At 66.6% G+C, this 56,118-nt stretch carries 55 protein-coding genes, 3 tRNA genes, 3 rRNA genes and 1 pseudogene (2 of these 62 cut by a window edge); 42 read left to right on the top strand and 20 right to left on the bottom strand.

Annotation, left to right across the window (positions count from 1 at the left end; all coding sequences use genetic code 11):
- Positions 1–606, top strand: partial view of a thioredoxin domain-containing protein gene (locus QF046_RS16975; protein ID WP_307372071.1) — the 3' portion only. Its footprint begins 369 nt before the window's first position; only the last 606 of its 975 coding nucleotides appear in the window; the start codon falls outside the window, past its left edge; its stop codon occupies positions 604–606.
- Between the two features lie 75 nt (positions 607–681).
- Positions 682–754, top strand: a tRNA-Thr gene (locus QF046_RS16980).
- On the opposite strand, the gene QF046_RS16985 is transcribed toward QF046_RS16980, so the two are convergent.
- Positions 754–1,305, bottom strand: coding sequence for a nitroreductase family protein (locus QF046_RS16985; protein WP_307372072.1), 552 nt, complete (start codon positions 1,303–1,305; stop codon positions 754–756). The two genes, QF046_RS16980 and QF046_RS16985, sit on opposite strands and share 1 nt — an antisense overlap.
- Positions 1,302–1,706, bottom strand: a complete 405-nt coding sequence (gene msrB / locus QF046_RS16990; protein ID WP_307372075.1) for a peptide-methionine (R)-S-oxide reductase MsrB — start codon at positions 1,704–1,706, stop codon at positions 1,302–1,304. The genes QF046_RS16985 and msrB overlap by 4 nt, the downstream gene beginning before the upstream one ends.
- A 52-nt stretch (positions 1,707–1,758) precedes the next feature.
- On the opposite strand from msrB, the gene QF046_RS16995 reads away from it, so the two are divergent.
- The 4 genes from QF046_RS16995 (at position 1,759) to groL (ending at position 5,429) form a co-directional block, all read left to right on the top strand.
- Positions 1,759–2,751 (top strand): DUF2332 domain-containing protein, encoded by a 993-nt coding sequence (locus tag QF046_RS16995; RefSeq protein WP_307372078.1) that lies wholly within the window; start codon positions 1,759–1,761, stop codon positions 2,749–2,751.
- 9 nt (positions 2,752–2,760) lie between these two features.
- Positions 2,761–3,018, top strand: a complete 258-nt coding sequence (locus QF046_RS17000; RefSeq protein WP_307372079.1) for a DUF3263 domain-containing protein — start codon at positions 2,761–2,763, stop codon at positions 3,016–3,018.
- Positions 3,019–3,095: 77 nt separating this feature from the next.
- Complete coding sequence (locus QF046_RS17005; RefSeq protein WP_307372083.1) at positions 3,096–3,683, top strand: LytR C-terminal domain-containing protein; 588 nt, start codon at positions 3,096–3,098, stop codon at positions 3,681–3,683.
- A 129-nt stretch (positions 3,684–3,812) separates the two neighbouring features.
- Positions 3,813–5,429 carry a chaperonin GroEL gene (groL, locus tag QF046_RS17010; protein WP_307372085.1) on the top strand — a complete coding sequence of 539 codons (1,617 nt, stop codon included), beginning with the start codon at positions 3,813–3,815 and terminating at the stop codon, positions 5,427–5,429.
- A gap of 139 nt (positions 5,430–5,568) precedes the next feature.
- On the opposite strand, the gene QF046_RS17015 is transcribed toward groL, so the two are convergent.
- The 4 genes from QF046_RS17015 to QF046_RS17030 form a co-directional block, all read right to left on the bottom strand.
- Complete coding sequence (locus QF046_RS17015) at positions 5,569–5,856, bottom strand: WXG100 family type VII secretion target (RefSeq protein ID WP_307372087.1); 288 nt, start codon at positions 5,854–5,856, stop codon at positions 5,569–5,571.
- Positions 5,857–5,971: 115 nt separating this feature from the next.
- A complete protein-coding gene (locus tag QF046_RS17020) occupies positions 5,972–7,687 on the bottom strand; it encodes a cell wall metabolism sensor histidine kinase WalK (protein ID WP_307372090.1) in 1,716 nt (571 codons plus the stop codon).
- A gap of 14 nt (positions 7,688–7,701) precedes the next feature.
- Positions 7,702–8,394 (bottom strand): response regulator transcription factor, encoded by a 693-nt coding sequence (locus QF046_RS17025; RefSeq protein WP_307372092.1) that lies wholly within the window; start codon positions 8,392–8,394, stop codon positions 7,702–7,704.
- 58 nt (positions 8,395–8,452) lie between these two features.
- On the bottom strand, positions 8,453–8,989 hold the full coding sequence (locus QF046_RS17030; RefSeq protein ID WP_307372094.1) for a TetR/AcrR family transcriptional regulator: 537 nt from the start codon (positions 8,987–8,989) through the stop codon (positions 8,453–8,455).
- A 103-nt stretch (positions 8,990–9,092) separates the two neighbouring features.
- Between QF046_RS17030 and QF046_RS17035 the strand changes: the two genes are divergently transcribed.
- The 9 genes from QF046_RS17035 (at position 9,093) to QF046_RS17075 (ending at position 16,856) form a co-directional block, all read left to right on the top strand.
- Positions 9,093–9,992 carry an alpha/beta fold hydrolase gene (locus QF046_RS17035; protein ID WP_307372096.1) on the top strand — a complete coding sequence of 300 codons (900 nt, stop codon included), beginning with the start codon at positions 9,093–9,095 and terminating at the stop codon, positions 9,990–9,992.
- A gap of 36 nt (positions 9,993–10,028) precedes the next feature.
- Complete coding sequence (locus QF046_RS17040) at positions 10,029–10,178, top strand: hypothetical protein (protein WP_307372098.1); 150 nt, start codon at positions 10,029–10,031, stop codon at positions 10,176–10,178.
- A 99-nt stretch (positions 10,179–10,277) separates the two neighbouring features.
- Entirely contained in the window at positions 10,278–11,171 is an 894-nt protein-coding gene (locus QF046_RS17045; protein ID WP_307372100.1) for a LysR substrate-binding domain-containing protein, read from the top strand.
- 129 nt (positions 11,172–11,300) lie between these two features.
- Positions 11,301–12,215, top strand: a complete 915-nt coding sequence (gene kdgD / locus QF046_RS17050) for a 5-dehydro-4-deoxyglucarate dehydratase (protein ID WP_307372892.1) — start codon at positions 11,301–11,303, stop codon at positions 12,213–12,215.
- Positions 12,216–12,313: 98 nt separating this feature from the next.
- Complete coding sequence (locus QF046_RS17055) at positions 12,314–13,093, top strand: amino acid ABC transporter ATP-binding protein (protein WP_307372103.1); 780 nt, start codon at positions 12,314–12,316, stop codon at positions 13,091–13,093.
- A gap of 46 nt (positions 13,094–13,139) precedes the next feature.
- Positions 13,140–14,036, top strand: a complete 897-nt coding sequence (locus tag QF046_RS17060; protein WP_307372106.1) for a glutamate ABC transporter substrate-binding protein — start codon at positions 13,140–13,142, stop codon at positions 14,034–14,036.
- 84 nt (positions 14,037–14,120) lie between these two features.
- The gene (locus tag QF046_RS17065) at positions 14,121–14,765 is read left to right on the top strand and encodes an amino acid ABC transporter permease (RefSeq protein WP_307372109.1); all 645 of its coding nucleotides are present in this window, start codon (positions 14,121–14,123) and stop codon (positions 14,763–14,765) included.
- Positions 14,762–15,610 (top strand): ABC transporter permease subunit, encoded by an 849-nt coding sequence (locus tag QF046_RS17070; protein WP_307372111.1) that lies wholly within the window; start codon positions 14,762–14,764, stop codon positions 15,608–15,610. The genes QF046_RS17065 and QF046_RS17070 overlap by 4 nt, the downstream gene beginning before the upstream one ends.
- Positions 15,603–16,856 carry a pyridoxal phosphate-dependent aminotransferase gene (locus tag QF046_RS17075; protein WP_307372113.1) on the top strand — a complete coding sequence of 418 codons (1,254 nt, stop codon included), beginning with the start codon at positions 15,603–15,605 and terminating at the stop codon, positions 16,854–16,856. Before QF046_RS17070 ends, QF046_RS17075 begins: the two co-directional genes overlap by 8 nt.
- Here the strand turns inward: QF046_RS17075 and QF046_RS17080 are convergent.
- The 3 genes from QF046_RS17080 to QF046_RS17090 all read right to left on the bottom strand — a co-directional run bounded on the left by QF046_RS17080 (position 16,817) and on the right by QF046_RS17090 (position 20,490).
- Positions 16,817–18,460, bottom strand: coding sequence for a DNA repair helicase XPB (locus tag QF046_RS17080; protein ID WP_307372116.1), 1,644 nt, complete (start codon positions 18,458–18,460; stop codon positions 16,817–16,819). The two genes, QF046_RS17075 and QF046_RS17080, sit on opposite strands and share 40 nt — an antisense overlap.
- Before the next feature lie 64 nt (positions 18,461–18,524).
- Positions 18,525–20,210: a helicase-associated domain-containing protein gene (locus tag QF046_RS17085; RefSeq protein ID WP_307372117.1), complete on the bottom strand. Its 1,686-nt coding sequence runs from the start codon at positions 20,208–20,210 to the stop codon at positions 18,525–18,527.
- Between the two features lie 4 nt (positions 20,211–20,214).
- Positions 20,215–20,490, bottom strand: a complete 276-nt coding sequence (locus tag QF046_RS17090; RefSeq protein WP_307372120.1) for a multidrug ABC transporter ATPase — start codon at positions 20,488–20,490, stop codon at positions 20,215–20,217.
- A gap of 102 nt (positions 20,491–20,592) precedes the next feature.
- Here QF046_RS17090 and QF046_RS17095 point away from each other — a divergent pair, with 102 nt between their 5' ends.
- Positions 20,593–20,973, top strand: coding sequence for a cold-shock protein (locus QF046_RS17095; RefSeq protein ID WP_307372123.1), 381 nt, complete (start codon positions 20,593–20,595; stop codon positions 20,971–20,973).
- The gene (locus QF046_RS17100; protein ID WP_307372124.1) at positions 20,957–21,580 is read left to right on the top strand and encodes a DUF3027 domain-containing protein; all 624 of its coding nucleotides are present in this window, start codon (positions 20,957–20,959) and stop codon (positions 21,578–21,580) included. Before QF046_RS17095 ends, QF046_RS17100 begins: the two co-directional genes overlap by 17 nt.
- Before the next feature lie 98 nt (positions 21,581–21,678).
- Here QF046_RS17100 and serC read toward each other — a convergent pair whose 3' ends face one another.
- On the bottom strand, positions 21,679–22,788 hold the full coding sequence (gene serC, locus QF046_RS17105; protein WP_307372126.1) for a phosphoserine transaminase: 1,110 nt from the start codon (positions 22,786–22,788) through the stop codon (positions 21,679–21,681).
- A 97-nt stretch (positions 22,789–22,885) separates the two neighbouring features.
- Between serC and QF046_RS17110 the strand changes: the two genes are divergently transcribed.
- The 4 genes from QF046_RS17110 (at position 22,886) to QF046_RS17125 (ending at position 25,584) form a co-directional block, all read left to right on the top strand.
- Complete coding sequence (locus tag QF046_RS17110) at positions 22,886–23,587, top strand: metal-dependent transcriptional regulator (RefSeq protein ID WP_307372129.1); 702 nt, start codon at positions 22,886–22,888, stop codon at positions 23,585–23,587.
- Positions 23,588–23,938: 351 nt separating this feature from the next.
- Positions 23,939–24,661: a M23 family metallopeptidase gene (locus QF046_RS17115; protein WP_307372132.1), complete on the top strand. Its 723-nt coding sequence runs from the start codon at positions 23,939–23,941 to the stop codon at positions 24,659–24,661.
- A gap of 318 nt (positions 24,662–24,979) precedes the next feature.
- A complete protein-coding gene (locus QF046_RS17120) occupies positions 24,980–25,477 on the top strand; it encodes an HNH endonuclease (protein ID WP_307372894.1) in 498 nt (165 codons plus the stop codon).
- A gap of 33 nt (positions 25,478–25,510) precedes the next feature.
- Positions 25,511–25,584, top strand: a tRNA-Arg gene (locus tag QF046_RS17125).
- Positions 25,585–25,643: 59 nt separating this feature from the next.
- Here QF046_RS17125 and QF046_RS17130 read toward each other — a convergent pair.
- Together QF046_RS17130 and QF046_RS17135 are read right to left on the bottom strand one after the other, a co-directional pair.
- On the bottom strand, positions 25,644–25,991 hold the full coding sequence (locus tag QF046_RS17130) for an Lsr2 family protein (protein ID WP_307372135.1): 348 nt from the start codon (positions 25,989–25,991) through the stop codon (positions 25,644–25,646).
- 81 nt (positions 25,992–26,072) lie between these two features.
- Entirely contained in the window at positions 26,073–26,915 is an 843-nt protein-coding gene (locus QF046_RS17135) for a LuxR C-terminal-related transcriptional regulator (protein WP_307372138.1), read from the bottom strand.
- A 115-nt stretch (positions 26,916–27,030) separates the two neighbouring features.
- On the opposite strand from QF046_RS17135, the gene QF046_RS17140 reads away from it, so the two are divergent.
- Both QF046_RS17140 and QF046_RS17145 read left to right on the top strand, forming a co-directional pair.
- A complete protein-coding gene (locus QF046_RS17140) occupies positions 27,031–27,378 on the top strand; it encodes a DUF485 domain-containing protein (RefSeq protein WP_307372140.1) in 348 nt (115 codons plus the stop codon).
- Positions 27,379–27,380: 2 nt separating this feature from the next.
- Positions 27,381–28,994 carry a cation acetate symporter gene (locus QF046_RS17145; RefSeq protein WP_307372896.1) on the top strand — a complete coding sequence of 538 codons (1,614 nt, stop codon included), beginning with the start codon at positions 27,381–27,383 and terminating at the stop codon, positions 28,992–28,994.
- Between the two features lie 68 nt (positions 28,995–29,062).
- Here QF046_RS17145 and QF046_RS17150 read toward each other — a convergent pair whose 3' ends face one another.
- Positions 29,063–29,590 carry a methylated-DNA--[protein]-cysteine S-methyltransferase gene (locus tag QF046_RS17150; RefSeq protein ID WP_307372144.1) on the bottom strand — a complete coding sequence of 176 codons (528 nt, stop codon included), beginning with the start codon at positions 29,588–29,590 and terminating at the stop codon, positions 29,063–29,065.
- 242 nt (positions 29,591–29,832) lie between these two features.
- Between QF046_RS17150 and QF046_RS17155 the strand changes: the two genes are divergently transcribed.
- Together QF046_RS17155 and QF046_RS17160 are read left to right on the top strand one after the other, a co-directional pair.
- Positions 29,833–33,489 (top strand): AAA family ATPase, encoded by a 3,657-nt coding sequence (locus tag QF046_RS17155; protein ID WP_307372898.1) that lies wholly within the window; start codon positions 29,833–29,835, stop codon positions 33,487–33,489.
- Entirely contained in the window at positions 33,482–33,661 is a 180-nt protein-coding gene (locus QF046_RS17160; RefSeq protein WP_307372147.1) for a hypothetical protein, read from the top strand. The genes QF046_RS17155 and QF046_RS17160 overlap by 8 nt, the downstream gene beginning before the upstream one ends.
- 64 nt (positions 33,662–33,725) lie before the next feature.
- Here the strand turns inward: QF046_RS17160 and mscL are convergent, their stop codons facing one another.
- From mscL to QF046_RS17175, 3 genes are read right to left on the bottom strand one after another with little or no spacing between them, the layout of a single operon-like run.
- Positions 33,726–34,130, bottom strand: a complete 405-nt coding sequence (gene mscL, locus QF046_RS17165) for a large conductance mechanosensitive channel protein MscL (protein WP_307372150.1) — start codon at positions 34,128–34,130, stop codon at positions 33,726–33,728.
- 26 nt (positions 34,131–34,156) lie between these two features.
- Positions 34,157–34,429 carry an FmdB family zinc ribbon protein gene (locus QF046_RS17170; protein ID WP_307372152.1) on the bottom strand — a complete coding sequence of 91 codons (273 nt, stop codon included), beginning with the start codon at positions 34,427–34,429 and terminating at the stop codon, positions 34,157–34,159.
- 12 nt (positions 34,430–34,441) lie between these two features.
- A complete protein-coding gene (locus QF046_RS17175; RefSeq protein ID WP_307372154.1) occupies positions 34,442–35,038 on the bottom strand; it encodes a 5-formyltetrahydrofolate cyclo-ligase in 597 nt (198 codons plus the stop codon).
- 62 nt (positions 35,039–35,100) lie between these two features.
- Between QF046_RS17175 and galU the strand changes: the two genes are divergently transcribed.
- The 8 genes from galU to QF046_RS17215 all read left to right on the top strand — a co-directional run bounded on the left by galU (position 35,101) and on the right by QF046_RS17215 (position 43,936).
- Positions 35,101–35,988 carry a UTP--glucose-1-phosphate uridylyltransferase GalU gene (gene galU, locus QF046_RS17180; RefSeq protein ID WP_307372156.1) on the top strand — a complete coding sequence of 296 codons (888 nt, stop codon included), beginning with the start codon at positions 35,101–35,103 and terminating at the stop codon, positions 35,986–35,988.
- A 39-nt stretch (positions 35,989–36,027) separates the two neighbouring features.
- The gene (locus tag QF046_RS17185; protein ID WP_307372900.1) at positions 36,028–36,627 is read left to right on the top strand and encodes a GNAT family N-acetyltransferase; all 600 of its coding nucleotides are present in this window, start codon (positions 36,028–36,030) and stop codon (positions 36,625–36,627) included.
- 91 nt (positions 36,628–36,718) lie between these two features.
- The gene (locus QF046_RS17190; RefSeq protein WP_307372159.1) at positions 36,719–37,588 is read left to right on the top strand and encodes a hypothetical protein; all 870 of its coding nucleotides are present in this window, start codon (positions 36,719–36,721) and stop codon (positions 37,586–37,588) included.
- Positions 37,589–37,649: 61 nt separating this feature from the next.
- Positions 37,650–37,722 (top strand) — tRNA-Ala (locus QF046_RS17195).
- A gap of 737 nt (positions 37,723–38,459) precedes the next feature.
- Positions 38,460–39,982, top strand: a 16S ribosomal RNA gene (locus tag QF046_RS17200).
- A 354-nt stretch (positions 39,983–40,336) separates the two neighbouring features.
- Positions 40,337–43,443: ribosomal RNA gene (locus QF046_RS17205) — 23S ribosomal RNA — on the top strand.
- Between the two features lie 107 nt (positions 43,444–43,550).
- Positions 43,551–43,667, top strand: a 5S ribosomal RNA gene (gene rrf / locus QF046_RS17210).
- Together the 16S, 23S and 5S rRNA genes form the textbook arrangement of a ribosomal RNA operon.
- 134 nt (positions 43,668–43,801) lie before the next feature.
- Positions 43,802–43,936 (top strand): hypothetical protein, encoded by a 135-nt coding sequence (locus QF046_RS17215; protein WP_307372160.1) that lies wholly within the window; start codon positions 43,802–43,804, stop codon positions 43,934–43,936.
- 22 nt (positions 43,937–43,958) lie between these two features.
- Here QF046_RS17215 and QF046_RS17220 read toward each other — a convergent pair whose 3' ends face one another.
- Positions 43,959–44,756, bottom strand: coding sequence for an IclR family transcriptional regulator (locus tag QF046_RS17220; RefSeq protein ID WP_373425741.1), 798 nt, complete (start codon positions 44,754–44,756; stop codon positions 43,959–43,961).
- Between the two features lie 52 nt (positions 44,757–44,808).
- Here QF046_RS17220 and hutH point away from each other — a divergent pair, with 52 nt between their 5' ends.
- The 5 genes and pseudogenes from hutH to QF046_RS17245 all read left to right on the top strand — a co-directional run bounded on the left by hutH (position 44,809) and on the right by QF046_RS17245 (position 50,811).
- Positions 44,809–46,347: a histidine ammonia-lyase gene (gene hutH, locus QF046_RS17225; protein ID WP_307372165.1), complete on the top strand. Its 1,539-nt coding sequence runs from the start codon at positions 44,809–44,811 to the stop codon at positions 46,345–46,347.
- Entirely contained in the window at positions 46,340–48,034 is a 1,695-nt protein-coding gene (hutU, locus tag QF046_RS17230; protein ID WP_307372166.1) for a urocanate hydratase, read from the top strand. Before hutH ends, hutU begins: the two co-directional genes overlap by 8 nt.
- Positions 48,031–49,191 carry an imidazolonepropionase gene (gene hutI, locus QF046_RS17235; RefSeq protein ID WP_307372168.1) on the top strand — a complete coding sequence of 387 codons (1,161 nt, stop codon included), beginning with the start codon at positions 48,031–48,033 and terminating at the stop codon, positions 49,189–49,191. Before hutU ends, hutI begins: the two co-directional genes overlap by 4 nt.
- Positions 49,192–49,216: 25 nt before the next feature.
- Positions 49,217–50,117 (top strand): annotated as a pseudogene (locus tag QF046_RS17240) (arginase family protein).
- Positions 50,118–50,166: 49 nt separating this feature from the next.
- Positions 50,167–50,811 (top strand): NAD(P)H-binding protein, encoded by a 645-nt coding sequence (locus tag QF046_RS17245; protein WP_307372170.1) that lies wholly within the window; start codon positions 50,167–50,169, stop codon positions 50,809–50,811.
- 147 nt (positions 50,812–50,958) lie between these two features.
- Here the strand turns inward: QF046_RS17245 and QF046_RS17250 are convergent, their stop codons facing one another.
- Positions 50,959–52,236, bottom strand: coding sequence for a DUF445 domain-containing protein (locus QF046_RS17250; RefSeq protein WP_307372172.1), 1,278 nt, complete (start codon positions 52,234–52,236; stop codon positions 50,959–50,961).
- Positions 52,237–52,288: 52 nt separating this feature from the next.
- Between QF046_RS17250 and QF046_RS17255 the strand changes: the two genes are divergently transcribed.
- Complete coding sequence (locus QF046_RS17255; RefSeq protein ID WP_307372175.1) at positions 52,289–52,561, top strand: metal-sensitive transcriptional regulator; 273 nt, start codon at positions 52,289–52,291, stop codon at positions 52,559–52,561.
- Positions 52,562–52,564: 3 nt separating this feature from the next.
- Here QF046_RS17255 and QF046_RS17260 read toward each other — a convergent pair whose 3' ends face one another.
- Both QF046_RS17260 and QF046_RS17265 read right to left on the bottom strand, forming a co-directional pair.
- A complete protein-coding gene (locus QF046_RS17260; protein WP_307372177.1) occupies positions 52,565–53,734 on the bottom strand; it encodes an acyl-CoA dehydrogenase family protein in 1,170 nt (389 codons plus the stop codon).
- A 27-nt stretch (positions 53,735–53,761) separates the two neighbouring features.
- Complete coding sequence (locus QF046_RS17265; RefSeq protein ID WP_307372180.1) at positions 53,762–54,973, bottom strand: MFS transporter; 1,212 nt, start codon at positions 54,971–54,973, stop codon at positions 53,762–53,764.
- A 377-nt stretch (positions 54,974–55,350) separates the two neighbouring features.
- Here QF046_RS17265 and nrdH point away from each other — a divergent pair, with 377 nt between their 5' ends.
- The 3 genes in view from nrdH to nrdE are tightly spaced (at most 35 nt apart) and all read left to right on the top strand, a layout consistent with a single transcriptional unit that may run on beyond the window.
- The gene (gene nrdH / locus QF046_RS17270) at positions 55,351–55,584 is read left to right on the top strand and encodes a glutaredoxin-like protein NrdH (protein WP_307372182.1); all 234 of its coding nucleotides are present in this window, start codon (positions 55,351–55,353) and stop codon (positions 55,582–55,584) included.
- A gap of 35 nt (positions 55,585–55,619) precedes the next feature.
- A complete protein-coding gene (gene nrdI, locus QF046_RS17275) occupies positions 55,620–56,069 on the top strand; it encodes a class Ib ribonucleoside-diphosphate reductase assembly flavoprotein NrdI (RefSeq protein ID WP_307372185.1) in 450 nt (149 codons plus the stop codon).
- Positions 56,036–56,118 carry the 5' end (the start) of a class 1b ribonucleoside-diphosphate reductase subunit alpha gene (nrdE, locus tag QF046_RS17280; protein ID WP_307372187.1) on the top strand. 2,092 nt of this gene lie beyond the right edge of the window, so only the first 83 of its 2,175 coding nucleotides appear in the window; it begins with the start codon at positions 56,036–56,038; its stop codon lies beyond the right edge, outside the window. Before nrdI ends, nrdE begins: the two co-directional genes overlap by 34 nt.

Genomic DNA, 56,118 nt, shown 5'->3' on the forward strand with positions numbered 1-56,118 from the left:
ATCCACATCTACGTCGACTACCTCTCAGCGGGCGCCTCGGAGTTCGAGAAGGCCAATGCGCGCCAGCTCGCGGGATGGATCAAGGAGGGGGCGGTCACCGTCACCTACCACCCGGTCGCGCTGCTGACGGCGAGCTCGAACGGCACGAAGTACTCGCTGCGCGCGGCATCCGCAGCCGCCTGCGTGGTGACGTACTCGCCGGAGCAGTTCTTCGACTTCAACCACGAGCTCCTCACCGACCAGCCGAAGATCGACAGCGACGGACGCTCCGACGTGCAGCTCGCGGATCTGGCCGTCGCTGTCGGCGTGCAGGATGCCAAGAAGGTGCGCTCCTGCATCGAGGACCAGGACTTCGTCACCTGGGCGAAGGATGCCACCGCACGCGCTCTGGAGGGGCCGCTGCCCGGCTCCAAGGACCTCAAGCTCAGCAATGAGGCGCTCATCGTCGTCGGCGGCGAGGCGTACGTGGGGGCGCTCAATGATCCGGCGGAGTTCTCTCAGTTCGTGCTGACGACGGCGAGCGACGAGTACTACGGCAAGGTCGAGCCCACTCCGACGCCCACGCCTCCGGCCAAGCCGACTCCGACGGAGACCCCGGCCTCCTGACCGTGCGCGAGCGGCCGCTGCGCGAGCGGCCGGTGCACGAGCGGTGGACGCCGCTCGGTATGCTTGTCTGCGTTCGCCGACTTAGCTCAGCTGGTAGAGCACCTGTCTTGTAAACAGGATGTCACGGGTTCGAATCCCGTAGTCGGCTCAGTTCTTCGACGTGCGCTTCGGCATCCGGGTGAGCAGGGCGTCGGCATCCACCGGCTTGCGTCGTCCGGCGTCCTTGCCCTCGGGCCGGCCGCCGACGTAGAGCCAGCCGAGCAGCTCCTCATGCTTCGTCAGGCCGTGCGCCTTCGCGACGGCCTTGGTGCGGGTGTACCCGCCGGTGCGCCATATGACGCCCCAGCCGGCCTCGTCCAACAGCAGGCTCAGAGTGTGGGCGACCCCGGACGCCACGGCTTCCTGCTCCCAGTGCGGCACCTTCTCGCTCTTGCGGTACGAGGCTACGACGGCGATCAGCAGTGAAGCACGCAGCGGCTTGGTGGACGGTTCCCGATCACCGTTCGCCTTCGCGATCGCGGCGCCCAGGGCGACGCGGTCGTCGCCCCGCAGCTCGATGAGTCGCCAGGGGCGCAGAGACGAGTGATCGGCGACCCGACCCGCCGCCTCGATGAGCGGCAGCAGCTGCTCGCGCGTCGGGGCGTCCTCGGTGACCTTCGACCAGGAGGTGCGGCGCAGGACCGCCTCGAGGGCCGTCACGACTCGTCGGGGCTGAAGGACAGCGCCAGCGAGTTCATGCAGTAGCGGTCGCCGGTGGGCGTGCCGAATCCGTCGGGGAACACATGGCCCAGGTGCGAGCCGCATGCGGCGCAGCGAACCTCGGTGCGCTGCATGCCCAGGGTGTTGTCCTCGATCAGCTGCACGGCCTCGGGACGCACCGACTCGTAGAAGCTCGGCCATCCGCATCCGGACTCGAACTTCGTCCCGCTGCGGAACAGTTCGGCCTGACAGGCGCCGCATCGGTACAGGCCGTCGCGCTGCTCGTCGAGCAGTTCGCCCGTCCAGGCGCGCTCGGTGGCCGCTGTGCGGAGCACGGCGTACTGCTCGTCGCCGAGCTCTTCGCGCCACTGGTCCTCGGTCTTGTTCACGGTGTACGACATGACTCCATTGTCTCGCGTTCGGACGCGGTCCGGGCCAGCCAGAATGGAGGACATGACGGATGCCGTGCGCGAGCGCTTCGACCTGTTCGCGAGAGACGAGGCGCCGGGGCGCAGCGACGTGTACGCCGAGTGGGCCGCCGGCATCGCCGCGGACGCAGAAGCGCAGGCTGTTCTGGCGAGGATCAGCCCGCAGCATCGACAGCCGCCGCTGATGTTCGCCGTCACCCGGCTGCTCGGCTCCGGCGACGGCGGCTACGCCGGATGGCGATCGTTCCTGCTGTCGCATGCCGAGGAGGTCGTCGCCGAGTGCGAGCGCCGGATGGTGCAGACGAACGAGCCGCTCCGCCTCGCCGCTCTCCTGCCTGTGCTCGGTCTGATCGACGGACCGGTCGCTCTGCTCGAGCTCGGAGCGTCAGCGGGTCTCTGCCTGTATCCCGACCGGTACTCGTATCGCTTCACTGCAGCGGACGGCACGGAGCGGCTGCGCATCGACCCGGCGGACGGACCCTCGCAGGTGGTTCTGACGAGCATCGTGCGCGGGGCTCTTCCCGTCATCCGGATGCCGGAGATCGTCTGGCGCGCCGGAGTCGACCTCGCCCCTGTCGACATCCGCGAACCGGACGACCGGACCTGGATGCGATCGTTGATCTGGCCGGGGGAGACCGAACGCGCCGAGCGCATCGCCGGGGCCGTCGCGATCGCGCAGGCGGATCCGCCGCTGCTGCTCGCGGGGGATGCTGAAGCGCGCCTCGACGATCTGCTGGCGTCCGCACCCGCGGGTGCGACGCCGGTCGTCATGACACCCGGGATGCTCGTGTATTTGCCGCGTGCGCAGCGCGCCTCGCTGATCGATCGCATCCGGGCCAGCGGTGCGCGCTGGGTGACGATCGACGCCCCCGGCCTGCACGACGGCTGGCACCCGCCGGTCGATCCCGGGAGCTTCGACGGATTCGCGGTGGCGCTGGACGGAAGGGTGCTGTCGGATGCCGATCCGCTCGGGCGGCAGTGGGAGTGGCGCACGGGCGGTGCGGCGGGAGACGGCTAGCCTGAGGCCATGCTGGGTGATCTCTCCGAGCGCGACCGCGCGATCCTGACGCTGGAGGCTGCGTGGCCGCGGCACGGCGGCATGAAGGAGGAGACCATCCGCGCGCAGCTGGGCATGAGTCCGGCGCGCTACTACCAGCTGCTGGGGCGCCTGATCGACACCGAGGAGGCGCTGGACTTCGATCCGCTCCTGATCCGCCGGCTGCGTCGATTGCGCGATGCGCGAGGACGACAGCGCACGACGCGCATGCGCGGATTCGTCGGCTGAGGGCGGCGACCTCCGGCCGGCTCGGAAGCAGTGCCGCTCCGGGCGCATTCCCGGAATGCGCCCGATAGCATCGAGGGGTGTCAAAGTCCCCCCATGACAGATTCGACGACGTTCCCCGCCACTCCGGCCGGGTGGGTGCGCATCGCGCAGAGCAGCCCGGGATCAATGGTCCTGTGACGCTGCTGTGGTCTGCGGCAGTCGCGCTCGTGCTCATCGTCATCGGCATCTTCGTCTCACTGGTGCTGATGGGGCGCATCCAGCTCTTCGCCTCGGGTGAGCCGGCACCGCAGCAGACTCAGGGCGTGGTCGCCGAGATCGACACCACGTATCGGGTGCTCATCCTGAACGCCACCCCGCAGGCCGGTGTGGTCGCGTCCGTGCGCAAGGAGCTCATCGCCGAAGGCTGGGCGGCGGATGCCGTGTTCGGCAGCGACGGCTCGACCTCGGAGTTCCCCGACACCACGGTCTTCTACGTCGAGAAGGCGGACGAGGCCGCGGCTCTGGGCGTCGCCGAGGTGCTGGGCGGGGTGAAGGTCGAGCAGAGCGATCACTACGCATCGATGAACGACAGCGAGCTGCCGCAGCTCACGGTCGTGATCGGTCTGGACCACCTGGGCGCGAAGAGCCCCTCGCCGGGCGAGGTGCCGGAGACGCCGGCGGGCTGATCCGCGCTGGGCGAACGCCCCCTCCGGACGGCTTGCACTCTCATGGGTCGAGTGCCAGACTGGTATTAGCACTCGATCACTCTGAGTGCTAATACCCCATCGCCTACGTCCGGGAGGGACGAAAGACTCATGGCAAAAATCATCGCTTTCGATGAGGAGGCCCGTCGTGGCCTCGAGCGCGGCCTGAACATCCTGGCCGACGCAGTCAAGGTGACCCTCGGCCCGCGCGGCCGCAACGTCGTCCTCGAGAAGAAGTGGGGCGCCCCCACGATCACGAACGACGGTGTGTCGATCGCCAAGGAGATCGAGCTCGACGACCCGTACGAGAAGATCGGTGCGGAGCTCGTCAAGGAGGTCGCCAAGAAGACCGACGACGTCGCCGGCGACGGAACCACCACCGCGACCGTCCTCGCTCAGGCACTGGTCCGCGAGGGTCTGCGCAACGTCGCAGCCGGCGCCGACCCGATCTCGCTCAAGCGCGGCATCGAGAAGGCCGTCGCGGCCATCACCGCCGACCTGCTCGCCAGCGCGAAGGAGATCGACTCCAAGGAGCAGATCGCCGCGACCGCGTCCATCTCCGCCGCTGACCCCGAGATCGGCCAGCTCATCGCCGAGGCGATCGACAAGGTCGGCAAGGAGGGTGTCGTCACCGTCGAGGAGTCGCAGACCTTCGGCACCGAGCTCGAGCTCACCGAGGGCATGCGCTTCGACAAGGGCTACCTGAACCCGTACTTCGTCACGGACCCGGACCGCCAGGAGGCTGTCTTCGAGGACCCGTACATCCTCATCGCCAACCAGAAGATCGGCAACATCAAGGACCTGCTGCCGATCGTCGACAAGGTGATCCAGGACGGCAAGGAACTGGTCATCATCGCCGAGGACGTCGAGGGCGAGGCTCTCGCGACGCTCGTGCTGAACAAGATCCGCGGCATCTTCAAGTCGGCTGCCGTCAAGGCTCCCGGCTTCGGCGACCGTCGCAAGGCGCAGCTGCAGGACATCGCGATCCTCACCGGTGGTCAGGTCATCACCGAAGAGGTCGGACTCAAGCTCGAGAACACCACGCTCGACCTGCTGGGCCGTGCACGCAAGGTCATCATCACCAAGGATGAGACCACCATCGTCGAGGGCGCCGGAGAGGCATCCGCGATCGAGGGTCGCGTCACCCAGATCCGTCGCGAGATCGAGAACACCGACAGCGACTACGACCGCGAGAAGCTGCAGGAGCGCCTCGCCAAGCTCGCCGGCGGCGTGGCCGTCATCAAGGCGGGCGCGGCCACCGAGGTCGAGCTCAAGGAGCGCAAGCACCGCATCGAGGACGCCGTCCGCAACGCGAAGGCTGCCGTCGAGGAGGGCATCGTCCCCGGTGGTGGCGTCGCGCTCATCCAGTCGGCACGGGCCCTTGACGGTCTCGCCCTCGTGGGTGACGAGGCGACGGGCGTGAACATCGTCCGCGTCGCACTCGAGGCTCCGCTGAAGCAGATCGCCCTCAACGCGGGCCTCGAGCCCGGTGTGGTTGCACACAAGGTCTCCGAGCTGCCTTCGGGTCACGGCCTGAATGCCGCCACGGGCGAGTACGGTGACATGTTCGCACAGGGCATCATCGACCCGGCCAAGGTCACCCGATCGGCGCTGCAGAACGCAGCATCGATCGCAGCCCTGTTCCTCACCACTGAGGTCGTCGTGGCCGACAAGCCCGAGAAGGCTCCGGCTCCGATGGGCGACCCGTCGGGCGGCATGGACTTCTGATCTGACGATCTGAGGTCAGCCTCTTCTGACAGAACGCCCCCTGCTCCCGCAGGGGGCGTTCTGCATGTCCGGGGTGCTCTTCGTGCGACGTGGCGACGTGGCGACGTGGCGCCGTGCCGACGTGGCGCCGTGCCGACGGTCAGCGGAACAGGCTCGCGGAGTACTGATCGGCATCCGCATACTGGCTCGCAGCCGAGCCCAGTGCGCCGCTGATGGAGGCCAGCACCTGCTCGACGTGCATCTGCGCGCCGCGCCACTGCTCGCTGCACTGCTGGAATGCGACGGATGCCGACCCGGTCCAGGATGACTGCAGCTGCGTCAGCTGCGCCATCAGCGCGGTGGACTCGCTCTGCAGCCGCTCCATGGTGGCTCGGGCGGCGCCGTTCGCGGCGAGGACCGCATCGGTGTCGACGGTGAAGACGGACATGAGATCTCCTCTCGTTGGGCTTCCGACACTAGAAGCCCGAGGAGGAAGCGGATGCGGCGATCACCGGCATCCGTGCACAACTCGTCGACGACGGCGATTGTGGAGGAGGAGTGGATCAGAGATCCAGCCGGTCCAGCGGCTGCGTCTCCTCCAGCAGGTGCGCGGGTGTCGCCTGTGCGGGGGCCAGCGGCAGCGACACGATGAAGGTCGCCCCGCCTCCCGGCGTCTCATCCACGCGCACCGAGCCGTGCAGCGACTCCACGATCGACGCGACGATCGCCAGGCCCAGGCCGGAGCCGCCTGTCTCCCGGGCGCGGGACGTGTCGGCGCGCCAGAAGCGCTCGAAGATGTGCTCGCGGATCTGCGGCGGGATGCCCTCGCCGTGATCGACGATGGCGATGGTGCCGACTCCGCGGTGCCGGTCCGCGCCGACGACGATCTCGATGGCGCCGTCCGCGGGCGAGAACCGTCGGGCGTTGCCGAGCAGATTGGTGACCACCTGGCGCACCTTGTTCTCCTCGCCGAGCACGATCGGAGGTGTGCGCACCGGGGCATCCGTCGCCTCGGTGAAGTCGATGGACATGACGGTCGGGGGGAGCGGCTTCGGGCGTCGACGCAGTCTTCCGAGCGGGCCAGCCGCGCGGGCGGCCGCAGGCGGTGCTGCGGGAGGGGCGATCGGGGGAGCCTGCGGGCGGCGCAGCGGCTCGGCATCCTGCGCCGTGGTGTCGATCACCGTGATGGTTCGACCGGGCGATGCCGCGCGCAGATCGAGGGCCGCGTCGCGGGCCACCGGTCGCAGGTCGATCGAGGTGATCTGCAGCTCGCGCTCGCGCTCCTCGTCGAGGCGGGCCAGCGCGAGCAGATCCTCGACGAGCACGCCCATCCGGATCGCCTCCTTCTCGATGCGCTCCATCGCCCTGGCGGTGTCTTCGTCGCCGCTGATCGCACCCATCCGGTAGAGCTCGGCGTAGCCGCGCACGCTCACCAGAGGAGTGCGCAGCTCATGGCTGGCGTCGCCGATGAAGCGACGCATGTTCTGCACGGTGCGGTCGCGCTGTGCGAGCGATCGATCCACGCGGTCGAGCATCGTGTTGATCGCGGTGTTGAGCCGCCCGACCTCGGTGGTCGGCTCCAGGTCGGTCAGACGCTGACTGATGTCTCCTGCGGCGATCGCCATGGCGGTGGACTCGACCAGGCTGAGCCGGCGGAAGGTCAGGGTCACCAGGCCGCGGATCAGCAGCGCCGCCAGCAGGATCGTCACCAGCGCGACCGCGGTGTACACGGCGATGTAGGTTCCGACGATACGGTCGGCCTCCTCCAGCGGCAGGGCCACGACCTGCACGTACAGCAGGCTCTGCGAGGTCTGCGCCGGCTGCGGCGACACCGAGGCATGGAACTCCAGGCCTCCCGGCCCGTTCAGCGGGATGACCTGGTCCTCCTTGGCCTTCGCCTGCAGCAGCGTAAAGGTCTCGGGGAAGTCGGGGCGCCGTTCTGCGGACTGTCCGCCCGCCTCGGCGAGCAGAGTGCCATCCGCACGGTAGAACGCCACCACGAAATCCGTGGACCGCGGGGCGTCGGCCGCGGGCTGGAAGACCAGCTCGCCGTCGCCGTTCGTCGAGACGTCGAAGAATCGCTCCGCCTGTCCGGTCGTCGCCAGCGCCGGCAGTTGGGAGTCGATGTTGTTGATCATGGCGCCGCGCAGGATGGGCACTGTGCCGATCCCCGCCATCACGAGACCGAGCGCGAGCACGGCGACGGTCACTCCCGTGACCTTCGCACGCAGGCTGATCCGCCGCCACCACAGGGTGACGGAGTCGGATCCGTTCGCCACGACCGGTCTCGCGCTCAGGCCGACTTGCCGACCTTCAGCATGTAGCCGAAGCCGCGCTTGGTCTGAATGAGCGACTCCTCGGTGTGCGGGTCGATCTTGCGGCGCAGATAGGAGATGTAGCTCTCCACGATCCCGGCGTCGCCGTTGAAGTCGTACTCCCAGACGTGGTCGAGGATCTGCGCCTTCGACAGCACGCGGTTCGGGTTGAGCATGAGGTACTTCAGCAGCTTGAACTCGGTCGGGCTCAGTTCGATGGGCGCCTTGCCGACGAACACGTCGTGCGTGTCCTGATCCATGGAGAGTTCTCCGGCACGGATCAGTGACTCCTCGTCGGTCTGCATCGTGCGTCGCAGGATCGCCTGCGCGCGGGCGACGATCTCGTCCAGTGCGAAGGGCTTGGTGACGTAGTCGTCGCCGCCGGCGTTGAGTCCCTCGATCTTGTCCTGCGTGTCGTCCTTCGCCGTGAGGAAGAGGATCGGCGCCGTGAAGCCCGCGCCGCGCAGGCGCTTGGTCACGCTGAACCCGTTCATGTCGGGGAGCATGACGTCGAGGATGATGAGGTCCGGCTCCTCTTCGAGGACGGCCGAGATGGTCGCCGCGCCATTGGCGACGGTCTTCACCTTGAATCCGGCGAAGCTGAGACCCCGGGAGAGCAGGTCGCGGATGTTCGGCTCGTCGTCGACGACCAGGATGCGCGCATCAGTCATGTCCCCATTATGGTGACCCGAGCCATGCCGTGGCTGATTGTCTGTCGGAGCGCCGGTTTCAGAGTGCGAGTGCCGAATGGACGGCTCGGGCGATGACAGGAGTGATCGGGGCCTCCGAATCGACCGTGAGGCGGTGCAGCAGAAGCCCGTCGGCGGTTGCCATCAGGAACGAGGTCTGGGCTTCAGCGGGCACTCCGCCGAGTTCGCGCAGGATGCCGCGCACCCACGCCTCCATCCCCAGGCGCTGTTCCCGCAGCGGCTTCGCGGTGGCGGCATCCGCCTCCAGGAACAATGCGTAGCGCGCCCGGGTGCGGGGTGCCAGCGGGCCGGACTGCACCTGGATCATCTGCGTGAGTGCGGCGATCAGGTCGTCGGGAGAGTGGATCTCCGGGATACCTGCATCCGTGCGCTCGCTCTGCGCGATCCAGGTGATCACCCCGCTGATCAGTGCCGCGCGTGTGCGGAAGTGATTGGAGGTCGAGCCCGCCGGAAGCGAGGCCGCGGCATCCACGCGGGCGTGCGTGAGCGCCCGCACGCCCGCGGTCCCCACCAGGGTCACGGCGGCGTCGAGGGCGCGCTGACGGATGCTGCTCACGGTTTGAGCTTAGGCAACTACGTTCCTAGTGACAATCAACTATGAACGTAGTAACGTGTGTGCAGGTGATCTGCGGATGATCGCCGGATGAGGAGCTCGGAACATGGACGGATCAGCCGCCTCACGCGTTCCCGTGCAGGGGGCATGGGCTCCGCCGCTGCCCGAGGCGGCGGGCTTCGAGCATTCCGTGGTGAGCACCCCGGGATTGCGCACGCACGTGGCCACGATCGGCGCTGGGGAGCCGGTCGTGATGCTGCACGGGTTTCCGCAGCACTGGTGGGAGTGGCGCGAGGTGGCGCCGCGCATCGCCGAGGCCGGGTTCCGGGTCATCTGCCCGGATCTGAGGGGAAGCGGATGGACGGATGCCGCGGAGCCCGGCTTCACGAGGAAGGCGATGCTGGGTGATGTCGTCGCGCTGCTGGACGAGCTGGGGATCTCGAGCGCGCACATCATCAGCCACGACCTGGGGGCCGTGGTCGCGGGACAGCTCGCCTACCTCCATCCGGAGCGGGTGCGCTCGTCGGTGCAGTTCGCGGTCCCGCCGGGGTTCATGGCCTTCAGTACGAGACTGCTGCCGGCCTTCGCGCACATGCCGCGGCTGCTGATGCACCGGGCCGGCAGCGGCCTGCAGTGGCTGTTCGGCGATCACTACGCGGCGAAGCCGTTCACGGCCGAGACGATCGACGCCTACCTGCGCGTGCAGAGGCGGCCTGGTGCGGGGGACTCGGTGCGCGCGTTGTATCGGGGGATGATCATCCCCGAGTCGATGCGACTGGCATCGGGGCACTATCGGCGCCAGCACCTGACGCCACCGACGCTCGCGGTCTTCGGGAGGCTCGACGGACCGTTCACCGAGGACACCGTGCGCGCGATCTGTCGCGGATCGGAGCGGTTCGCCGACCGCTTCGAGCTGGCCTTCATCGAGGGTGCGGCGCACTTCGTCGTCGACGACGCTCCGGATGCGGTGGCCGACATCGCCCTGAACTGGATCCGGCAGAGCTGAGGACGCGGCGACACTGCCAGGGGTAGCATCCCGACCATGGACGAGTACGAGGGCGGCGACAGCGCCTGCTGGCTCGCGAACGTCTGTCCCGAGTGCGGTGCCCTCCTCGACGATCTCGCGGCGCCCTGCTGGCGCTGCGGGCTGAAGCCGGATGCTGGCACCTCATCGGGCTCGACGACCTCATAGACTGCCCACCGGTCAGTGGTCATGTCATTCTAGAACCCGGGCGATGTTCGGTGATGCAATTAGGGTATTGATGATTGCATCGACGTCCCGGGAGGGTCCGTGTTCACCTTCGATCAGCTCAAAAGCTTCGTCGTGGTTGCCGAGGAACTGCACTTCGGTCGCGCGGCCGAGCGTTTGAATATGACTCAACCGCCGCTGAGCAGGCAGATCCAGAAGCTCGAAGCCGAGCTGGACTTCGCGCTCTTCGATCGCTCCAAACGGGCGGTCAGACTGACGCAGGCCGGGCGTGCTTTCCACGGTGAGGCGCAGAAGATATTGAGCATCGCGCAGGCGTCGCGCAGCATGGCCAAGCGCATCTCCGAAGGTGTCGCGGGCGAGATCAAGATCGGGATAACAGCCACGGGCATCTTGGAACTGCTCGGCGAGTTCCTGTCAAGGCTCGATGAGCATTCACCGCACCTGACCGTCGACATCCACGAGATGGTGTCGCAAGGCCAGATCGCGGCGGTGATGCGCGGCGCGATCGACATCGGCTTCGTTCGAGACGTCCCGCCCTCGGCAGAACTGGAGTCGCTTCTGGTCAGGCAGGAGGCGCTGATCGTCGCGATCAGCAGCAGGCACCGACTCGGAGTCACGAGTCGGCCGGTCAAGGTGGCCGAACTCGAGGGAGAGCGGATTCTCACGTACTCGCCGGATGAGTCCCGCTATTTCCGAGTGCTTGTCGACACGATACTGGCGACCATCCCGACCGTGCCCAGTCAGGAGATCACCCAGGTGCACAGCATGCTGGCGCTCGTCGCGGCGAACAAGGGCATCGCGCTGGTGCCCCAGTCGGCTGCCAAGCTGCGGATGTCGGGGATCGTGTTCAGATCGATCGCCGAGCATCCGGATCCGAAGGTCAAGCTGCGCGCAGTCTGGCGGTCCGACAACTCGAACCCGGTGTTCCGTACGGCCCGCGCGGTGCTGGAGGAGTTCAGTTCATCGTTGGAATGATGCACTGAAAGTATTAGTCAATACAAAAGAGCAGTTGTTCAGGTATGCCTGCCTGCCTACGGTTGAGGCAACCGCCGAGCAGTTCACCTGCCTCGTCGGCGAAGCCATCTGAACAAAGGAATGTCGACTGTGAACGCTTATAGCCCGCAAGACCTCGCCATCAAGGTCGGCAGCGGACTTCTCTCCTTCCCCGTTACGGCCTTCGCAGCAGACCTCAGCTTCGACGAGGCGCGCTATCGAGAGCACCTCGCGTACATGAGCAGCTATGACGTCGCTGGCCTCTTCGCGGCCGGCGGTACCGGCGAGTTCTTCTCCCTCAGCAACTCCGAGATCTCCGCGGTCGTCGCAGCCGCCGTGCAAGAGGTGGACGGAAAGCTGCCGGTGCTGGCTCCGGCCGGCGGATCTATGGCCAATGCCATCGAGCAGGCAGGCATTGCAGAGACGGCCGGCGCCGCCGGCATCCTGCTGTTTCCGCCGTACCTCACTGAGGCGTCGCAGGACGGCCTCGCCGCTTACATCGAGGCGGTCTGCCGTGCCACGTCGCTCGGCGTCATCGTGTACAGCCGCGCCAACATGGCTCTCGATGCCGACACGGTCGCCCGTGTGGCCGACCGGAACCCGAACCTGATCGGCTTCAAGGATGGCGTCGGCAGCCTCGACCAGATGACCAAGATCTACACGAAGCTCGGCGATCGCCTGATCTACATCGGGGGCCTTCCGACTGCTGAGACATACGCTCTGCCGTATCTGGAGCTGGGCGTGACGACATATTCATCCGCCATGTTCAACTTCGTGCCCGAGTTCGCGCTTCGCTTCTATGCGGCGGTGCGAGCCAAGGATCACGAGTTCGTCTTCGCGGGACTTCGCGACTTCGTCCTTCCGTATCTGGAGATCCGCGACCGCAAGAAGGGCTACGCCGTGTCGATCGTCAAGGCGGGCCTGAACGTGACGGGGCGCACGATCGGAAGTGTCCGTGCTCCTCTCACCGACCTCACGGCTGAAGAGAACGAGATGCTCCGCACGCTGATCAGTCGGGTCCAGTGATCCCAGCCCACGCGCGTTGACACGCGCACCGGGACGGCGCAACATCGTTCGCCGTCCCGGCGCGCATTCGCCGAACAACCCACGAGCAGGAGAACGCCATGGAGATCAACAACACAGTCTCGATACCGTCGGTGCCCTCCGGCGACGCGCTGGTGATCCTCAAGCAGGTGAACAAGTTCTATGGTGACAACCACGTATTGCGCGATATCAACACGGTGGTGAACCGAGGAGAGATCGTCGCCCTGATCGGCCCGTCCGGGGCGGGCAAGTCGACCCTGTGCCGTGCCATAAACCGACTCGAGACGATCACCTCCGGCGAGATCTACATCGACGGTGTCGCGCTGCCCGAGGAGGGCCGCGAGCTGGCCGCGCTGCGAGCTGACGTCGGCATGGTGTTCCAGTCGTTCAACCTCTTCGCCCACAAGACGGTCCTCGAGAACGTCTCCCTCGGGCCGATCCTGGTCCGCAAGGCGAAGAAGGCGGAGGCCGAACGACTGGCCATGGAGAAGCTCGAGCGGGTGGGAGTCGCCAACCAGGCGCACAAGCTCCCCGCGCAGCTCTCGGGAGGCCAGCAGCAGCGCGTCGCGATCGCTCGCGCGCTGGCGATGAACCCGAAGGTCATGCTCTTCGATGAGCCGACGAGCGCTCTGGATCCGGAGATGGTCAGTGAGGTTCTCGACGTCATGCTCGACCTGGCTAAGACGGGGATGACGATGGTCGTCGTGACCCACGAGATGGGGTTCGCTCGCGAGGCCGCCGACCGGATCGTCTTCATGGCCGACGGCCAGGTGGTGGAAGAGGCAACCCCCGCCGACTTCTTCGCCAGCCCTAAGACAACTCGAGCCAGAGACTTCCTGCAGAAGATCCTGGCCCGCTAGCTTTCATCACCCAAGGCACAACGTCACCACTACAACGAGGAGAAGCATGTCGCAGAAGAAGATCAGTCTGTCAGTCGTCGGTCTCGCGGCGCTGGGCCTGGTGCTCAGCGCCTGTTCGACCGCCGTCCCCGGCGCGGAGTCGGACACGAAGCCGGCTGACGCCGTCGAGTTCCCCGTCTCGTCCAGCGTCGAGCTGGAAGGCAGCCCCACGTTCGAAGCCATGCAGGAGCGTGGAAAGATCATTCTCGGCGTGAAGGAAGATCAGCCCGGCTTCGGCATGCGCGATGCCGCCACGGGTGAGCGCTCAGGCTTCGACATTGATCTGGCTCGTTGGATCGCCGCGGAGCTCGGGTTCGGCGAGGACCGCATCGAGTACGTCACCATCCCCAGTCAGAGTCGTGAGCAATCGCTGACCAACGGCGATGCCGACCTGATCATCGGGATGTACACGATCTCAGAAAAGCGCAAGGAGCTCGTCGGCTTCGCCGGTCCTTACATGACCAACGGCCAGAGCCTTCTGGTGCGTGCAGACAACACCGATATCAAGGGGGAGGACGACATGGCCGGGCACAAGGTGTGCTCGATCACGGGTTCGACGCCCATTCAGTACGTCAAGCAGAACCACCCCGACGTCGAAACCGTCGAATTCGACAACATGGCGCAGTGCGTGGACGCGCTGACCAGCAGCCAGGTCGACGCGGTCACCACGGATGAGGCGCTGCTCATCGGCTACACCACGCTCGCACCGGACCAGCTCAAAGTGGTCGGGAAGCCTTTCACCCATGAAGGCTTCGGCATCGGAGTCTCCAAGACCGACGACGCGCTGCGCAAGTTCGTCAACGGGCTGCTCACCGAAGATTCAGATGTACTGCAGAAGATCTACGACGGCAACCTGGGCTCATCCGGTGTCGCGTTCCAAGCTGCAGAGGTCGACAACTACTAAGAGTCGCCTCGAGCAGATCGGGGAGAGTGCCGTGAACGGCTCTCTCCCCGATCCCACCTGAAGCGCACAGATAGGAAAGCAGCCATGCAGGTTCTCACAGACAACCTCGACCTGTTCGTCCTGGGATTCACGAACACCGGGATCATGTTCGTGATCTCTGCCGTGTTCGCTCTCCTTCTCGGAAGCGTCATCGGCATCCTGCGCATCTCACCGTCCGCTCCCATGAGAGCCGTAGGCACGGTGTATGTGAACACCCTGCGCAACACGCCTCTGGCTCTGCTCATGATGTTCTTCGCGCTCGGCTATCCGAAGCTCGGTCTGCCAGCACTGGACTACTTCACTCTGGCCACCGTCGCGCTCGTTCTCTATACCGCGAGTTACGTCGCGGAGGTGTTCCGCTCAGGCGTCAATTCGATCGACAAAGGGCAGACTGAAGCAGCCCGCGCCATCGGCCTCAGCTTCGGTCAGGTCATGTGGGTGGTGCTGCTTCCTCAGGCGTTCCGCAACGTCGTGCCACCACTCATGAGCGTCTTCATCGCGGCGCTGAAGAACACCACGGTCGCCAGCGGCTTCTCGGTCATGCAGGCCGGTGCCATCTCGGCCAACATGTCCGAGCGCGGCGAGAACCTGCTCGTGACACTGCTCTGGGTCGCACTGTTCTTCTTCATCCTCGTCATGGGACTGGCTGCACTGCAACGCAAGTTCGAACGAAAGTGGGCGCAATCGTGAGCTACGCCACTCAGGAGCTCTTCGACGTTCCAGGACCCAAGGCTCGCCGTCGAAGCAATATCGCAGGCTTCATCACGGTCGCCATCGTCGTGCTGATCGTTGCGTTCATCGTCTACCAGCTCTATCGTTCGGGTCAGTTAGACGCCAGGAAATGGCAGACCTTCACCTTTCCGATGGTTCAGCAGGAGATTCTGAGAACCACCATGTCGACGATGAACGCATTCATCGTCGGGGCGCTGCTCGCGCTCGGGCTGGGTGTGCTGCTCCTGTTGGGACGGCTATCACCTGTCAGATGGGTCACGGTCGCTTTCAGCTGGGTGACCGAGACGTTTCGGGCCATTCCGCTGCTCATCCTGATGATGCTGCTCTACTACGGCCTGCCGGTCATCGGCGCCACCTTCGTCACACCGTTCGTCGCGGTGGTCGGCGGCCTGATGATCTACAACGGATCCGTCTTCGCGGAGATCTTCCGGGCGGGTATCCAGAGCCTGCCGAGCGGCCAGAGCGAGGCCGGATACGCCATCGGCCTCACCCGTGGGCAGGTGCTGAGGGTGATTCTGGCGCCGCAGGCGATCCGGAACATGCTGCCCACGATCATCTCGCAGCTGGTCGTCGCGCTGAAGGACACCGCGCTCGGCTTCATGGTGACCTATCCCGAGCTGCTGTATCTGGCCAAGTTCTACGGAACGCAGTTCCAATACGGCAGCCCCATCATCCCGGCCGCCATCGTCATGGGATCGATCTACATCGCACTGTGTCTGCTGATGTCGTTCATCGCGGTGAGGGTGGAGAAGTGGTCGAGTTCCGACAGCAAGCGCACAAAGGAGATCCCGCAGTATGAGTGAGCTCACCGTTTCCCGGCTTCTCGCATCCGTAACGGAGTCCGCACCGCAGGCCATCGACGCACTGGCGAAGAAGTACCGCGGTGAGGGACGTCCGGTCATCGCGTTCGGCGCCGGCGAGCCGGACTTCGACACCCCCGCATTCATCACCGAGGCTGCGAAGGCTGCCATCGATGACCCACACAATCACCACTACAGTGGCCCATCCGGTCTGCCGGAGCTTCGCGAGGCGGTCGCGGAGTACACCACTGCGTACGCGGGCAGTGTATTCACCGCCAACGAGGTCGCTATCGCCAATGGTGGCAAACAGGCGATCTACAACGCGCTGTCGGCCATCCTGAACCCTGGAGACGAGGTCTTGCTCCCCGCGCCGTACTGGACAAGCTATCCAGAGCAGGTGAAGCTCGCAGGCGGGATCACGGTGCCGGTGTCAACAGATGTCGACAGCGAGTACAAGACCACGGTCGCCGATCTGGAGCATGCGCGAACGAACCGCACCACCGCTCTGATCTTCACCTCGCCGTCGAATCCGACCGGCGCGGTGTACAGCGAAGACGAGATACGACGGATCGGCGAGTGGGCGGCCGAACATCGGATCTGGGTGATCTCGGACGAGATCTACCACGACTTCGTCTACGAGGAGTCGCGATTCGTGTCAATCTCGCGGTTCCTGCCGCGGGAACAGCTCATCATCGTCAACGGGCTGGCGAAGAGCCACGTGCTGACGGGATGGCGGCTAGGCTGGATCGTCTCTACTGCGTCCGTCATCGATGCGGTCAAGAACTTCCAGTCGCACACAACCGGGAACGTCTCCAACATCTCGCAACGCGCAGCACTGGCGGCCATCCGGCACGGACAGGACTTTCCCGAGCAGATGCGCAACGTGTTCGACCGGCGTCGGCGCATCGCCTACGAGCTGATCAGGACGTTCGACAAGGTTCGTGTGTCGAATCCACGGGGCGCGTTCTACGTGTTCCCCGATGTTCGCGCTCTCCTCGACGGGACACTGCGACACGGTGGCGAACCGGTCACGACCAGTCTGCAGCTTTCACGCCTGCTTCTCGAGGAGATCGATGTCGCGGTCGTGCCAGGCGAGGCGTTCGGCGCGCCCGGTCACCTTCGCTTCTCGTATGCGCTCGACGATGCCGCGCTGGTGGAGGGGTTGGAACGCATCCGCGACTTTCTCGCAGCCCGCTCGCATCCTGCGGGCTACGCCGCAGTGAGCTCGTCGGCGTCGAGGATCGTGTAGCTGTAACCCTGCTCGGCGAGGAAGCGCTGCCGGTTCTGCGCGTAGTCCTGGTCGATCGTGTCGCGGGCGATCAGCGTGTAGAAGCTGGCGGTGTGATTCGACTGCTTCGGCCGCAGCAGTCGGCCCAGACGCTGAGCCTCCTCCTGGCGGGAGCCGAAGGACCCGGAGACCTGGATCGCGACGGACGCCTCGGGCAGGTCGACGGAGAAGTTCGCGACCTTCGAGACGACGAGCAGCGAGATCTCGCCCTCGCGGAACTGCCGGTACAGCTCCTCGCGCTCGTCGACCGGCGTGGCGCCGGTGATCTGCGGGGCGTTCAGGGCCTCGGACAGCACCTGGAGCTGGTCGAGGTACTGTCCGATCACGAGGATGCGCTCATCGGGATGCTTGTCGATCAGCTCCCGCACGGCCTCGATCTTCGCAGGGGCGGATGCCGCGAGCCGGTAGCGCTCGTCATCGCTGGCCGCCGCGTACTCCAGACGGTCGCCCGGCGGCAGATCCACGCGCACCTCGAAGCAGGCGGCAGGGGAGATGAAGCCCTGCGCCTCGATCTGCTTCCAGGGGGCGTCGAACCTCTTCGGGCCGATCAGGCTGAACACGTCGCCCTCACGGCCGTCCTCGCGGACCAGGGTGGCGGTCAGTCCGATGCGACGCCGGGCCTGCAGGTCGGCGGTGAGCTTGAACACCGGGGCGGGCAGCAGATGCACCTCGTCGTAGACGATGAGGCCCCAGTCCAGGGCATCCAGCAGTGCGAGGTGCGCGTACTCGCCCTTCCGCTTCGCCGTGAGGATCTGGTAGGTGGCGATCGTGACGGGCTTGACCTCCTTGGCCTGCCCGGAGTACTCGCCGATCTCCTCGGCCGTCAGCGATGTGCGCCGGATCAGCTCATCGCGCCACTGCCGAGCAGAGACGGTGTTGGTCACCAGGATCAGCGTGGTCGTTCCGGTGGCGGCCATCGCGCCGGCGCCGACGATCGTCTTGCCGGCGCCGCAGGGGAGCACGACGACTCCCGATCCCTCGCGGGCGAACGCGTCGACGGCTTCGTGCTGGTACGGGCGCATCGCCCAGCCATCCTCGGCGAGGGCGATCTCGTGCGGGGTTCCCGGGGTGTAGCCGGCGAGATCCTCCGCCGGCCAGCCGATCTTCAGCAGCTCCTGCTTGATCTGTCCGCGCGCCCACGCGTCGATCGCATAGGTGTCGGGGTTGGGATGGCCGATGAGCAGCGGCTGGATGCGCTTGTTGCCGGCGACCTGGGTCAGCACCGCCGGGTCGCTGGAGCGCAGCATCAGCACGCCCTCATCATCGCGCTCGATCACCAGACGCCCATAACGGTTCACGGTCTCTCGCAGGTCCACGGCCACCGAGGGCGGCACGGGGAAGCGCGACCAGCGCTCGAGGGTCTCGAGCATGTCATCGGCGGTGTGCCCGGCCGCGCGCGCGTTCCACAGACCGAGACGGGTGATGCGGTAGGTGTGGATGTGCTCCGGTGCTCGCTCGAGCTCGGCGAAGATCGCCAGCTCATGCCGCGCGGACTCCGCGTCGGCGTGCGCGACCTCCAGAAGCACGGTGCGGTCGCTTTGGACGATCAGAGGGCCATCAGACATAGCTGACCAGTCTACCGGCCGCGCGTCCCGGAGGGCGTGGCGGCGCACCATCGCGGGGAAGCGCTCAGCTCTCCAGCACGCGGACCGAACGGATGCTGCGCACCGGAAGGGTGCGTTCGACATCGGCGGCGCGGTCCCGACCTCTCAGCCGGCCGCCGCCCATGCCGGAGGCCTCCAGCGTCAGCTCGCGGCTGGATCCGTCGGGCATCGCGACCTCGACGAGCACCACGGCGCGGGCGCGCACGGCGGTCTCGAGCTCGCGATCCAGCCATGCGGCATCCGCGTCCGGGCCCTGCCTGGACCGCAGACGCGCGATGAGGGCGGCGTGCGAGGTCGAGACGGGGTGCGGCTCGGGCGCCAGGCGCCTGCGTCGGGCCGAGACCGTCGCGCCGTCGCGGTCCACGAGCGTCGCCGGGTATCGAGCATCCGTCAGCGCCCAGGCCACCGTCTCGGCGCTGACGCGCGAGGCCAGCTGCGCGCCCTGGCGCACCAGGCCCATCGGTCGAAGGTTCCGATCGACCTCGATCGCCTCGAGGAGGTTCTCATCGGCACTGGACACGGAGGTCCCGCCCGTGGCGTCAGGTCCGACGCGAACGAGTCCGTGTCGCGCCGCGGTCTGGGCGACGAGATATTCGAGCGGCTGAGGCACTCCGGTCAGCGACACCTCGTGCAGGAACGCCAGGATGCCGGACTCGGTCTCGCCGTCGACGAGTGCGCGGGAGATCGACTCCGCGGTGAACCGGTATGACGACGCCTGGGCCGCGGACTCATGCTCGCTCATCGCGCGCAGCCGATTGTCCAGAGCGGGCTGCAGCGGGCCGGGCGCGATCGCGGTCAGGTCGTTCTGCAGGAAGATGCGGTCGACCTCGGTCGGCAGCAGCGACTCCAGTGCGGAGGTGTCCACCGGTTCCCCGCGGCGCAATGGCGTGGCCCACCGCGGCTCGGTGTCGTCGTCGGCGCGCAGTCCGAGCAGCCGGGCGAGTGCGACGAGGTTCTGCGCCCGTGCCGGCCACGACGTGCTCCAGGGGAATGCGTCGTGCCATTCGGCGACCGGTACCCAGCCCGCATTCGACCGGATGCCGTCAGGCAGCGCATCGCGGAACGAATCGGCCACGTGCGCCCAGCGCACCGCGAACGGATCGGCGAGCCAGTCCTCCGCCCGTGCCGCGACGCGCAGCTCGCGGTCCACGGCGCGTGCCAGGCCCGAGATCTCGGCGATCTCGCGCAGCTGGTCGGGGTCACTGGTGGTGGACAGTCGCCGTCGCTCGCCGGCGCTCAGCGCCCCGGTCGCGACCAGAGCGAGGGGCGTCGAGCGTGCGGCCAGCAGTAGATCCGCCAGGTCGCCGATCGTGGTGAAAGCGCGCTCGGCGCACCGTGCGGACGCCGCCTCGGAGGACGGGGACTCCTCGACGGCGGATGCCTCGGAGATCGCGGGCCGCGACGTCACCAGGTCGGCCACCGGGGGAAGCACGCGTCCGTCGCCATCGACGAACCCTCGCGACGCAAGTGCGGTCAGGGCGTCGGCATCCGCGTTGCCCTGTACGGCATCGCGCAGGTGCTGGGCTTCGGTGCGCGTCAGCGCGGCGAGTCCGCGTTCGATGGACCCGGATTCCAGCAGCGCCTCCGCCGCATCGAAGAAGTCTTCCCAGTCGGCATCCGTCCGCACGGAGCGGGCACGCAGCAGCTCTTCGAGCTGCGCATCGCTCGCCGCGGCGAGTCGATCGGCCAGCGGGCGTGCGTGAGTGCTCATCGGATCAGCGGCGCTTGTCCGCGCGTCCCTTGCGGACGAAGGTCAGGATCAGCAGGGTGATGATCATGATGAATGCCAGCGGCAGCCCGAACAGCGGCAGTCCCGCGAGGAAGGGCCACACTCCGGTGCCGAAGGCCTTCTGATCCATGCCGGTGGCGGTTCCGATGATGATCGCGAAGAAGCTGAGGATCGAGAGCGCGGCCAGCGTCAGCGCCGCGTAGGCGAGGAAGCGGTCGAGTCGACCCGTGGACGGCTCCGGGCCGTCATCATGCGTGCTCATCGTCCCCAGCGTATCGCGTGGGTGCGCGGCGGGAGACGGGTAGGCTGGAGGTGTCGCGCCGCCGCGCGACGCATTCAACCGTGTCACACAGCGAGGTCTCCCATGCCCACCGGCAAGGTCAGGTTCTACGACGACGAGAAGGGGTTCGGCTTCATCGCATCCGATGACGGCCAGGACGTCTTCCTGCACGCCTCTGCCCTTCCTGCAGGCGTCTCCGTGCAGAAGAACTCCCGAGTGGAGTTCGGTCTCGCCGATGGACGCCGCGGACCGCAGGCGCTCTCGGTGCGGCTTCTCGACGCGCCCCCGAGCCTGGCGAAGGCGAACCGCAAGTCCGCCGATGACATGGCGGTGATCGTCGAGGACCTGGTCCGCCTGCTCGACGACATGGGCGGCGACCTGCGTCGCGGCCGTTATCCGTCCTCGGGTCAGAGCCGCAAGGTGGCAGCCGTGCTCCGGAAGGTCGCTGATGACCTCGACGCCTGAGCAGCTCGCCTCCGCAGCCCGGGAGCTCGCGCTCGCCGCGCTGCACGAGATCACACCCGCATCGACCGTCGGTCCGATCGCCGGCTACACGGTCGAGGACAGCGGGGCGCTCTCGCTGCGCTTCGAGAACCGTCTTCGCGGCTACCCCGGCTGGTACTGGACCGTCAGCGTGGCGCAGCTCGACGATGCCGAGCCGACCGTGCTCGAGGCGGAGCTCATGCCCGGTGACGGCGCGCTGCTCGCACCCGACTGGGTGCCATGGGCCGAGCGTCTCGCCGACTACCGCGCGCACCAGGCCGAGCTCGCCGAGCAGGCCGCTGCGGCAGGCGTCGAGTCGGAGTCCTCGGATGCCGACGGCAATACGGAGGATGGCGACGACGGGGAAGTCGATGACGCCGACCTCGATGACGCCGACCTCGATGACACCGACGACCTGGATGACAACGATTTCGACGAGGACGGATCGCCCCACCTGCACGGCGGCGACCTCGACGGCGTGGACATCGACGAGCTCGACGAGGATGCGTCCGACGACGACTCCGACGATGACGACGATGACGATGACTCCGATGACGATGATTCGGACGGCGACGACGAAGAGGAGTGATCTCTTCCGGCACGTGTGCCTGACACTCGAAACCCCTCCTGATCCGCGTGGATCAGGAGGGGTTTCTTCGTGAGGTCGGATCGCCGTTTCGGCGGTGCTCAGCCCTGGTGGGCGAGGACGAAGTCGATCGAGCGGATCAGCTGGCGCACGTCATCCGGCTCGATCGAGACGAAGGTGGCGATGCGCAGCTGGTTGCGGCCCAGCTTTCGGTACGGCTCGGTGTCGACGATGCCGTTGGCGCGCAGCGTCTTCGCGATGCCCGCGGCGTCGATACTGTCATCGAAGTCGATCGTGGCGACGACGGGGGAGCGGTGCGCGACCTCCGTGACGAACGGAGTCGCGATCGCCGATGCCTCGGCCCAGTCGTACAGCAGGCCGGAGGACTCCGCGGTGCGGGCGCCCGCCCATTCCAGACCGCCGCCGGCCAGCATCCACTCCAGCTGGCTGTCCAGCAGATGCAGTGTGGTGAGTGCGGGGGTGTTCAGCGTCTGGCTGAGGCGGGAGTTGTCGACTGCATTCTTCAGGCTGAGGAACTCCGGGATGTAGCGGCCCGACGCGGCGATGCGCTCGATGCGCTCGATCGCCGCCGGGGAAACCGCCGCGAACCACAGCCCGCCGTCGGAGCCCAGGTTCTTCTGCGGCGCGAAGTAGTACACGTCCGCCTGGGTGACGTCGAAGTCGATGCCGCCGGCGGCGCTGGTCGCGTCGATCACGGTGAGCGCTCCATCGGCGACGACGCGGCGCACGGGAGCCGCGACGCCGGTGGAGGTCTCGTTGTGCGGCCAGGCGTACACGTCGACGCCGTCGACCACCTCGGCTGCCGTGAGGGAGCCCGGCTCCGCGTTGCGGACGTCCGGCGCGTCCAGCCACGGGGTGGCGGCGGCCTTGGCGAACTTGCCGCCGAACTCGCCGAAAACGAGGTTCTGGCTGCGTCGTTCGATCAGGCCGAAGGCGGCGGCATCCCAGAACGCCGTCGAGCCGCCGTTGCCGAGGATGATCTCGTACCCGTCCGGCAGACGGAACAGGGTCGCGAGCCGCTCGCGCACACTCGCCACGAGGTTCTTCACCGGTGCCTGGCGGTGCGAGGTGCCCAGAAGGCTGGTGCCCACCGAGGCGAGCGCCTCGATCTGCGCCGGGCGCACTTTGGACGGACCGCAGCCGAAGCGTCCGTCGACGGGCAGGAGTTCACGGGGGATCTCGATCGCCATGGCTCGATTCTAGGTGGCGCCTGCCCGGCGGCCGTACCGGATGACGCACCGTGACCCCGCAAAAGGTAGGCTTGCCTAACAACCCCGGGGAGAACACATGGCCGACCTGATCGACACGACCGAGATGTACCTTCGCACCATCCTCGAACTCGAGGAGGAGAACATCGTTCCCCTGCGTGCGCGCATCTCCGAGCGTCTCGGGCACTCCGGTCCGACCGTCTCGCAGACCGTCGGCCGCATGGAGCGCGACGGCCTCGTCGTCGTCTCCGAGGACCGTCGCCTGGAGCTGACCGGTGCCGGACGCAGCAAGGCCGTGAACGTCATGCGCAAGCACCGGCTCGCCGAGCGGCTCCTCTCGGATGTCATCGGACTGGACTGGGCCTACGTGCACGAGGAGGCCTGCCGCTGGGAGCACGTGATGAGCGAGCAGGTGGAGCGCCGGCTGGTGGAGCTGCTCGGTCATCCGACGGAATCGCCGTACGGCAATCCGATCCCCGGTCTCGATCAGCTCGGCGACATCGCCTCGCGAGCCTTCGATGACGGCGTGATCGGACTGGTCAAGAAGCTCGACGCGGCCGGAGCCCCCATCGAGGGCACCGTTCGACGTCTCGCCGAGCCCGCTCAGGTCGACCCCGAGCTGCTGGAGCAGCTGCGCGATGCCGGCGTGGTCCCCGGTGCTCGAGGCGACTACCGCTACAACGAGGGGTACGTGCTCATCCGCATGGAGGGGCAGGAGGAGGGGCTCGAGCTGCCCGTCGAGCTCGCATCCCACATCTTCCTCGTCGGCGAGAGTTCCTGATCAGAGCCGGTTTATCGTCGCGTCCGACGAATTGCCAGGTTCGGAGGGTGACAGAATCGTTATCTTCCGGTAACCTCGGTGAAGTCCCCGGCAGAAGCCAGCCGGAGACAATCGCGGAGGTCGCCTCCCTGGCTCGTCGCCTCCGCGAGCAGTTCGCACAACGTGCCGTGTGACATACGTGCCCGAGAATCGACTATTGCTGACGAGCTGCGCTTGCCCGAAACGAGCGCGGAGGCGCAGGAGGACTCCCTTTTGGCCGAAGACATCGCCACGACCGATACACCCGAAGCCCCCCAGCGGGCACGACGCAGCACCACCCGAAGCTCGAAGCCCCGAACCAGCGTGAAGCCCATGCGCACGGTAGCGATCTTCGCCGCCGTCGGTGCTCTCGTCGCAGCCGTCGCCCTTCCGGCGTTCGCCGCCACCAAGCAGCCTGCACAGGCGGCCACGACTCTCCAGCAGATGGCCGTCGATGACGCGCAGTCCCTGGTCGTCGCATCCGAGGCCACCGCAGCGCCGCTCGCACGCAGCACCTACTCCGCGACGACTCCTGAGGAGATCGCGAAGAAGAAGGCAGAGGAAGCCGCGAAGAAGCGTGCGGCGGCTGCCGCCCGAGTCGCCTCGGTGAACAGCGGTGGTCGCATCAGCGATGCGGATCTGCAACTCGTCGCCGCCGGATCCGGTGAGGTGCGCTATCCGCTCCCGCGCGGCTCGTACTACGTCAGCCGCACTCTGAGCAGCAGCCACAACGGCGCCGACATGGTCGCTCCAGCCGGCACTCCGATCTTCGCCGCCGCCGCCGGTGTGGTGCGCGTCTCGTCCGAGAGCTACTACGGCTACGGCGTCGGCATCGTGATCGACTCGATCGTCGGCGGCAAGCGCGTGTCGACCACCTACGGACACATGACCAACGGCACCCGCGGTGTCCAGGCGGGTCAGGTCGTCAGCGCCGGCCAGTACATCGGCAAGGTCGGAAACACCGGTCACTCCTTCGGCGCCCATCTGCACTTCGAGGTCAAGATCAACGGATCCCTCGTCGAGCCGATCGGCTGGCTGCGAGTCAACGCCGGCTGATCCAGTCGGTCACGACCCGTTCTCCGACGGTCAGGTGCGCTTCCCGCACTGTTCAGATCCATGGGTTAGCCTGTACGCGTCGTCGTACGGGCGGGAGAAGCCGATGAACCTGGTGCCGAGCATCCGAACCATGGATGCGCTCGGTCGACTGGTTCTGAGGCATCGTCCGCAGGGACGGCTCGGCACCGTCGAGCATGAAGGGCGCTGTCTGTAGACAGTGCCCTTTCTTCGTCCCCGCTATCGTCTGCTGTCCGTTCGACGTCGTGTGAGTCGAGAGCGCCGGGAAGCCATCCCGGCCGGATCGAGAGGATGACGACGATGCGCACACTGGTACTGAATGCCGGATACGAACCGCTGACGGTGGTCTCGTTCAAGCGAGCGATGGTGCTCGTGATGAACGACAAGGCCAGCGTGATCGAGCATATGGAAGGGGATCCGGTCTGGTCGGGGCGCGGTGCCTACGATCGCCCGGTCGTGATCCTGCTCACCAGATATGTGCGCGTGCCGTCGGCTCGGCATCTGCCGGTGACCAGACGCGGCGTGCTGCGGCGGGACGATCACCGCTGCGGATACTGCGGCAGGACCGCCTCGACGATCGACCACATCCTGCCGCGCTCGCGAGGCGGGGTCGACAGTTGGGAGAACCTCGTCGCGTGCTGTCTGACGTGCAACAACGTCAAGAGCGACCGCACGCCGCGCGAGATGGGCTGGGATCTGCGGATGACGCCGCGCCCGCCACGAGGCACGGCTTGGAGTGTGCGCGGCGCCGAGCGCGGTGACCCACGGTGGGAACCGTATCTTGCGCTGGCTGCATAGGGCGATCGCCGACCGCCGTTAGACTTGTGTGGCGCCTTCGTAGCTCAGTCGGATAGAGCAGCCCTCTCCTAAAGGGCAGGTCGCAGGTTCGAATCCTGTCGAGGGCACCGCTCGTGAATGCGAATGGCCGGCACCCGAAAGGGCGCCGGCCATTCGAATCCGGATGCTACTGGGCCGCGCGGTACGCGTCCATGATGTCGGCGGAGATGCGGCCGCGCTCGGAGACCTTGAGTCCCTGAGCCTTCGCCCATTCGCGGATCTCGCCGATCTCGGAATTGCGTGGAGCGCGTCGACGAGGTGCAGATGCACGGGGAGTTCCGCCGGAGGCGCGACGCCCGGCCTCGATATACGGCGCCAATGCATTTCGCAGGTCGTCCGCATGGGAATTCGTCAGGTCGATCTCGTAGGCGGTGCCGTTGACGGAGAAGTGAACGGTTTCCCCTTCTCCGACCTCCAGCAGCGTGCCATCGATATCGTCAACCAGCTGATGCACAATTCTTCGAGCCATGCGCATAACGATAGGTGAGGTGAATGCGCGACGCAAGAATGCCTGCGGGCATATTCCGAATTGGCATTCGGGAAAGGAAACGCTATCTCAGGGAAGAAGGCCCAGCCGCCGTGCGCGTGCCACCGCAGCGTGTCTGGTGGACGCATCCATTTTGGACATCGCGGTACCCAGATATGCCTTGATCGTTCCTTCTCGCAGGCCCAGCTGCGCGGCGATCTCGGAATTCGTCGACCCCAGCGCCGCACATGCCAGCACGTCGAGTTCGCGGGGAGACAGGTGCACGCTCGGTGAGGGCTGCACATCCGGTTCCGGTCCGACGACGCCCAGCAGCCGTCGCTCGACGGCGGAGATGCGCTCGCGCAGCGAGTCATCGGTGAGGGAGGAGGCGATGCTGCGCAATTCGGCGAAGCTCTCCCGCAGGTCCTCGCGGCGCGGCGCGGCCAGAACCGGCTCGGGCGCGCTCTCGCGCAGTCGGCGCTCGACCTCGTCGCGGATGCGCAGCTCGTCGGCGATGCGCTGCGCCACGCTCATCGCGGGTGCCGTGGTGACGCCGCCCACCTGGGACTGCTCCCAGGCTCCGGCATACAGCACGCCGCGCGGACGTCCCGAGACGATGATGGGAAGCGCCAGCAGCGTGCGCAGCCCCTCACCCAGGACGAACACGTCGTAGTCGTGCGTGATCTGCTGGGAGGAGCGGTAGTCGTTGGTCATGCGTGGACGCAGCTCGATCATCGCCCGCCCGCCGAGACCCCGCTCCGGGCGCACCTGCAGCCCGTCGAGATGGTGCGTGCGGTTGCCGACGATGGTGGTCACGGTGACCTCGCCGCCCTCGATGAGGCCGCCGAACGCCACGGGGAACCGCGTTCGTCGCGCAAGTTCGCGCACCCCGTCGGCAACGAGGCGCTCAGCGGATGCGATCGGAGTGCCCATTCTCAGCTGATACCAACTTTCGGGGGTGACGGCGTCGTGACCCCGTTTCGTAGCGTCGACGATACCATCCGCGTGACGCCGTCACGCGGCTTCGACCATGCGGCAAGGAGGCCTCATGACTGATCGGATCGACGACGAGTCCGGCGGAGGAATCGACTACATCTCGGTGGAGGAATCGGAGAGATTCCAGGGCCTGAAACGGATGCAGCGGTCATTCGTCTTTCCTCTGGCCATCTTCTTCCTGCTCTGGTATTTCGCCTATGTCCTGCTCGCGGCATTCGCCACGGAATTCATGAGTCAGCGGGTCTGGGGTGATATCACCGTCGGGCTGCTCTTCGGGCTCGGACAATTCGTGACGACCTTCGCGATCACCATGTGGTACGTGTCATTCGCCAACAGAAAGCTCGATCCGGTCGCCACCGAGATCCGTGAAGAACTCGAGAAGGCGCAGGTGCGCTCGTGAACATGGTTCCGCTGGCCGCAGAAGCGGTGAAGAACGACCCCGTCCTCAATATCGCCATCTTCGGCGCGTTCGTCGCCGTGACGCTTTTCATCGTCATCCGCGCGAGCCGCAACAACAAGACCGCCGCCGACTACTACGCAGCAGGTCGGTCGTTCTCCGGAACGCAGAACGGCTTCGCCATCGCGGGGGATTACCTCTCCGCGGCATCCTTCCTCGGCATCTGCGGTGCGATCGCGATCAACGGCTATGACGGATTTCTGTATTCGATCGGGTTCCTCGTGGCCTGGCTGGTGGCTCTCCTGCTCGTCGCCGAGCTCATGCGCAACACCGGCAAGTTCACGATGGCCGACGTGCTGGCATTCCGGCTCAAGCAGCGTCCGGTGCGGCTCGCCGCGGCGATCACGACGCTCGCGGTGTGCTTCTTCTATCTGCTCGCGCAGATGTCCGGTGCGGGCGCGCTCGTCTCGCTGCTGCTGGGCATCGACAGCAAGGTGGGCCAATCCCTCGTGATCGCCGTCGTCGGCGTGCTGATGATCGTTTACGTGCTGATCGGCGGAATGAAGGGCACGACCTGGGTGCAGATCGTCAAGGCGGTGCTGCTGATCCTCGGCGCGATCGCGATGACCATCTGGGTCATGGCGCTGCACGGCTTCAACCTGAGCGCTCTGCTGGAGCACGCCGTGCAGAATTCTCCCGCCGGTGACAAGATCCTCGGGCCGGGGCTGAAGTACGGCGCCAATCCGCTCGACTTCCTCTCCCTCGGCATGGCGCTGGTGCTGGGAACCGCGGGCCTGCCGCACGTGCTGATGCGCTTCTACACGGTGCCGACGGCCAAGGAGGCGCGTCGTTCGGTGGTCTGGGCGATCTGGCTGATCGGCCTCTTCTACCTGCTGACCCTGGTGCTCGGCTACGGCGCCGGCGCGCTGGTGGGGCCGGAGACGATCTCGAACGCACCGGGCGGTGTGAACTCCGCCGCCCCGTTGCTGGCTCAGGCGCTGGGTGGGCCGCTGCTGATGGGCTTCATCTCGGCCGTCGCGTTCGCGACGATCCTCGCGGTCGTCGCCGGACTCACCATCACCGCCGCCGCCTCGTTCGCGCACGACATCTACTCGAACGTGATCAAGCGAGGCAAGGACGGCAAGGGCGTGTCCGACCCGGCGTCCGAGGTGAAGATCGCGCGGCGCACCGTGATCGTCATCGGCATCCTCGCCATCATCGGTGGAATCGGGGCGCAGGGGCAGAACATCGCCTTCCTCGTCGCGCTGGCGTTCGCCATCGCCGCGTCCGCGAACCTGCCGACGATCCTCTACTCGCTGTTCTGGAAGCGCTTCAACACCCGCGGTGCTGTCTGGAGCATGTACGGCGGCCTGGCCGCAGCGATCGGCCTCATCGTCATCTCGCCGGTCTTCTCCGGCAGCGAGACCTCGATGATCCCGGGAATCGACATCGCGATCTTCCCGTTGAGCAACCCTGGCATCATCTCCATCCCGCTCGGGTTCCTGCTCGGCTGGTTGGGGACGGTGACGGCGAAGACCGCTGAGTCGCGCGCACTGGCCGCGGAGATGGAGGTGCGCTCGCTCACCGGTTTCGGTGCGGAGAAGGCTGTGGAGCATTAGTCCCGCGCCCCACGTGAAGTGACCACAGGAGCGGAGCCCGGCGGCCTACACGCCGGGCTCCGCTTCGTTCACGACCTCGACGCGGCGTCGCGTTCGAGGTCGAGCAGGAAGTGCTTGCGCTCCGGATGTGCGCCGTAGTGACCCGGGGTGCCGTCGGAGCGGATGACGCGGTGCACCGGCACGATCACGGAGAACGGTGTGAGCCGGCAGGCGGTCCCCACCGCACGCGCGGCCCCTGGGGCGCCCGCGCGCACCGCCACCTCTCCGTAGCTCATCGTCTCGCCCCACGGGATCTCGCACACCGCCCGCATCGCCGCGAGAGCGAAGCCGTCGATCAGGCGCCAGTCGAACGCGATCCGCTCGTCGAATCGCATCGGGGCGCCGTCGAAGTAGTCCGCCAGCAGGTGCGCCAGCTCGTCAGCCGCCCCGGGGGCGTACTCCGGCACCGTCCGCAGTCGCCTGCTCACGCTCTCCAGCAGCCACGGCACGGTCGTGTCCTCGGCCTCGGACAGGTCGAAGCTCACGATCCCGGCATCCGAGAACACGGCGAGCGCATCGCCGAACGGCGTCGGGGTGAAGTCGTATCGAAAACTCATGTCACCATCATCCTTCGGCCTCGCGGTCTCGGCGGCGCTGATCCCGGTGGCGGTGCACAACTCGCATGTACTCCGCTTGTGTGCAGGACTATTCGCCATCGCATCCCGATCCGCGGCCTCCGGGGGACCGCAATCCTCGCAATGCGGCCGGGAATACCAGCGCCGGCGCGCGTCGCGCCTAGGCTTTGGGTGTGTGGCGACGTGAGGCGAAAGGCGCCGAGGACGCGGGAGAGGATGCCGCGATGAACCTCGGAGAGCTCAGCGACTCATCGACGGGAGTCGACATCGCCCATGCTGCCGAAGCGCGGCGCACCGAGCTGCGCGCCGAGGCCGCTGATCTGGGCGGCGCGTCTGCGCTGGTGCTCTTCGGGGACGACCCTGACGCGGGCATCGACATCTCCAAGGCGCACCCGGGGAGTCTGCCGCAGTTCATCACCGGCCGCTCCACGCTGCTGTCCAATCTGTTCCGCGATGAGGTGGGGCTGCGCACCGCGCGGATGGCAGCCGAGCGCATCGCCGCCCGCAGCACCGAGCTGCGTACGGTCCGCGGCATCGACGCCGTGCGCCTGGCCGTCGGGATCGCGCGCTGGCGCGTCGGCGGTGTCGACTTCTCCGCGCCGGTGCTGCTGCGCCCGCTGGCGATCCGTCGCCATCATTCCGACTTCGAGCTGAAGCTGCAGGGCGCCTTCGAGGTGAACCCCGAACTGGTGCGCGCCGCACGCGACCACTTCGGCCTCACCCTCGATCCCGCGGGGCTCGCCGCGCTGGCCTACGACGGCGGCATCTTCAAGCCGCAGCCGGTCATCGATCAGCTCCGAGCGCTCACGAGCTCGATCGACACGTTCGCGGTGCACCCGCGCCTGGTCGTCTCGACCTTCGCGGACGTCGCCGGCGCCATGGTGCGCGACATGGTGAACCTCGATCACCCGGTGCTCAACGCACTGGGCGGCCATATCGACGACCGCGAGCAGGTGACCGCGCGGCGCGAGCAGCCCGCCGTCAGTGCGGCGGACGATCGCGCTCCGGCGTCGGAGACGCTTCTGCTCGATGCGGATGCCGAGCAGGAGGAGGTGCTGGCGCGGATCGCGGCCGGGCACTCGCTGGTCGTGTCCACCCTGCCGGGGACGGGCGGCACGCAGACGGTGATCAATGCACTCGGCGCGATGGTGCGCGCCGGCCGTCGTGTGCTGGTCGTGTCGACACGGCGCTCCACGCTCGACGGCGTCCGCCACCGTCTGGCCGGCATCGGGCTCGACGGACTCGCGGTGTCGCCGGTCAGCGTGCGACGCGACCTGATCACCTCCATCGCCCGCAGCGAGAAGGCCGGACAGCCCAAGGCCACCGAGGTCGACGAGGCGCTGGTGCGGCTGCGCACCGTGCTGCGCGACTACCGTCGCGCGCTCACCCAGCCGGTCGGACGCACGGGGGCATCCGTCCTCGACGCGACGCGGCAGCTGACGCGCATGGCGCTTCTGCCCTCTCCGCCGTCGACAGGGGCGCGGCTGTCGATGCAGACCCTGGAGGGACTCGCCGGAGACCGCACCGAGGCCGCACAGGCGCTGACCCGTGCGGCCAAGCTGGGGGAATTCCGCTTCGGTCCCGACGATTCGCCCTGGTACGGTGTCAGCTTCGACAGCACCGAGGCCGCCCAGAAGACGCACGCGCTCGCCGGTGAGCTGCACGGCACATCGGTGCCGTCGCTGCTCGAGCGCGGGTACGCGCTGATCGCGCAGACCCGCATGCGGCCGTTCGCGACCATCGACGAGCTCGGTGAGTACCTGCAGCTGCTGAAGGGCGTGCGCGACTCGCTCGACCGCTTCAGCCCGACCGTCTTCGAGCGTCCGCTGGGCGAGTTGATCCAAGCCCACGGATCCCGTCGCGATGCCCCAGGGATGTCGGCCGCCAACCGCCGCCGGCTCAAGCGTCTCGCCCGGGAGTACGTGCGCCCCGGTGCTCAGGTCTCAGAGATGCACGAGTCCCTGCTGCGCATCCAGGCCCAGCGTGCGAAGTGGCAGCGCTACGTCGACGCCGGCGTCGCACCGCAGGTGCCGCTCGGCCTGTCCGACGTGCATGTCGCCTGGCAGCGGGTCTCGGCAGAGCTCGCCGAGCTGGATGCCGCACTGGGCCGCAAGGAGCCGCTGAGCGCGCTGCCCGTCGCCAGGCTGGTGCGCACGCTGTCGGGGCTCGCCGCCCGCTCCGCCGTCTTCGACAACCTCGTCGAGCGCACCCGGCTGCGCGACACCCTCACCGGGATGGGTCTGCGTCCGCTGCTGTCCGACCTGTCGGTGCGCCATGTGCCGGAGGAGCGCGTCTCTGACGAGCTGGAGTTCGCCTGGTGGCAGTCGCTCCTCGAGCGTGCGCTGCAGGACGACCGCTCGCTGCTCGGCGCGAACACTTCGGTGGTCGATCGCCTCGAGCGCGACTTCCGCCTGGTCGACGAGGCGCACACGGCCATGGCCGGCCCGCTGCTGTCCTGGAACCTGGCGAACCAGTGGCGCATCGCGATCGTCGACGAGCCCGAGCAGGCGAGTCACCTGCGCCGTGCGCTCAAGCAGGGCGATGCGACCACGGCCGAGATCATCTCGGCCGCTCCCGACCTCACGCGCGTGCTGGCGCCGGTCTGGATCGCCTCGCCCTATCAGGTGCCCGAGATCCCGGATTCCGTCGAGTTCGATGCTGTGCTGCTCGTGGATGCCGCCGCGGTGAACCTCGCCGAGGCCGCACCCGCCATCCGTCGGGCCCGGCAGATCGTCGCGTTCGGCGACCCGGTCACGCAGCGTCCGACTCCGTTCACCGTCGCCACTCTGCCGGATGCCGAGTGGGAGGCGGAGGTGCCCTTCGACGACGTGTCGGTGTTCGAGCGCCTCGCCGATCTGTTCCCCGTGATGACGCTGACGCACAGCTACCGGGCCGGGGGAGAGGACCTCGCCGAGCTCATCAACGATGCCTTCTACGGCGGCGAGATCGTCTCTCTCCCGTGGGCGGGCTCCTACCTCGGCCGCGGCAGTCTGACCGTCGACTACGTCGAGGGCGGTGTCGGCAATCCCGACCCCGAGTCCGGTGCGGTGGAGAGTCCGGATGCCGAGGTCGCGCGCGTCGTGACGCTCGTCGTCGAGCATGCGATCAACCGCCCGGCGGAGTCGCTCATGGTCGTCACCGCCAGCAGGCGGCACGCCGAGCGGGTGCGCGCGGCTGTGGCATCCGCCTTCTCCGGACGATCCGACGTGGCCGAGTTCGTCGGCCGTGACACCGCCGAGCCGTTCGCCGTGCTCACCCTCGAGGAATCGGTGGCGGAGAGCCGCGACCGCGTGATCTTCTCGCTGGGGTTCGGCCTGACCAGGCACGGACGCGTGCTCAGCGATTTCGGCGACCTGTCGCAGGACGACGGCGAGCGGCTGCTCACGGTCGGCATGACCCGTGCCCGCCGCTCGATGGTGATCGTGTCCTGCATCCGACCGTCCGCGTTCGATGAGGGCCGTCTCGAGTACGGGGCGTCCACCCTCATGTCGATCCTCGGAGGTCTCGCCGCCCGCAGTCGCGACGCGCGCCTCGAGGATCTCGCCGACCCCCTGACCCTCGCTCTCGCCCGCGAGCTGCGGCGACTGGGTGCGGCGGTCGACGTCGACTACCGCGGGCTGCTGCCGCTGGTCGCGCAGCACGACGGACGTGCGGTCGTGATCGAGTCCGATCCGGAGTCGCGCGATGAGTCCCTGCGGGAGAGCCTGCGCCTGCGCCCGCAGGTGCTGCGCAGACTCGGGTGGCACTATGTGCGTGTGCACGCCTTCGATCTCTACAGCGACCCTGCGACGGTCGCCCGTCGCATCGCCACGGTCCTCGGGATCGAGGAGGGCGCGGTTCGCGCGGACAACGACACGCAGCCGCTCGACTTCGATGAGTGAGCAGGACCGCCAGCACGTGGTGCGCGTTCCCGGATCCCGCCGCGCGAAGCTGACGCGGGTCGAGGGGACGACCGCGGAGCCGCATGTCAGGGACGAGCGCACGGCGGGCACCACGGATGACCACGGTCCCAACGATGATCGGATGCTGCGGGAAGTCCCTCCGCATTATTGAGTCGCATACAGCAGAACGCCCCGCCCCCGAAGGGGCAGGGCGTTCGCTGATTCGGTGGGTCCGGTCAGACTGCGTTGTTCTTGCGCAGCGCGTCGCGGATCTCGATGAGCAGCTCCTGCTCGCTGGGCAGGGTCTCCTCCTCGACAGCCGGGTTCTTCGCGGCCTGACGCTCCTTGTACTTGTTCATCGGCAGAACCAGCGCCACGTACACGACGAGCGCAGTGGCCAGGAACGTGATGAGGGCCGAGATGATCGCACCGATGCCCAGGTGGACGTCTGCGAAGAGTCCCGGGAAGTCGATCGTCCACTTCCCCAGATCGCCGCTCGGCACGAAAGCGCCCAGAAGCGGGTTGACGACGGCCTCGACGAACGCGTTCACGACCGCGGCGAATGCCGCGCCGATGACGACCGCCACGGCGAGGTCGATGACGTTCCCCTTGGTGATGAATTCCTTGAATCCCTGGATCATGGTTCTCCCTGTGGGGTTCTGCGACCTCAGGCTGAGGTCGTGGACTTCGCAGGCGCCGGGGTGGAGCTTGTCGAGGTGTCCGGTTTAGATGATGCCGGATCCTTCTTCGTCTCACCAGTATTTCGTCGCGAGTCGGTGCGATAGAAGCCCGACCCGTTGAAGGTGACTCCGACCGTTCCATACTGCTTGCGCAGCGCCCCGCCGCACTCCGGGCAGATCGTGAGGGAGTCCTCGGAGAAGCTCTGCACGGCATCGAAGCGGTGCTCGCACGCCGTGCAGGCGTAGGCGTAGGTGGGCATGGAACGCTCCTGTCAGTTCCGCGCGGGCGACAGCGTGATGGTCTGCGTCGGGGTGACGATGCCATCGACCGGCTGGTCGTGGACCTCGCGCGGCAGCGAATCGAGTACTTCCGAATCATAGATCACGGCGTAGACGGGAGGGCACTTCTCCATCGAGCCGATGGTCTTGTCGAAGTAGCCGCGCCCCCAGCCCAGGCGCGTGCCGGTGCGGTCGATCGCCGCCGCCGGGATGATCATCAGATCGACGTCGTTCACCGCGATCGGGCCGAGCACCTCGCCGGTGGGCTCCGGAAGTCCGTACAGGCCCTCGGAGATCTCCTCGGTGTCGTCGGCGACCGCCCAGTCCAGCAGTCCGTCCGCCCGGGTGATGGGAAGCAGCACCCGGATGCCGCGTGCCACCGCATCGCGGACGAAGCCCCGCGTGTCCGGCTCGGTCGTGGTCGACAGGAAGCAGGAGACCGAACGGGCCCCGTGCTCCTCCACAAGAGCGTCGAGCTGGGCGGCTATGCCGGATGCGGCGGCCTCCCGCTGCGCATCCGAGAGCAGCTGCCTGCGCTCGCGGAGCTCTGCCCGCAGGGCCCGCTTCTGCTGCTCTGCTTCGCTCGACATGCTCCGATCATACGGCGGGGGCTGTCGGTCCTCGCCGGGGATCCCGCCGCTATGCTGACCGGATGAAGAAGATGAAGGCGGTCATTCCCGCGGCAGGGCTGGGGACGCGCTTTCTGCCTGCGACGAAGGCGATGCCGAAGGAGATGCTCCCGGTCGTCGACAAGCCGGCCATCCAGTACGTCGTCGAGGAAGCGGTCAGCGCCGGCATCGACGACATCCTCGTCATCATCGGACGCAACAAGAACGCCATCTCCGATCACTTCGACTCGGTCCCCGAGCTCGAGGTGCGGCTGCGGCAGAAGGGCGACAAGGGCCGCCTGGAGCGCGTGACGAAGTCGAGCGATCTCGCCGACATCCACTTCGTCCGCCAGGGCGAGCCCAAGGGCCTCGGTCACGCGGTGCTGCGAGCCAGGACGCACGTGGGTGACAGCTCCTTCGCCGTCCTCCTGGGGGATGACCTCATCGACGAGCGCGACTCGCTGCTCATCGAGATGATCGCCGCGCACGAGCGCACCGGCGCCGCTGTCGTCGCGCTGATGGAGGTGGACGCCGAGCACATCCACATGTACGGGGTCGCCGCGGTCGACGGCGTGCATGTCGACGACGGAGACAGCGTGAAGGTCACCGCGCTGGTCGAGAAGCCGAACGCCGAGGACGCTCCGTCGAACCTCGCCGTGATCGGACGCTACGTGCTGCCGCAGCACATCTTCGAGGTCCTCGAGCGGACGCAGCCGGGCAAGGGCGGGGAGATCCAGCTGACGGACGCTCTGCAGGAGCTCGCCGCGGACCCCGACGGTCCCGGCGTCGTGGGCGTGGTCTTCCGCGGGCGCCGGTACGACACCGGCGATCGTGCCGACTACATCAAGGCCATCGTCCAGCTCGCCGTGGATCGCGACGACCTCGGCCCGGATCTGCGTCCGTGGCTGAAGGACTTCGCCGCCGGCCTGTAGGCGCGGACAGCCGCCGTGCTCCTCGAGACCACTGACCGGATGCATCACGGGCCGGTCGGCCTGCGCCTGATCCGCCCGCGCGATGCGCGAACGCTGCAGCGGGAGCTGTTGACGAACCGCGCCTGGCTGCAGCCGTGGGAGGCGACCATCCCCGGGGGCGCCTCGTCCTTCGACATGCGGGTCAGCATCCGTCGCCTTCTGCAGCAGCACCGGGACGGCACCGGGCATCCCTTCGTGATGGAGTACGACGGCGAGATCGCCGGTCAGCTCAACATCTGGGGAGTCTCCCGCGGATCGCTGTGCTCGGCGACGATCGGGTACTGGGTGAGCGAGCGCTTCGCGGGACGAGGCATCACCACCACCGCCGTGGCGATGGCCACCGATGCCGCGTTCGACCAGCTGGGCCTGCACCGCATGGAGATCTGCATCCGCCCCGAGAATCAGGCCAGCCTGCGCGTGGTCCGCAAGCTCGGGTTCCGATACGAGGGGCTGCGGCGGCGCTTCATCCACATCGACGGGGACTGGCGCGATCACCACGCCTTCGCGCTCACGCGCGAGGACGTGCCGGGCGGAGTGCTGAACCGCTGGGTGCAGGGACTGGTGCCTCCCGACGCCGGCGCCGTGCCCGGGGAGTCCTGAACCTCGGTATCCGACCGGTCGTCGGCATTCCCGCGCGACACGCGATCCTCGTGCCGGGGTCGCGCGCGTCAGTTCGCTTACCGTGGACTCTATGGATGGGCCGGTGCTGAGTGGGGGCGTGATCGTCCTTGTCGCGGTGCTGCTGTGGGCGCTGTACTTCATGCCCAGCTGGCGCGGCCGTCATCAGTACTACGCCGCCGAGCGCAACGCCGTGCGGCTGAATCAGGCGCTCCGGGTGCTCGCGGAGACGAGCGAGACCCCCGATGAGGTGCGACTCGAGCTGACCGCGCGCACGGCACTGCAGCAGCAGCGGCTGGCGAAGCGCGTGCAGGCTGAGAAGGAGAACGCCGAGCTGGAGCGACTGCGCAGCGAACTCGCGGCCACGCGTCGTGATCCGCTCGTGCGTCAGGCCAGGGCGAGGCGCCGCACGCGCCTGGCCGCGAGCATCGTGCTGGTTACGGCGTTCGCAGCGCTCGGTCTCGGCATCTGGCAGTTCCTCGCCGCCGGCGGATGGATGCTGGCAGCTGTCGGCGCGGTGATGACCGCGCTCGCCGTGGCCGTGCTCGTCAGGATGGCTCAGGTCGCCCGCAGGGCGGCGACTCACGTGATCAGGGCGGACGCCGCTCCGCAGACGGAGCGCATCGCGCCGCCGCTGCACGATCAGGGCCCGGCGTCCTGGACTCCTCGTGCGCTGCCTCAGCCGATGGTGGCGATGGCTGGGTCGCGGGCTCAGGCCGCGCAGGCGCAGATCGACGCGCAGGACGAGCGCCGCCGGGCTGCGCGCCGTGCGGAGCTGCGCCGCCGGGCGGAGGAGCTGGCACCGCTGGCTCCGGTGGTTCTTCCCGCGGCGACCGCCGTGTCGGATGCCGGTGACTCTCCCTATGCACGGATGGGAGTCGTCGACGATTCCGAGATCGAGGCGCATGTGCGGCAGCTGCTCGCGCGTCGGGCAGCCGGCTGATCCGGCACCCTCGCCGTGACGCGATCGGCCCGACGGGCGTGATAGCGTAGACGAGGTTCAAGGGCCTATGGCGCAGTTGGTAGCGCGCCTCGTTCGCATCGAGGAGGTCAGGGGTTCGAATCCCCTTAGGTCCACAGAACAGAAGCCCCCTCCGAGCACAGCTCGGAGGGGGCTTTCTCGTACTCGGGGGAGTGTCGACGTCTGGGTTGCACCGCTGCCGGCCCGTGGCACCCCGCGGACTGGCAGCCGGCCCGACGAACCGCGAACCGCGTGTTTCCGGGCCTGACCGGCCGGACACGCCCGGGATGCCGCGCCGATTTGCCGGATCCCCGGGATCCACGTAAATTATTACTTGTTCGCCCCAAGCGGTTGAGCGGAAGGCCTGAAGGGCCTGGCTCCCCACCAAGAGGTGAACGAATCACACTCCACCGGATCTGATCCGGTCGGGCCAATAGGCCCGGGGAGCGTGATCGTCCCGCAGGGCAACGTCGATTTGACAAGCTCGCCGAGACGGATAAGCTAGAACGGTTGCCTCGGAAACGGGGCGGCGATCTGGTCCTGATCCTCACGGCGCGTCGAACACGACAGCCCGGTCGGGACAACATGATTGTGAAGTTGCCTTGCGCTTCTCGCCTCGTTGGGGTGGGTGTGTGGGTGCGTCCGATCCTTGAGAACTCAACAGCGTGCACTTGTCAAATGCCAAATTATCCTCGTCCAGCTTTTTTGCTGGGTTGAGAATTCCTTTGGATCAAAGTCCAATCCTCTTTTGGGGGGTTGGCGTATGGATATGTCAGCAATGATTTATTCATTTTGGTCATGATTGAACTCGCTGCCTTCGAACCGTTTTCCCGGTTGTTGGTGGCTATCGTTTTTTACGGAGAGTTTGATCCTGGCTCAGGATGAACGCTGGCGGCGTGCTTAACACATGCAAGTCGAACGATGAAGCCCAGCTTGCTGGGTGGATTAGTGGCGAACGGGTGAGTAACACGTGAGCAACCTGCCCCTGACTCTGGGATAAGCGCTGGAAACGGCGTCTAATACTGGATATGTCCCATCACCGCATGGTGTGTGGGTGGAAAGATTTTTCGGTTGGGGATGGGCTCGCGGCCTATCAGCTTGTTGGTGAGGTAATGGCTCACCAAGGCGTCGACGGGTAGCCGGCCTGAGAGGGTGACCGGCCACACTGGGACTGAGACACGGCCCAGACTCCTACGGGAGGCAGCAGTGGGGAATATTGCACAATGGGCGCAAGCCTGATGCAGCAACGCCGCGTGAGGGATGACGGCCTTCGGGTTGTAAACCTCTTTTAGCAGGGAAGAAGCGAAAGTGACGGTACCTGCAGAAAAAGCACCGGCTAACTACGTGCCAGCAGCCGCGGTAATACGTAGGGTGCAAGCGTTATCCGGAATTATTGGGCGTAAAGAGCTCGTAGGCGGTTTGTCGCGTCTGCTGTGAAATTCCGAGGCTCAACCTCGGGCTTGCAGTGGGTACGGGCAGACTAGAGTGCGGTAGGGGAGATTGGAATTCCTGGTGTAGCGGTGGAATGCGCAGATATCAGGAGGAACACCGATGGCGAAGGCAGATCTCTGGGCCGTAACTGACGCTGAGGAGCGAAAGGGTGGGGAGCAAACAGGCTTAGATACCCTGGTAGTCCACCCCGTAAACGTTGGGAACTAGTTGTGGGGTCCTTTCCACGGATTCCGTGACGCAGCTAACGCATTAAGTTCCCCGCCTGGGGAGTACGGCCGCAAGGCTAAAACTCAAAGGAATTGACGGGGACCCGCACAAGCGGCGGAGCATGCGGATTAATTCGATGCAACGCGAAGAACCTTACCAAGGCTTGACATATACGAGAACGGGCCAGAAATGGTCAACTCTTTGGACACTCGTAAACAGGTGGTGCATGGTTGTCGTCAGCTCGTGTCGTGAGATGTTGGGTTAAGTCCCGCAACGAGCGCAACCCTCGTTCTATGTTGCCAGCACGTAATGGTGGGAACTCATGGGATACTGCCGGGGTCAACTCGGAGGAAGGTGGGGATGACGTCAAATCATCATGCCCCTTATGTCTTGGGCTTCACGCATGCTACAATGGCCGGTACAATGGGCTGCGATACCGTAAGGTGGAGCGAATCCCAAAAAGCCGGTCCCAGTTCGGATTGAGGTCTGCAACTCGACCTCATGAAGTCGGAGTCGCTAGTAATCGCAGATCAGCAACGCTGCGGTGAATACGTTCCCGGGTCTTGTACACACCGCCCGTCAAGTCATGAAAGTCGGTAACACCTGAAGCCGGTGGCCTAACCCTTGTGGAGGGAGCCGTCGAAGGTGGGATTGGTAATTAGGACTAAGTCGTAACAAGGTAGCCGTACCGGAAGGTGCGGCTGGATCACCTCCTTTCTAAGGAGCATCTGACACCTCCGGGTGTCCAGAACCCAGATCGAAGGCATACGTTCTTCGCTGGGAGCTCATGGGTGGAACATTTGACATGCCGTCAGCGCAGCTGACTTCATTTAGTACGGTCTTCGGATCTGGAACGGTGGGGGAAGCCAGCAGGCGGCTGCACGCTGTTGGGTCCTGAGGGACCGGGCCGGCCTTATGGTCGTTCTGAACCTCTAGGCCCCTTTCGTCGTTTCCTTTCGGGGTTTCGGTGTTGGGGGACCGCCCGTACTTTGAGAACTACACAGTGGACGCGAGCATCTTAAAGAATTATTGATCACCAGTCTTTTCCTGGACTGGTGGTTACTCATGTGATTTCAAGTCTTTAAGAGCAAACGGTGGATGCCTTGGCATCTGGAGCCGAAGAAGGACGTAGCAATCTGCGATAAGCCTCGGGGAACTGATAAGCGAGTTTTGATCCGAGGGTGTCCGAATGGGGAAACCCCGCCAGGCGTTTTGCGACCTGGTGACTCCCGCCTGAATATATAGGGCGGGTAGAGGGAACGTGGGGAAGTGAAACATCTCAGTACCCACAGGAAGAGAAAACAACAGTGATTCCGTGAGTAGTGGCGAGCGAAAGCGGATGAGGCTAAACCGGGTGTGTGTGATAGCCGGCAGGCGTTGCATGCCCGGGGTTGCGGGACTTTTTTGATCATTCTGCCGAGTGGTCGACGTGATGTGACGATATAGACGAATGGTCTTGAAAGGCCAGCCATAGTGGGTGCCAGCCCCGTAGTCGAAATGTTGTGCGCAGCGTGAAGAGTATCCCAAGTAGCACGGGGCCCGAGAAATCCCGTGTGAATCTGTCAGGACCACCTGATAAGCCTAAATACTCCCAGATGACCGATAGCGGACAAGTACCGTGAGGGAAAGGTGAAAAGTACCCCGGGAGGGGAGTGAAATAGTGCCTGAAACCGTTTGCTTACAAACCGTTGGAGCCTCCTTAGTAGGGGTGACAGCGTGCCTTTTGAAGAATGAGCCTGCGAGTTAGTGATATGTGGCGAGGTTAACCCGTGTGGGGTAGCCGTAGCGAAAGCGAGTCTGAATAGGGCGATTCAGTCGCATGTCCTAGACCCGAAGCGAAGTGATCTATCCATGGCCAGGTTGAAGCACGTGTAAGAGCGTGTGGAGGACCGAACCCACTTAGGTTGAAAACTGAGGGGATGAGCTGTGGATAGGGGTGAAAGGCCAATCAAACTTCGTGATAGCTGGTTCTCTCCCGAAATGCATTTAGGTGCAGCGTTGCGTGTTTCTTACCGGAGGTAGAGCTACTGGATGGCCGATGGGCCTCAACAGGTTACTGACGTCAGCCAAACTCCGAATGCCGGTAAGTGAGAGCGCAGCAGTGAGACTGTGGGGGATAAGCTTCATAGTCGAGAGGGAAACAACCCAGACCACCATCTAAGGTCCCAAAGCGCGTGCTAAGTGGAAAAGGATGTGGAGTTGCTTAGACAACCAGGAGGTTGGCTTAGAAGCAGCCACCCTTGAAAGAGTGCGTAATAGCTCACTGGTCAAGTGATTCCGCGCCGACAATGTAACGGGGCTCAAGCACGCCACCGAAGTTGTGGCATTGACATTTTTGGTAGGCCTTCGTGGTCCAGCCGTGTTGATGGGTAGGAGAGCGTCGTGTGGCGAGTGAAGCGGCGGTGTGAACCAGCCGTGGACGCTACACGAGTGAGAATGCAGGCATGAGTAGCGAAAGACGTGTGAGAAACACGTCCTCCGGAAGACCAAGGGTTCCAGGGTCAAGCTAATCTTCCCTGGGTAAGTCGGGACCTAAGGCGAGGCCGACAGGCGTAGTCGATGGACAACGGGTTGATATTCCCGTACCGGCGAAGAACCGCCCAAGCTAATCCAGTAGTGCTAAGTATCTGAATCCCAGTGACTGATCCCTTCGGGGTGACGCTCTGGGCCTAGCGTACGACCCCATTCTGGTGCGGTTAGCGTATTAACAGGTGTGACGCAGGAAGGTAGCCCAAGCCAGGCGATGGTTGTCCTGGTGCAAGCGTGTAGGCCGAGTCGTAGGCAAATCCGCGACTCATGCAGGCTGAGACGCGATGCGGATAAAAAGTGGGTGATCCTATGCTGCCAAGAAAAGCATCGACGCGAGGTTCAAGCCGCCCGTACCCCAAACCGACTCAGGTGGTCAGGTAGAGAATACCAAGGAGATCGAGAGAATCGTGGTTAAGGAACTCGGCAAAATGCCCCCGTAACTTCGGGAGAAGGGGGGCCACCCGCTTATACGGACTTGCTCCGAAAAGGGTGTGGTGGCCGCAGAGACTAGTGGGTAGCGACTGTTTACTAAAAACACAGGTCCGTGCGAAGACGCAAGTCGATGTATACGGACTGACGCCTGCCCGGTGCTGGAAGGTCAAGAGGACCGGTTAGCCGCAAGGCGAAGCTGAGAATTTAAGCCCCAGTAAACGGCGGTGGTAACTATAACCATCCTAAGGTAGCGAAATTCCTTGTCGGGTAAGTTCCGACCTGCACGAATGGCGTAACGACTTCCCAACTGTCTCAACCGCGAACTCGGCGAAATTGCATTACGAGTAAAGATGCTCGTTACGCGCAGCAGGACGGAAAGACCCCGTGACCTTTACTACAGCTTGGTATTGGTGTTCGGTGTGGCTTGTGTAGGATAGGTGGGAGACTTTGAAGCCATGACGCCAGTTATGGTGGAGTCATTGTTGAAATACCACTCTGGTCACTCTGGATATCTAACTTCGAACCGTGATCCGGTTCAGGGACAGTGCCTGGTGGGTAGTTTAACTGGGGCGGTTGCCTCCCAAAAAGTAACGGAGGCGCCCAAAGGTTCCCTCAACCTGGTTGGTAATCAGGTGGCGAGTGTAAGTGCACAAGGGAGCTTGACTGTGAGACTGACAGGTCGAGCAGGGACGAAAGTCGGGACTAGTGATCCGGCAGTGGCTTGTGGAAGCGCTGTCGCTCAACGGATAAAAGGTACCTCGGGGATAACAGGCTGATCTTGCCCAAGAGTCCATATCGACGGCATGGTTTGGCACCTCGATGTCGGCTCGTCGCATCCTGGGGCTGGAGTAGGTCCCAAGGGTTGGGCTGTTCGCCCATTAAAGCGGTACGCGAGCTGGGTTTAGAACGTCGTGAGACAGTTCGGTCCCTATCCGCTGCGCGCGTAGGAAGTTTGAGAGGATCTGACCCTAGTACGAGAGGACCGGGTTGGACGAACCTCTGGTGTGCCAGTTGTTCCGCCAGGAGCACCGCTGGTTAGCTACGTTCGGGATGGATAACCGCTGAAAGCATCTAAGCGGGAAGCCGGCCTCAAGATGAGACTTCCATCACCTTCGGGTGGAGAGGCTCCCAGCCAGATTACTGGGTTGATAGGCCAGATGTGGAAGCACCGCAAGGTGTGCAGCTGACTGGTACTAATAAGCCGATGACTTGATAACACCAATTCTTTCTAGATGAACGCGTCCACTTTGTGGTTCTCGACGTACGGTCGGGAACCGAACAACCACACTCAACGTGTGTGTTGCCTGATACATGTCAATAGTGTTTCGGCGGCCATAGCGTGAGGGAAACGCCCGGTCACATTCCGAACCCGGAAGCTAAGCCTCACAGCGCCGATGGTACTGCAGGGGGGACCCTGTGGGAGAGTAGGACACCGCCGGACTTCATTTGTGGAAAAGCCACCCCTCGCGGGGTGGCTTTTCTGCGTTAACGCCCGGATGATTTGACTTCCCCTGCGCGGGCGGGCTATGGTCGGAGGTTACAGCCCGCCAGCCAGAAGAAGGGGAAGCGAGTCATATGTCTGGAAAGACACCGCAGGAACGCGGAAGCAAGAAGGTCGCGAAGCTCTCACTCAAGGAGAAGAGAGCGGAGAAGCGCGCGAAGCGCGAGCCCGAGACCTTCCTCAAGACCCGAAAGGGTGCGAACGCCTGATCGAGCGGTTACGACCGGGCGCTCAGGCCCGGTCGTAACCCAGGCGGTTCTGCAGCATCCGTGCGGCGTCTCTGACCGCATCCGTGGGATCCGTCATCGCACGATCCTCCTGCCAGGTCACGGCGATCGCCGCAGCGGGCCAGCCCGCGTGATCGCGGACGACCGCGGCCACCGACCGGAATCCCGGGGTGACCTCGCCGTCCTCCGTCGCGACACCCGCTGCTCGCACCTCCTGCAGCAGCTCGCGCAGTTCGCTGGGTCGTGACGGACCGCGACCCGTGCGTTCGGTGAACGCCGCACGATCCGGGTACAGCGCGCGCACCTGACTGCGGGGGAGAGCCGCCAGCATCGCGCGCCCTGTCGCGGTCAGGTGCGCAGGCAGCCGCACACCCACGTCCGTCACCAGAGCGGGACGGCGCACCGCCCGTTCCTCCACGATGTACAGCACGTCCCGCCCGCTCATCACCGCCAGGTGCGCACTCTCGCCGATCAGGTCGGCCAGGGAGGCCAGCAGCGGTCGTCCCAGCCGTGCCAGCGGCTCCTGCCTGGCGTACCCTCCTGCCAGCTCGAAGGCGCTGGCGCCGAGACCCCAGCGGCGCTCCTGAGCCAGGTGCACGACGAAGCCGTGGTCCTCGAGCGTGGCCAGCAGATGGTAGATCGTCGAGCGGGGGATGCCCAGGTCGCGGGCCAGTGCCGAGGCGGCGATCGGCGCTGCGCGCCGCGCCAGGTGCCGCAGGATCCGCAGCGTCTGATCGGCCGCGGGCACCTGCGGTCTCGGAGGGACGGAGTCGCCATCGAGTTCGTCTGAGATCACAGACACAGTCTGTCACGAGGCCCTCCCGCCGGGCCGTGTTCCGGTGTGGAATCAGATCATGCAGCATTCCTCTCCCGTGATCATCGGCGCATCCCCCCTCTCACCCGCGGACGTCGTCGCCGTGGCGCGCGACTTCGCGCCGGTCGAGATCGCCGACGACGCCCGTGAGCGCGTGATAGCCGCACGCGCCGTGATCGACAGCCTCGCCGCCGACCCTCATCCGCACTACGGTGTGTCGACCGGCTTCGGTGCGTTGGCGACCACCTTCATCGCCCCCGACCGGCGCCGTCAACTGCAGCTCAGCCTGATCCGCTCCCACGCCGCCGGCACTGGCGACGAGGTGGAGACCGAGGTCGTGCGCGCGCTGCAGCTGCTGCGCCTGCAGACCCTGGCATCCGGTCACACCGGTGTGCGGCCCATCGTCGTCGACACCTACGCCGCCATGCTCAACGCAGGCATCACCCCGATCGTCCGCGAGTACGGATCATTGGGCTGCTCGGGCGACCTGGCGCCACTGGCTCACGTCGCTCTGGCATCGATGGGGGAGGGTGATGTGCGTGTCGCGGGCGAGCTGATGCCGGCATCCGATGCCCTCGCCGCCGCAGGCATCGCGCCGCTCGAACTGGTCGAGAAGGAGGGCCTCGCCCTTATCAACGGCACCGACGGCATGCTGGGGATGCTGCTGCTCGCACTGCACGATCTGGAGAAGCTCCTCACCACAGCCGACCTCGCCGCCGCCATGTCGATCGAGTCGCAGTTCGGCACCGACGCCGTCTTCGCCGCCGACCTCATGGCGCTGCGCCCGCAGCTCGGCCAGTCGGCATCCGCAGCCAACCTGCGCGCGTTCCTCGGCGACTCGCCCATGGTCGCCAGCCACAAGGGCCCTGAGGACGGACGTGTGCAGGACGCCTACTCGCTGCGCTGCTCGCCGCAGGTGCACGGCGCCGCCCGCGACACGATGGGGCACGCGAGGATGATCGCCGAGCGCGAGCTGGCATCCGTCGTCGACAACCCCGTGATCACCTCCGACGGACGCATCGAGTCCAACGGCAACTTCCATGGCGCTCCGATCGCCGTGGTCCTCGACTTCCTCGCGATCTCGGTCGCCGATGTGGCATCCGTCTCCGAGCGACGCACCGACCGCGCCCTCGACCCTGCACGCAACCGCGGACTGCCGCCGTTCCTCGCCCACGAGGTCGGTGTCGACTCCGGCCTGATGATCGCGCAGTACGCCGCCGCCGGCATCGTCTCCGAGCTCAAGCGCCTCGCGGCCCCCGCATCCGTCGATTCGATCCCCTCCTCGGCCATGCAGGAGGACCACGTGTCGATGGGGTGGGCGGGCGCCCGCAAGCTGCGCCGCGCGATCGATGGGCTCACCCGGGTGCTGGCGATCGAGATCCTCACCGGATCCCGCGCGCTCGACCTGCGTGCGCCGCTGGTCGCCGGACCCGCGACCGGCGCCGTCCGCGACCTGGTCCGCACGGTCGCCGCAGGCCCCGGTCCCGACCACTTCCTCTCACCCGATATGGAGGCCGTCACCGAGCTCGTCCGCTCCGGCGCCGTCCTCACGACCGCGAAGGAGCACGCGAATGTCTGAACTCACTCCCTCCGAGCCCACTCTCCACGACCCGACCCGTCGCATCCGCGCCCCGCGGGGCAACCAGCGCACAGCCAAGAGCTGGGGCGCTGAGGCCGCCAAGCGGATGCTGATGAACAACCTCGATGCCGAGGTCGCCGAACACCCCGAGGACCTGGTCGTCTACGGCGGCACCGGCCGTGCCGCACGCAGCTGGGAGGCGTACGACGCGATCGTGCGCACCCTCGACGAGCTCGAGCCCGATGAGACGCTGCTCGTGCAGTCCGGCAAGCCGGTGGGCGTGTTCCGCACCCACGAATGGGCACCGCGCGTGCTGATCGCCAACTCGAACCTCGTCGGCGACTGGGCGAACTGGCCCGAGTTCCGCCGACTCGAGTCGCTCGGACTCATCATGTACGGGCAGATGACCGCAGGATCCTGGATCTACATCGGCACCCAGGGCATCCTGCAGGGCACCTACGAGACCTTCGCCGCCGTCGCCCGCTCGCTCGCCCGCGATTCGCTGAAGGGCACGCTGACCCTCACCGGCGGCGCCGGCGGCATGGGCGGCGCGCAGCCACTGGCCGTCACCCTCAACGACGGCGTCGTGCTGATCGTCGACGTGGACGAGTCGCGGTTGGCCCGCCGCGTCGAGCACGGCTACCTCGACGAGTACACCACCGACCTCGACGCGGCCGTCGCTCGTGTGATGGCGGCCAAGGAGGCCGGCGAGGCGCTCTCGGTCGGCGTCGTCGGCAACACCGCCGAAGTCTTCCCCGAGCTGAAGCGCCGCCAGGACGCGGGACTCATCGCCATCGACGTCGTCACCGACCAGACCAGCGCGCACGACCCGCTCGCCTACCTGCCGATCGGCATCACGGTGGAGGAGTGGAAGTCCGAGGCGAAGCGGGATGCCGAGGACTTCACCCGTCGGTCGCGCGAGTCGATGGCCGCGCACGTGGATGCCATGGTCGCGTTCCAGGATGACGGCGCCGCAGTGTTCGACTACGGCAACTCCCTGCGCGCCGAAGCGCAGCTGGGCGGGAGCGAGCGGGCCTTCGAGTTCCCCGGTTTCGTGCCGGCGTACATCCGCCCGCAGTTCGAAGAGGGCCGCGGTCCGTTCCGCTGGGCGGCGCTCTCGGGTGACCCGGAGGACATCTACAAGACCGACCGCGCCATCGCGGAGCTGTTCCCCGAGGACAAGGCCCTGCACCGCTGGCTCGAGAAGGCACGTGAGAAGGTGCACTTCGAGGGGCTGCCCGCCCGCATCTGCTGGCTCGGCTACAAGGAGCGGCACCTCGCGGGCCTCAAGTTCAATGAGATGGTCGCCTCCGGTGAGCTCTCGGCACCCATCGTGATCGGCCGCGACCACCTCGATTCCGGATCGGTGGCTTCGCCGTACCGTGAGACCGAGGCGATGAAGGACGGCTCGGATGCCATCGCGGACTGGCCGCTTCTGAACGCGCTGCTGAACACGGCATCCGGGGCCAGCTGGGTCTCGCTGCACCACGGCGGCGGTGTCGGCATCGGACGCAGCATCCACGCCGGTCAGGTCACCGTCGCCGACGGATCGGAGCTGGCGGCGCAGAAGCTCGAGCGGGTGCTCACCAACGATCCCGGCACCGGCGTCATGCGCCATGTGGATGCCGGCTACGAGCACGCCCGCGAGATCGCCCGCGAGCGCGGACTCAAGGTGCCGATGCTGTGACTGCCACGCTGATCACCGACATCGGGGAGCTGACCACCAACGTCGGCCCCGAGCCCCTGCACGACGCGGCCGTGCTGATCGAGCACGGGCTGATCACGTGGGTCGGCCAGTCCGCCGACGCCCCGACGCCGCCCGGGGGCTTCACCGAGGTGGATGCCGACGGTCGGGCGGTGATCCCCGGGTTCGTCGACAGCCACAGCCATATCGTCTTCGGCGGCGACCGGGCCGCGGAGTTCGAGGCGCGCATGGCAGGCGAGAAGTATGCGGCCGGCGGCATCCGCTCCACCGTCGCAGCCACCCGAGCCGCGACCGACGAGGAGCTGCGGGCGCGCATGCACGGCTTCGTCGCCGAGATGCTCGCCCAGGGCACCACGACGATCGAGATCAAGAGCGGCTACGGGTTGGACGTTCAGACCGAAGCGCGGCTGGTGCGTCTGGCCGCCGAAGTCACCGAGGAGGTCACCTTCCTCGGCGCCCACGTCGTGCCCGCCGAGTACGCGGATCGCGGCGACGAGTACGTCGACCTCGTGATCGGGGACATGCTCGACGCGTGCGCTCCGTACGCGAAGTGGATCGACGTGTTCTGCGAGACCGGCGCCTTCACCGTGGCGCAGTCGCGTCGCGTGCTCGAGGCCGGCATCGCCCGCGGGCTGCGGCCTCGGGTGCACGCCAGCCAGCTCGGACCAGGCGAAGGCGTTCAGCTCGCGATCGAGCTGGGTGCGGCATCCGTCGACCACGGCACGTACCTGACCGACGCCGACGTGGCCGAGCTCGCGGCATCCGACACGGTTCTCACCCTGCTGCCCGGTGTGGAGTTCTCCACTCGGCATCCGTACCCCGACGCGCGCCGGCTGATCGATGCCGGCGTCACCGTCGCGCTGGCATGCGACACGAACCCCGGGTCGAGCTTCACCTCGTCGATGCCGTTCTGCATCGCGCTCGCCGTGCGGGAGATGGGGATGACCTCCGCCGAGGCGGTGCGGGCCGCGACCGCGGGAGGCGCCGCGGCACTGCGACGGACTGACATCGGGGTGATCGCTCCCGGCATGCGTGCGGACCTGGTGCTGCTGAACGCACCCAGCATCGTGCACCTGGCCTACCGGCCCGGGGTTCCGCTGGTCTCGAAGGTGTGGAAGGACGGCGTCGCGGTCCGCTGACCGCGACGCGGAAAGGAACGTGAACATGGCACTGCCGCACGATGAGCTCTGGCCGCGCGCCGGGGGCTGGCCCGCGCCGAAGCCGGGGGAGAAGGCGGATGCCGTGCTGCTGGGCGTCCCCACCTGGCGCACCTCCATCTCGACCACCGGCGCACACGCGACACCGGCGGCGATCCGCGACGCCCTTCCGCGGTACAGCGCCGCGCTGATGGGGGCTCCCGCGCTCGATCTGAACGAGGTGCTGCGGGTCGCCGACGCCGGAGACGTGCATGAGCCGGATGGGGAGGAGGGCACAGAGCGTGCCGTGCAGCGGGTGCGGGAGCTGGCCGCGGACGCCCGGCTCGTGATCGCCCTCGGCGGCGACAACTCGCTCACCTATCCGGTGGCGCGAGGGGCGAGCGCGGACGGGCTGATCACCATCGACGCGCACTTCGACCTGCGCGACGGCATCTCCAACGGCTCGCCCGTGCGCCGCCTGGTGCAGGACGCCCCGGACGGGCAGCGCATCGACCCGACGCGCATCGTGCAGATCGGCATCGCGGACTTCGCGAAACTCGCTCGCCTACGCGCAGCGTGCAGCGGACTGGGGCATCCGAGTGATCACCCTCGACGAGGTGCGCCGCCGCGGCATCGCCGACGTGGTGGCCGAGGCGCTCGAGATCGCCGGGACAGGCTCGCGCATCCACCTGGACATCGACGTGGACGCGGCGGACCGTGCCGTCGTGCCGGGATGCCCGGCCAGCGTTCCCGGCGGCTTCGCGGCGTGGGAGCTGCGGGCGCTCGTGCGCGCGCTCGCCGCAGACGCGCGGATCGTCAGCGCCGACATCTCCGAGGTCGACGCGACAGCGGATGCCGAGGACGGCCGCACCGTGCGCCTCGCGGCGCTGTGCGTGCTCGAGCTGCTGGCCGGCCTCGCTGCGCGCTGACCCTGCGCGTACCGATGCCCGCATCGCCGGGCGCGGGTAGCGTGGAGGCATGGCACGGATACTGATCGTCGGCGGCCACGGCAAGGTCGCACTTCTGCTCGCCCCTGTTCTCACCGACCGCGGTGATGAGGTGACCGCGGTCGTCCGCAATCCCGACCACGCGGAGGACGTGCGCGCCACCGGCGCGAACCCCGTCGTGTTCGACATCGAGCAGGGCAGCCGCGAGGAACTCGCCGCATTGATCGCCGGGCACGATGCCGTGGTCTGGTCGGCCGGCGCAGGCGGCGGATCCGCTGCGCGCACGCACGCCGTGGACTTCGAGGCCGCGGTGCGGTCGATGGATGCGGCGAAGGATGCCGGTGTCGCCCGCTACGTGATGGTGTCGTACTTCAACGCGTCGCCGGACCACGGCATCCCCGCCTCGAACTCCTTCCACGCCTACGCCGAGGCGAAGGCGGCCGCGGACGAGTATCTGCGTGCGACATCGCTGGACTGGACAGTGCTCGGTCCCAGTGCGCTCACCCTCGACGAGGGCACCGGCCGTATCGACGCGGCAGCGTCCGAGTCGGGTCAGGTGTCGCGGGCGAACGTCGCCCTGGTCATCGCGCAGACGCTCGTGGAACCCGCCACGATCGGGCGGACGATCCGGTTCAACGACGGGGAGACGCCGATCGCCGAGGCGCTCGCGGACTGATCAGACGCGATCGGCGAGGCCGGTCTCGCCCGTCTCGCGCGCGCAGTTGTCTTGACCTGCTCTTTCATGACCCGCCAGCATGCGCGCTGGACGGTCAGCAGGGGAGGGGGTGGCCTGGGCGAAGCCGGCGGCGTACCCTTGCGACAGTCAGGCGCCCGGGATCACTGCGTGCGCCACGGCGAAGATCGCCAGGCCTGCCAGCGCGCCGACGACCGTGCCGTTCAGGCGGATGTACTGCAGGTCGCGGCCCACCATGAGTTCGATCTTCTCGGTCGTCTCGGCGGCGTCCCACTTCTCGACCGTGTCGGTGATGATCGAGGCGATGTCGTGCCGGTACCGGTCGACGAGGAACACGGCGGCATCGGTCGCCCAGCCGTCCACGCGCGCCTGCAGAGCGGGCTCGGTCGCGAGCCGGCTGCCGATCTCGGCGACCGCGGTCGCCGCGCGGCGGCGCAGACCGCTCTGCGGATCGGCGAGAGCGGCGAGCAGGCCGTTCTTCGCCGTCTCCCAGACCTCGGCGGCCAGCGAGATCACGCGAGGGCTGTCGAACACCGCAGCCTTGGCGCCCTCGAAGCGGTCGCGCATGGCGGGATCGTTCTGAAGCCGGTCGGCGAGACGGGCGAGATAGCCGTCCAACGCGCGGCGGGCGGGATGCTGCGGATCGGCCTGCACGGCCTGCACGAAGCGCTGAGCCTCGTGATACACGGTCTCGTCGACGAACCGGTGCGCCAGACGAGGCACCCAGGAGGGCAGGCGACGGGACACCAGCCCGCTGAAGGTGTGCGCGTTGGCATCCAGCCAGGTGCTGATGCTGTCCACGGCCAGATCCACCGCCCCGCGATGAGCATCCGCCTCGACGATGCGCTCCAGCCAGCCACCGGCTGAGGGCGCCCAGTCGGGCGCGATGAGGTGCTCGCGCGCGAGATCGGCGATCAGGCTCTGCACATCGTCGTCGCTCAGGGCGCGCAGCACGGCGGACGCCGCGGTGGAGGCCTCCGCGGTGACGCGTTCGGCGTGGACGGGCTGCTGCATCCACTCGCCGAGGCGCCGCGAGAGCGCGGTGCGGGACAGCTTGTCTCGCACGACGTCGCCGGAGAGGAAGTTCGTCTCGACGAACTCGCCGAGCGTGTGGCCGATCTCGTCCTTGCGGTTGGGGATGATGGCGGTGTGCGGGATGGGCAGGCCCAGCGGATGCCGGAACAGCGCCGTCACCGCGAACCAGTCGGCCAGGGCGCCCACCATGCCGCCCTCGGCCGCGGCTCTCACGTATCCCAGCCAGGGGTGTCGGTTCTCGAGCCAGAAGGCGAGGACGAAGATCACCGCCATGAAGATCAGGGCGCCCAGCGCGACCGCCTTCATCCGCCGCAGTCCGCGCAGCCTCTCCTGATCGGCCGGGGAGAGCAGCGCCATCGGAGTGCGGGACATGGGGCCATCATTTCACGGCCGGATGCGGACCGCGGCGACTACGCTCGTAGGCGTGATCGACGACATCAAGAAGCGCGCCCTGCACCGCACCAGCATCCTCGAGGGTCAGCTGCGCGGCATCGCGCGGATGATCGAGAACGAGGAGTACTGCATGGACATCATCACGCAGTCGCGTGCCGTGCAGCGCTCTCTCGAATCACTCAACCGGCTGCTGCTGGAGAACCATCTGCGCACGCACGTCACCGAGATGTTCGAGGCGGGCGGAGACGCGCGCGAGACCGCCGTCGGCGAACTGCTGAAGGCGTTCGACTTCGACAAGAAGTAGCGTTCAGGACTCCGGGGTCTCGATCGGCCCGAGCCACGCGCTCGCCGCGGTGGAATGCGCCGACTCCGGGTCGGAGGGGTGGAACATCCCTGCCAGCACGTCGCGGTACAGGCGGGAGAGCTCGTTGGATGCGAAGTACGACCCGCCGCCGCCCACCAGCATCGCCTCGTCGACGACCTGCTTGGCCATCACCACGGCACGGTGCTTGACTCCCGACAGCAGGGTGAACCATCGCGGGCCGTGATCGGCCAGGACATCCACGTCGCGCGCGAGTGCGGCGATCTGCGGCGGCAGTGCGTCGTAGGCCAGCGCCATCCCGGCGACCCGCCAGCGGATGTCGGGATCCTGACTGTACGTCGCGCCGGTCTTCTTCGAACGCCGGCTCTGCGCGGCCGCGACGGCGAGATCCAGACCCCGCCGGGCGATGCCGGTGTAGACGGATGCCAGCAGCAGCTCGAACACGCTGAAGATGCCGAACACGATCGGGTCGGGGTTGGGGCCCGGATCGATGCGACGCACCACGTGCTCGGAGGCCGCGACCGCGCCGGTCAGTCGGGTCGTGCGGCTCTGCGTGCCTCGCATGCCCAGGGTGTCCCAGTCGTCGCCGGTGACCACGGCATCCGTGCGCTCGATGAATGCGAACACCAGCTTCGGAGCATCCGCGCTGGTCGTGTCCAGCCCGTGCAGGCCGAGACGGGTCCACACCGGGGCGAGAGAGGTGAAGATCTTCGTGCCGGTGAAGGCGTAGCCGCCGTCCGGCTGCGGGACGGCATCCGTGTCGCTGCCGAACAGCACCAGGTCATTGCCGCCCTCGCTGATCCCGAACGCGAACACCTCTCCTGCCACCGCACCGCGCTGCACGAACTCCATGCCGGGCACGCCGCGGTCGCCGAACACCTTCGCGACCCCGGTCCACACCAGGTGCATGTTGACCGCGAGGGCCGTGGCGGGGGATGCCGTCGCCAGCCGCTGCTGCAGCAGGGCGGCCTGCTCGAGCCCGAGGCCGGCGCCGCCGAGTTCGGCGGGCACGAGAATCGACAGGTATCCGGCATCCCGCAGCTCGTCGAGATCCTGCTGCGGGAACGTGTTCTCGCGATCGTGCACGACCGCGCGCTCGCGGATGCGCTCCAGCAGGTCGTCGGGAAGGTGTGCCGCGGGATCGAAGGTGCTCACGCGCCCAGCCTATGCCGGTCGCCGACGTCAGAGGCGGGCGGTCTGGATCGGCTCGGTATCGGGGTAGGGGCTCGGATCGCGGTCCCGCAGATCGGGGAAGGCGCGCACGAACACGACCGCCACGATCAGGCCCACCACGGCGAACAGCGCCGCGGCGAGATAGGCGCCGCTGGGACCTCCACCGCCGTCGATGAGGATGCCGGCCACCGCCGAGCCGGCGGCCGCGCCGATCAGCTGGCCGGTGCCCGCCCAGCCGAACGCCTCGGCGGTCTCGCTGAACTTCACGCTCGCCGTGGTGATCGCGAACAGCACGGCCAGCGCCGGCGCGACCCCCAGACCCGCCAGCAGCAGTGTGCCGCCGATCCAGAGCACGTTCAGCGACAGCATCGTCAGAGTCAGGCCGATCGTCACGATCAGCAGGCGCCGCGCCATCGCCCACGGGCCGATGGGTATGTGCCCGAACGCGAGTCCGCCGGCGAGGCTGCCGACCGAGAACACCGCCAGGACGAGCCCGGCCTCCACACCACCGTGGCCGAACGTGGCGACGACCCCGACCTCGACCGCGGAGCAGGCGCCGATCAGCAGGAAGCCGATCACGGTCGCGAGCATGACCGGAGGCTTGAGGACGACCAGGCCGAAGGCGCGGCGGCTGCGCGGGATGCGCACGCGTCCCACCTCGGGGGACAGGATGAACCAGGCGCCGCCGGCGACCAGGATGATTGCGACCATCAGCAGACCCTGCACGGTGCCGGCCTGAGTGGAGACGAGGGTGATCGCCACCGGGGCGACGATCCAGATGATCTCCTGCAGCGACGCGTCGAGCGAGAACAGCGGCGTGAGCTGGCCCGCGTTGACGAGCTTGGGGTAGATGGTGCGCACCGCGGACTGCACCGGAGGTGTGGAGAGCCCGGCCAGCAGGGCGAGGGCCATGTAGCCGGGCAGGTTCAGAGGCAGCAGCGCGAGAGCGAGGACGGCGCCCGTGCAGACGAGGAGGGTCAGCGTGAGCACGCGCCGCATCCCCCATGCACCCATCCAGCGGCTGGTGACGGGCCCCGCGATCGCCTGCCCGACGGATGCCGCGGCCAGCACGATCCCGGCCGCGCCGTAGGAGCCGGTCCGCTGTTCGACGTGCATGAGGATGGCCAGGCTGATCATGCCGTTGGGCAGACGCGCCACGAGCTGTGCGGCGATCATGCGCCCGACACCCGGTGTGCGTAGAAGGTCCCGATATCCGGCCACCTCTGAACACTATCCGGGGCACCCGGCGGCGCGCGAGAGGACGAAGGTCTCGACACGCCGCGACACGCCGAAGGGAGTTCTCCACAGGAAATCGAATGTCGGTGACCCCTCGTATCGTGCCCCCTGTGGATGAATCCGGGACGGGGTCGCAGAAGCCGCGAGAACACGCGGTTCGGGGGTCCTCCCCGAGGTTCCCCGGCTGTGGAAGGAACCGTGGACAACCTGTGTTGTAACAGGGGAGAGCGGTGGAAAACTACACGGATGTAACTACTACCCCTAGTGGTCGGTCCTAATGTCCGTCCCCATATGTAGTATTGAAGTCCGGCGGGGGGTCTGCCGGGAGAACACTTGAGATTCAAGGGGAAGAAGCCAGAATCATGTCGATCACGGTTTACACGAAGCCTTCTTGCGTGCAGTGCAACGCCACTTACCGCGCGCTCGACGCGAAGGGCATCGAATACGAAGTCCACGACGTCTCCGAGGACGCATCGGCGCTCGAGCACGTCAAGTCGCTCGGCTACCTGCAGGCGCCTGTCGTCGTCACCGACGAGGGCCACTGGTCGGGCTTCCGCCCCGACAAGATCGACGAGCTCGCGGCCCGTCTCGCGTAGCAGTCCGACAGGAAGAGGAAACCAGGAGGTGTGGTATGAGCGCGATAGCGACCTCCGCGCCGCTCCTGGTCTACTTCTCGAGCATCTCGGGTAACACCGCACGATTCGTCGAGAAGCTCGGCCTTCCCGCCCGCCGCATCCCGCTGCACCGAAACGACGAGCCGCTCGTCATCGACGAGCCCTATGTGCTCGTCACCCCCACCTACGGGGGCGGTCAGGGACGCGGCGAGGAGAAGGGCGCTGTTCCCAAGCAGGTCATCCGGTTCCTCAACGACGAGCACAACCGCAGCCTGATCCGCGGAGTCATCTCCGCGGGGAACACCAACTTCGGCGACTCGTTCTGTCTCGCCGGAGAGATCGTCAGCCGCAAGTGTCATGTGCCGCACTTGTACCGGCTGGAAGTATTCGGCACGCCGGATGATGTCGATCGCGTGAGCGACGGATTGGAACGATGGTGGACACCGCAGTTGAAGAGCAGCCAGTGACCGAGCAGGTCGACTTCAAGGTCAACCCCGCATACCAGGGGCTCGACTA

It is taken from the genome of Microbacterium sp. W4I4, assembly GCF_030816235.1.
GTDB lineage: Bacteria > Actinomycetota > Actinomycetes > Actinomycetales > Microbacteriaceae > Microbacterium.

Coding starts and splice junctions, on each gene's coding strand:
- msrB (WP_307372075.1), bottom strand. CDS start 1,706: ATGTCGTACACCGTGAACAAGACCGAGGACCAGTGGCGCGAAGAGCTC.
- QF046_RS16995 (WP_307372078.1), top strand. CDS start 1,759: ATGACGGATGCCGTGCGCGAGCGCTTCGACCTGTTCGCGAGAGACGAG.
- QF046_RS17000 (WP_307372079.1), top strand. CDS start 2,761: ATGCTGGGTGATCTCTCCGAGCGCGACCGCGCGATCCTGACGCTGGAG.
- groL (WP_307372085.1), top strand. CDS start 3,813: ATGGCAAAAATCATCGCTTTCGATGAGGAGGCCCGTCGTGGCCTCGAG.
- QF046_RS17015 (WP_307372087.1), bottom strand. CDS start 5,856: ATGTCCGTCTTCACCGTCGACACCGATGCGGTCCTCGCCGCGAACGGC.
- QF046_RS17025 (WP_307372092.1), bottom strand. CDS start 8,394: ATGACTGATGCGCGCATCCTGGTCGTCGACGACGAGCCGAACATCCGC.
- QF046_RS17035 (WP_307372096.1), top strand. CDS start 9,093: ATGGACGGATCAGCCGCCTCACGCGTTCCCGTGCAGGGGGCATGGGCT.
- QF046_RS17040 (WP_307372098.1), top strand. CDS start 10,029: ATGGACGAGTACGAGGGCGGCGACAGCGCCTGCTGGCTCGCGAACGTC.
- QF046_RS17055 (WP_307372103.1), top strand. CDS start 12,314: ATGGAGATCAACAACACAGTCTCGATACCGTCGGTGCCCTCCGGCGAC.
- QF046_RS17060 (WP_307372106.1), top strand. CDS start 13,140: ATGTCGCAGAAGAAGATCAGTCTGTCAGTCGTCGGTCTCGCGGCGCTG.
- QF046_RS17065 (WP_307372109.1), top strand. CDS start 14,121: ATGCAGGTTCTCACAGACAACCTCGACCTGTTCGTCCTGGGATTCACG.
- QF046_RS17075 (WP_307372113.1), top strand. CDS start 15,603: ATGAGTGAGCTCACCGTTTCCCGGCTTCTCGCATCCGTAACGGAGTCC.
- QF046_RS17080 (WP_307372116.1), bottom strand. CDS start 18,460: ATGTCTGATGGCCCTCTGATCGTCCAAAGCGACCGCACCGTGCTTCTG.
- QF046_RS17085 (WP_307372117.1), bottom strand. CDS start 20,210: ATGAGCACTCACGCACGCCCGCTGGCCGATCGACTCGCCGCGGCGAGC.
- QF046_RS17090 (WP_307372120.1), bottom strand. CDS start 20,490: ATGAGCACGCATGATGACGGCCCGGAGCCGTCCACGGGTCGACTCGAC.
- QF046_RS17095 (WP_307372123.1), top strand. CDS start 20,593: ATGCCCACCGGCAAGGTCAGGTTCTACGACGACGAGAAGGGGTTCGGC.
- QF046_RS17100 (WP_307372124.1), top strand. CDS start 20,957: ATGACCTCGACGCCTGAGCAGCTCGCCTCCGCAGCCCGGGAGCTCGCG.
- serC (WP_307372126.1), bottom strand. CDS start 22,788: ATGGCGATCGAGATCCCCCGTGAACTCCTGCCCGTCGACGGACGCTTC.
- QF046_RS17110 (WP_307372129.1), top strand. CDS start 22,886: ATGGCCGACCTGATCGACACGACCGAGATGTACCTTCGCACCATCCTC.
- QF046_RS17115 (WP_307372132.1), top strand. CDS start 23,939: ATGCGCACGGTAGCGATCTTCGCCGCCGTCGGTGCTCTCGTCGCAGCC.
- QF046_RS17120 (WP_307372894.1), top strand. CDS start 24,980: ATGCGCACACTGGTACTGAATGCCGGATACGAACCGCTGACGGTGGTC.
- QF046_RS17130 (WP_307372135.1), bottom strand. CDS start 25,991: ATGCGCATGGCTCGAAGAATTGTGCATCAGCTGGTTGACGATATCGAT.
- QF046_RS17135 (WP_307372138.1), bottom strand. CDS start 26,915: ATGGGCACTCCGATCGCATCCGCTGAGCGCCTCGTTGCCGACGGGGTG.
- QF046_RS17140 (WP_307372140.1), top strand. CDS start 27,031: ATGACTGATCGGATCGACGACGAGTCCGGCGGAGGAATCGACTACATC.
- QF046_RS17145 (WP_307372896.1), top strand. CDS start 27,381: ATGGTTCCGCTGGCCGCAGAAGCGGTGAAGAACGACCCCGTCCTCAAT.
- QF046_RS17150 (WP_307372144.1), bottom strand. CDS start 29,590: ATGAGTTTTCGATACGACTTCACCCCGACGCCGTTCGGCGATGCGCTC.
- QF046_RS17155 (WP_307372898.1), top strand. CDS start 29,833: ATGAACCTCGGAGAGCTCAGCGACTCATCGACGGGAGTCGACATCGCC.
- QF046_RS17160 (WP_307372147.1), top strand. CDS start 33,482: ATGAGTGAGCAGGACCGCCAGCACGTGGTGCGCGTTCCCGGATCCCGC.
- mscL (WP_307372150.1), bottom strand. CDS start 34,130: ATGATCCAGGGATTCAAGGAATTCATCACCAAGGGGAACGTCATCGAC.
- QF046_RS17170 (WP_307372152.1), bottom strand. CDS start 34,429: ATGCCCACCTACGCCTACGCCTGCACGGCGTGCGAGCACCGCTTCGAT.
- QF046_RS17175 (WP_307372154.1), bottom strand. CDS start 35,038: ATGTCGAGCGAAGCAGAGCAGCAGAAGCGGGCCCTGCGGGCAGAGCTC.
- galU (WP_307372156.1), top strand. CDS start 35,101: ATGAAGAAGATGAAGGCGGTCATTCCCGCGGCAGGGCTGGGGACGCGC.
- QF046_RS17185 (WP_307372900.1), top strand. CDS start 36,028: ATGCATCACGGGCCGGTCGGCCTGCGCCTGATCCGCCCGCGCGATGCG.
- QF046_RS17190 (WP_307372159.1), top strand. CDS start 36,719: ATGGATGGGCCGGTGCTGAGTGGGGGCGTGATCGTCCTTGTCGCGGTG.
- QF046_RS17215 (WP_307372160.1), top strand. CDS start 43,802: ATGTCTGGAAAGACACCGCAGGAACGCGGAAGCAAGAAGGTCGCGAAG.
- hutH (WP_307372165.1), top strand. CDS start 44,809: ATGCAGCATTCCTCTCCCGTGATCATCGGCGCATCCCCCCTCTCACCC.
- hutU (WP_307372166.1), top strand. CDS start 46,340: ATGTCTGAACTCACTCCCTCCGAGCCCACTCTCCACGACCCGACCCGT.
- QF046_RS17245 (WP_307372170.1), top strand. CDS start 50,167: ATGGCACGGATACTGATCGTCGGCGGCCACGGCAAGGTCGCACTTCTG.
- QF046_RS17250 (WP_307372172.1), bottom strand. CDS start 52,236: ATGTCCCGCACTCCGATGGCGCTGCTCTCCCCGGCCGATCAGGAGAGG.
- nrdH (WP_307372182.1), top strand. CDS start 55,351: ATGTCGATCACGGTTTACACGAAGCCTTCTTGCGTGCAGTGCAACGCC.
- nrdI (WP_307372185.1), top strand. CDS start 55,620: ATGAGCGCGATAGCGACCTCCGCGCCGCTCCTGGTCTACTTCTCGAGC.